At 40.6% G+C, this 57,671-nt stretch carries 35 protein-coding genes and 1 tRNA gene (1 of these 36 only partly in view); 26 read left to right on the plus strand and 10 right to left on the minus strand.

Going from position 1 to position 57,671, the window contains the following annotated elements; all coding sequences use genetic code 11:
• Window positions 1-82: 82 nt before the first annotated feature.
• The 3 genes from C7972_RS02500 to C7972_RS02510 all read right to left on the minus strand — a co-directional run bounded on the left by C7972_RS02500 (window position 83) and on the right by C7972_RS02510 (window position 4,328).
• The gene (locus C7972_RS02500) at window positions 83-2,398 is read right to left on the minus strand and encodes a glycoside hydrolase family 65 protein (protein WP_110354613.1); all 2,316 of its coding nucleotides are present in this window, start codon (window positions 2,396-2,398) and stop codon (window positions 83-85) included.
• Window positions 2,399-2,508: 110 nt separating this feature from the next.
• On the minus strand, window positions 2,509-3,162 hold the full coding sequence (gene pgmB / locus C7972_RS02505) for a beta-phosphoglucomutase (RefSeq protein ID WP_110354614.1): 654 nt from the start codon (window positions 3,160-3,162) through the stop codon (window positions 2,509-2,511).
• 146 nt (window positions 3,163-3,308) lie between these two features.
• Window positions 3,309-4,328: a LacI family DNA-binding transcriptional regulator gene (locus C7972_RS02510; protein WP_110354803.1), complete on the minus strand. Its 1,020-nt coding sequence runs from the start codon at window positions 4,326-4,328 to the stop codon at window positions 3,309-3,311.
• Between the two features lie 459 nt (window positions 4,329-4,787).
• Here C7972_RS02510 and C7972_RS02515 point away from each other — a divergent pair, with 459 nt between their 5' ends.
• Complete coding sequence (locus C7972_RS02515; RefSeq protein ID WP_110354615.1) at window positions 4,788-7,916, plus strand: TonB-dependent receptor; 3,129 nt, start codon at window positions 4,788-4,790, stop codon at window positions 7,914-7,916.
• 10 nt (window positions 7,917-7,926) lie between these two features.
• A complete protein-coding gene (locus C7972_RS02520; protein ID WP_110354616.1) occupies window positions 7,927-9,483 on the plus strand; it encodes a RagB/SusD family nutrient uptake outer membrane protein in 1,557 nt (518 codons plus the stop codon).
• Between the two features lie 93 nt (window positions 9,484-9,576).
• Here C7972_RS02520 and C7972_RS02525 read toward each other — a convergent pair whose 3' ends face one another.
• Window positions 9,577-11,229, minus strand: coding sequence for a solute:sodium symporter family transporter (locus C7972_RS02525; protein WP_110354804.1), 1,653 nt, complete (start codon window positions 11,227-11,229; stop codon window positions 9,577-9,579).
• A 407-nt stretch (window positions 11,230-11,636) separates the two neighbouring features.
• Here C7972_RS02525 and C7972_RS02535 point away from each other — a divergent pair, with 407 nt between their 5' ends.
• The 5 genes from C7972_RS02535 (at window position 11,637) to C7972_RS02555 (ending at window position 21,538) form a co-directional block, all read left to right on the plus strand.
• Window positions 11,637-14,993, plus strand: a complete 3,357-nt coding sequence (locus C7972_RS02535) for a VCBS repeat-containing protein (protein ID WP_110354618.1) — start codon at window positions 11,637-11,639, stop codon at window positions 14,991-14,993.
• A complete protein-coding gene (locus tag C7972_RS02540; RefSeq protein WP_110354619.1) occupies window positions 14,986-18,234 on the plus strand; it encodes a VCBS repeat-containing protein in 3,249 nt (1,082 codons plus the stop codon). The genes C7972_RS02535 and C7972_RS02540 overlap by 8 nt, the downstream gene beginning before the upstream one ends.
• A gap of 80 nt (window positions 18,235-18,314) precedes the next feature.
• Window positions 18,315-19,661 (plus strand): vanadium-dependent haloperoxidase, encoded by a 1,347-nt coding sequence (locus C7972_RS02545; RefSeq protein ID WP_110354805.1) that lies wholly within the window; start codon window positions 18,315-18,317, stop codon window positions 19,659-19,661.
• Window positions 19,662-19,714: 53 nt separating this feature from the next.
• A complete protein-coding gene (locus tag C7972_RS02550) occupies window positions 19,715-20,611 on the plus strand; it encodes an AraC family transcriptional regulator (RefSeq protein ID WP_110354620.1) in 897 nt (298 codons plus the stop codon).
• 66 nt (window positions 20,612-20,677) lie between these two features.
• Complete coding sequence (locus tag C7972_RS02555) at window positions 20,678-21,538, plus strand: hypothetical protein (RefSeq protein ID WP_110354621.1); 861 nt, start codon at window positions 20,678-20,680, stop codon at window positions 21,536-21,538.
• A 28-nt stretch (window positions 21,539-21,566) separates the two neighbouring features.
• On the opposite strand, the gene C7972_RS02560 is transcribed toward C7972_RS02555, so the two are convergent.
• Window positions 21,567-25,271 (minus strand): metallophosphoesterase, encoded by a 3,705-nt coding sequence (locus C7972_RS02560; RefSeq protein WP_258364753.1) that lies wholly within the window; start codon window positions 25,269-25,271, stop codon window positions 21,567-21,569.
• A gap of 54 nt (window positions 25,272-25,325) precedes the next feature.
• Here C7972_RS02560 and C7972_RS02565 point away from each other — a divergent pair, with 54 nt between their 5' ends.
• On the plus strand, window positions 25,326-26,516 hold the full coding sequence (locus C7972_RS02565; protein WP_110354623.1) for a Pycsar system effector family protein: 1,191 nt from the start codon (window positions 25,326-25,328) through the stop codon (window positions 26,514-26,516).
• 17 nt (window positions 26,517-26,533) lie between these two features.
• Here C7972_RS02565 and C7972_RS02570 read toward each other — a convergent pair whose 3' ends face one another.
• Window positions 26,534-28,903, minus strand: coding sequence for a GAF domain-containing protein (locus tag C7972_RS02570; RefSeq protein WP_110354624.1), 2,370 nt, complete (start codon window positions 28,901-28,903; stop codon window positions 26,534-26,536).
• A 208-nt stretch (window positions 28,904-29,111) separates the two neighbouring features.
• Between C7972_RS02570 and C7972_RS02575 the strand changes: the two genes are divergently transcribed.
• Window positions 29,112-30,014, plus strand: a complete 903-nt coding sequence (locus C7972_RS02575) for a metallophosphoesterase family protein (protein ID WP_110354625.1) — start codon at window positions 29,112-29,114, stop codon at window positions 30,012-30,014.
• Between the two features lie 56 nt (window positions 30,015-30,070).
• Here C7972_RS02575 and C7972_RS02580 read toward each other — a convergent pair whose 3' ends face one another.
• Window positions 30,071-30,796: an energy transducer TonB gene (locus C7972_RS02580; protein WP_110354626.1), complete on the minus strand. Its 726-nt coding sequence runs from the start codon at window positions 30,794-30,796 to the stop codon at window positions 30,071-30,073.
• A 364-nt stretch (window positions 30,797-31,160) separates the two neighbouring features.
• Between C7972_RS02580 and C7972_RS02585 the strand changes: the two genes are divergently transcribed.
• The 8 genes from C7972_RS02585 to C7972_RS02620 all read left to right on the plus strand — a co-directional run bounded on the left by C7972_RS02585 (window position 31,161) and on the right by C7972_RS02620 (window position 44,300).
• The gene (locus C7972_RS02585) at window positions 31,161-32,711 is read left to right on the plus strand and encodes a glycoside hydrolase family 32 protein (protein WP_110354627.1); all 1,551 of its coding nucleotides are present in this window, start codon (window positions 31,161-31,163) and stop codon (window positions 32,709-32,711) included.
• A 258-nt stretch (window positions 32,712-32,969) separates the two neighbouring features.
• On the plus strand, window positions 32,970-34,052 hold the full coding sequence (locus C7972_RS02590; protein WP_110354628.1) for an efflux RND transporter periplasmic adaptor subunit: 1,083 nt from the start codon (window positions 32,970-32,972) through the stop codon (window positions 34,050-34,052).
• Entirely contained in the window at window positions 34,049-37,129 is a 3,081-nt protein-coding gene (locus C7972_RS02595; protein ID WP_110354629.1) for an efflux RND transporter permease subunit, read from the plus strand. The genes C7972_RS02590 and C7972_RS02595 overlap by 4 nt, the downstream gene beginning before the upstream one ends.
• 1 nt (window position 37,130) lies before the next feature.
• On the plus strand, window positions 37,131-38,441 hold the full coding sequence (locus tag C7972_RS02600; protein ID WP_110354630.1) for a TolC family protein: 1,311 nt from the start codon (window positions 37,131-37,133) through the stop codon (window positions 38,439-38,441).
• Window positions 38,442-38,550: 109 nt separating this feature from the next.
• Complete coding sequence (locus tag C7972_RS02605) at window positions 38,551-39,576, plus strand: metallophosphoesterase (protein WP_110354806.1); 1,026 nt, start codon at window positions 38,551-38,553, stop codon at window positions 39,574-39,576.
• A 60-nt stretch (window positions 39,577-39,636) separates the two neighbouring features.
• Window positions 39,637-41,361: an FAD-dependent oxidoreductase gene (locus C7972_RS02610; protein WP_181422800.1), complete on the plus strand. Its 1,725-nt coding sequence runs from the start codon at window positions 39,637-39,639 to the stop codon at window positions 41,359-41,361.
• 40 nt (window positions 41,362-41,401) lie between these two features.
• Window positions 41,402-43,072 (plus strand): FAD-dependent oxidoreductase, encoded by a 1,671-nt coding sequence (locus C7972_RS02615; protein WP_220020849.1) that lies wholly within the window; start codon window positions 41,402-41,404, stop codon window positions 43,070-43,072.
• A 67-nt stretch (window positions 43,073-43,139) separates the two neighbouring features.
• Window positions 43,140-44,300 (plus strand): exo-alpha-sialidase, encoded by a 1,161-nt coding sequence (locus C7972_RS02620; RefSeq protein ID WP_110354631.1) that lies wholly within the window; start codon window positions 43,140-43,142, stop codon window positions 44,298-44,300.
• A gap of 96 nt (window positions 44,301-44,396) precedes the next feature.
• Here C7972_RS02620 and C7972_RS02625 read toward each other — a convergent pair.
• Window positions 44,397-44,469 (minus strand) — tRNA-Phe (locus tag C7972_RS02625).
• A 101-nt stretch (window positions 44,470-44,570) separates the two neighbouring features.
• Between C7972_RS02625 and C7972_RS02630 the strand changes: the two genes are divergently transcribed.
• The 7 genes from C7972_RS02630 to C7972_RS02660 all read left to right on the plus strand — a co-directional run bounded on the left by C7972_RS02630 (window position 44,571) and on the right by C7972_RS02660 (window position 52,288).
• Window positions 44,571-45,299, plus strand: coding sequence for a type III pantothenate kinase (locus C7972_RS02630; RefSeq protein WP_110354632.1), 729 nt, complete (start codon window positions 44,571-44,573; stop codon window positions 45,297-45,299).
• Window positions 45,300-46,562: a hypothetical protein gene (locus C7972_RS02635; RefSeq protein WP_110354633.1), complete on the plus strand. Its 1,263-nt coding sequence runs from the start codon at window positions 45,300-45,302 to the stop codon at window positions 46,560-46,562.
• 38 nt (window positions 46,563-46,600) lie between these two features.
• Window positions 46,601-47,971, plus strand: coding sequence for a tetratricopeptide repeat protein (locus C7972_RS02640; RefSeq protein ID WP_110354634.1), 1,371 nt, complete (start codon window positions 46,601-46,603; stop codon window positions 47,969-47,971).
• A 1-nt stretch (window position 47,972) separates the two neighbouring features.
• Entirely contained in the window at window positions 47,973-48,587 is a 615-nt protein-coding gene (gene lptC / locus C7972_RS02645; protein WP_110354635.1) for an LPS export ABC transporter periplasmic protein LptC, read from the plus strand.
• Window positions 48,580-48,783: a hypothetical protein gene (locus tag C7972_RS02650; protein ID WP_110354636.1), complete on the plus strand. Its 204-nt coding sequence runs from the start codon at window positions 48,580-48,582 to the stop codon at window positions 48,781-48,783. The genes lptC and C7972_RS02650 overlap by 8 nt, the downstream gene beginning before the upstream one ends.
• Window positions 48,784-48,785: 2 nt before the next feature.
• Window positions 48,786-50,078: a hemolysin family protein gene (locus C7972_RS02655; RefSeq protein WP_110354637.1), complete on the plus strand. Its 1,293-nt coding sequence runs from the start codon at window positions 48,786-48,788 to the stop codon at window positions 50,076-50,078.
• A 92-nt stretch (window positions 50,079-50,170) separates the two neighbouring features.
• Window positions 50,171-52,288 (plus strand): SurA N-terminal domain-containing protein, encoded by a 2,118-nt coding sequence (locus C7972_RS02660; RefSeq protein ID WP_110354638.1) that lies wholly within the window; start codon window positions 50,171-50,173, stop codon window positions 52,286-52,288.
• Between the two features lie 114 nt (window positions 52,289-52,402).
• On the opposite strand, the gene C7972_RS02665 is transcribed toward C7972_RS02660, so the two are convergent.
• Together C7972_RS02665 and C7972_RS02670 are read right to left on the minus strand one after the other, a co-directional pair.
• On the minus strand, window positions 52,403-53,329 hold the full coding sequence (locus tag C7972_RS02665) for a GYDIA family GHMP kinase (protein WP_110354639.1): 927 nt from the start codon (window positions 53,327-53,329) through the stop codon (window positions 52,403-52,405).
• A complete protein-coding gene (locus tag C7972_RS02670; RefSeq protein WP_110354640.1) occupies window positions 53,326-54,648 on the minus strand; it encodes a hydroxymethylglutaryl-CoA reductase, degradative in 1,323 nt (440 codons plus the stop codon). The genes C7972_RS02665 and C7972_RS02670 overlap by 4 nt, the downstream gene beginning before the upstream one ends.
• A 280-nt stretch (window positions 54,649-54,928) precedes the next feature.
• Between C7972_RS02670 and C7972_RS02675 the strand changes: the two genes are divergently transcribed.
• Together C7972_RS02675 and C7972_RS02680 are read left to right on the plus strand one after the other, a co-directional pair.
• The gene (locus tag C7972_RS02675; protein ID WP_110354641.1) at window positions 54,929-57,034 is read left to right on the plus strand and encodes a S9 family peptidase; all 2,106 of its coding nucleotides are present in this window, start codon (window positions 54,929-54,931) and stop codon (window positions 57,032-57,034) included.
• 17 nt (window positions 57,035-57,051) lie between these two features.
• Window positions 57,052-57,671, plus strand: the 5' portion of a protein-coding gene (locus C7972_RS02680) for a peptide MFS transporter (RefSeq protein ID WP_110354642.1). 742 nt of this gene lie beyond the right edge of the window; the window shows 620 of its 1,362 coding nt (coding positions 1-620); it begins with the start codon at window positions 57,052-57,054; its stop codon lies beyond the right edge, outside the window.

Genomic DNA, 57,671 nt, shown 5'->3' on the forward strand with positions numbered 1-57,671 from the left:
GGCTAACTTTTAGGGTTTTTAAATTAATGAACCAACTCTTTCATCTTCCAATTGTTTTGGGTTTGCTGTTATTAGTGAATATTTAGTTGATCTGGAAATGGGTTTTCTTGCCAGCGGTTAAAACCACTCGTTTTCCGTTTACCCGAATAGACATTTCATCCGTGCCTTCCAGGTCAAATGTGGTTTCGTTTTCGGTAACCTTAACCTTTAGAATTCTATTTCTGAAATTAACCTTGAAGGAGTAGGATTTCCATTGTTTTGGTATTCTTGGGGTAAAGGATAGTTTGTCTTCCAATATCCGCATACCCCCAAAACCTTCCACTATGCTCATCCAGGTACCGGCCATGGAAGTAATGTGCAATCCTTCCTTTACTTCCTTATTATAATCGTCCAAATCCAATCGGGAAGTACGGAGATAAAAAGCATAGGCCTGGTCCATTCTGTTCAGTTTGGCCGCCTGAATACTGTGTACGCATGGGGATAAGGAAGATTCATGGACGGTATAGGGTTCGTAAAAATCGAAATGCCTTTCCAATTCTTCTGTAGTAAAATGGTCTTCAAAGAAATAAAACCCTTGAAGGGTATCTGCCTGTTTAATGTAGGGCGACCTTAAGATCCTGTCCCAACTCCATTTTTGGTTTATGGGACGTTCTTTGGGGTTTAATTCCTTGACAGGGATCAGTTCCTTGTCCAAAAAGCCATCTTGTTGTAAATAAATACCCAATTTTTCATCAAAGGGGAAGTACATTTTTTTGGCCACCTTGGCCCAGGCCTTCGTCTCATTTTCCGAAAGTTTGGTTACCCCTATAATTCTATGATAATCATCCGGATAGCCGTCCTTGACTTTTTGCAGCTCCTGAAGTGTATAGTTAATGCACCATTTGGCAATATAGTTGGTGTAAAAGTTATTGTTTACATTGTTTTCATATTCATTGGGACCAGTGACCCCTAAAATTACATATTGGTTCTTTTGGGTAGAAAATGTGGCTCTTTGATGCCAAAAGCGGGCAATCCCGATTAAAACCTCCAATCCCATTTCCGGGATATAGGTATAATCGCTTGTAAATCGGTAATAATTGTAGATGGCAAAGGCAATAGCGCCATTGCGATGAATTTCCTCAAAGGTTATTTCCCATTCGTTATGACACTCTTCCCCATTCATGGTTACCATGGGATATAGGGCGGCACCATTTACAAAACCTAATTTTCGGGCATTTTCAATGGCCTTTTCCAAATGGTTGTACCTATAGGTCAAGAGGTTCCTTGCCACTTTTTTATTCTTGGTGGCCATATAAAAGGGAATACAGTAGGCCTCGGTATCCCAATAGGTACTACCGCCGTATTTTTCCCCTGTGAACCCCTTGGGGCCAATATTGAGCCTGGAATCTTTGCCCAAGTAAGTTTGGTTTAAATGAAAAATATTGAAGCGAATTCCCTGTTGTGCCTTAACATCCCCTTCAATGGTAATATCGCTCATTTCCCATATTTTGGACCATGATTTTTTTTGTAGCTCCAACAGAGGCTCAAAGCCTATTTCGGTTACCTTTTGCAAAACCTTTTTGGCAGCCGATTTCAGTTCGTTGGCCTTATGGTTTGTAGACACCGTATATCCGCCAAATTTGATGAGTGAAAGGATGTCCCCTTTTTTAATGTCCTTTTTAAAATGATGTACTACGCTAGTATCGGATAAAGCATCCAAAGGTTTTTCAATGACCAATGTATTATTATGGTACAATTTGGATTCCATAAAAGTACAGGTAGCAAAGTTGGTCTTCATGGTATGTGCCTCGATAAAGGCTTGGAAACCATTTGTTGTGACCTCTGTGGTGTTCCAAAATTGGTCGTCCCAATTGGTGTCCTCATTGGTGATGCCACTATCAAGATAGGGATGAAAGGCAACGGAGCAATCCTGGTTAATGGACTTGATTTCATATTTTATGGCACCTACTTCATCATAATCCAAACTTAGGAAGCGGATAATCCTTACCTCAATTTCGGCGTCATTTTGTAGTGTAGCAATAAAACTCCTGGAATACCAACCTTCCTGCATATTTAATTCCCTGCGAAAGCTCTGTATGTTTTTACAGGTATTCAGATCCAAATTTACCCCGTTAATGAGAACATTGATCCCAATCCAGTTAGGGGCGTTCAATACCTTGGCAAAATATTCTGGATAACCGTTCTTCCACCAGCCCACACGTGTTTTGTCCGGGTAATATACCCCTCCAATATAACTTCCTTGAAAAGTGGGGCCGGTATATTTTTCCTCAAAATTGGCGCGTTGGCCCATGGCACCATTTCCCAGGCTGAATAAACTTTCCGAGGATTTTACTCTTTCCCTTTCAAATCCTTCTTCTATGATAGACCAGTTATCCGGCTTTATATAATCTTGGTTCATTTGCTAGTGTTTCTAGGTTATCGCAATGGGGTTTTGATGATAAATATCAGATTCCAAATGGAAAGATAGATGCCAATTTAAATAATTATTATCAATGTTCGCCAAGGAGTTTATCCTATTAAGCGTTTTAGGAATTTATCATCGATTTCCGTGAAATTTGCAAAAACAAATTTTGCCTCTGAAAGCACTTTTTTTTCCCCGATCCCAATGCTCAACATTCCCGCATTGTTGGCGGCCTCTATACCGGCCACAGCATCTTCAAACACTACACATTCCTTGGGTCGTACGCCCATCTGCTCGGCGGCCAACAAAAATACTTCGGGATCTGGCTTGGCTTTGGTTACCTGGGTACCGTCCACAATGACTTTAAAATAATCCGTTAAGTTTACTTTTTCCAAAATTGGACGGGCATTTTTACTGGCAGAGCCCAATGCCATTGGTATGTGGTACTTTCTTAGAAACTGCAGTACTTTTTGGACATCTGGTAAGATTTCCGATTCGTCCATTTTTTCTATAAGGGACAAATAATCCTCATTCTTCTCTATCAACCATCGGTTGAACTGTTCTTGGGATGCCTTTATGTTCCCAATTTCCAATAGGATTTCCAGGCATCTTTTGCGACTTACCCCTTTAAATTGTTCATTTTGCCCTTGGGTAAATTCAAAACCCAATTCGTTGGCCAATTTTCTCCAAGCTAGGTAATGATATTTGGCAGTATCCACAATAACACCATCCAAATCAAATATAAATCCGGTTTTCTTCATAGGTTTAAGATATTAATTAAAATTTGGCCAATCTTTAAAACGGGGAATTTATTGTTGGAAAAGCACCTTTGTAGGTAGTAGTATTGGGAAGAAGGAAATCTTATGCAATGGCTCAAGTTTGTCCCTGAGATAAAGTGGATCAACTCCTAATTAAAAGTGGATCCGCGCTCTATCAAGGTGGGTTCCAAAACCCTTGTTACATAGGTTTCCTCCTCCATATGATTTTCTACCTTTTCAATTAGTATTTCTGCCGCTATTTCTCCCATCTGTTCACCGTGTTGGGCAATAGCAGTTAAGCCAGGAGAGGCGTATTTGGATAGAAGTCCGTCTGTAAAACCAATAAAGGAAATATCCTCAGGAATTTTCAGACCTTTTCCCTGTACGTAGCGCATACTGTGAATGGCAAATATTTCGTTTACACTCAACACAGCGTCTACTTTTTCCCTTGCAAAGAAATCCTCAATAAGCTGTTCATTGATTTCCATGGAAGGGAATTTTAATATCAGATTTTCGTTGTATTCCATTCCATTGTCCAATAAGGCATCCCTGTAGCCTGTAGCCCTTTCCCTGCTTACACTTATATATTCCTCCGTGGTAATCAGGGCTATTCTTTTTCTACCGTCTTTTATGAATTTGGTTACTGCATTATAAGCGCCCTTTCTGTCATTGATAATTACCTTGTCGCATTTTATATCTTCGGCAACACGATCAAATAAAACCAAGGGTATGCCCTGTTCCGTAACTTCCTTTAAATGGTTGTAGTCGTTCTTCAATTGAGTGCCCGAGGAAATGGCCATAATAAACCCGTCTATACTCCCATTGGCAAGCAATTCCATATTTATGACCTCCCGGTCGAAAGATTCGTCCGAGACACAGACAATAACATTATAGCCTTTGGCATTGGCGTAATTTTCAATTCCCCGGAAAACTGTGGTGAAAAAATGATGTACGATGTCGGGAATTATCACCCCAATATTCTTAGTGCGCTTATTTTTTAAACTGATTGCAATATTGTTTGGCTTGTAATTGTAAAGTTTAGCAAAAGCCTGGACCTTCTCTTTGGTGTCCGATCCAATTTCCTCGCTATTTTTTAATGCTTTGGAAACCGTAGAAATGGAAACCCCTAATTCCCTTGCAATGTGTTTGAGGGTGATTTTTCTTTTCAAAGGTGAATATTTTTTCAAGTGAATATACTACTAAAAATATAAAAGCAATTGTACTGTTTAGGCACAAATTGGATTATTAAATGACAGGCTGTAAAAATAGTATATTCAAGTTAGGAGTGAAATCTATTTTCAAGAATTGTTTAAAAAGTATATATTTTTATCAAAATACCATCAAAACAAAAAAATGATGTATTTTCGTACAAACGAATTGGGTTGGACAGTGTAAAAAATGCCGAAACCGATACTCGACCGTTTAACGCCATCTTATAATTAACGTAAATTAACGAAAACGTTTTAGTTGCATTTTAGGCGTTAAATATGGAGATATGTCAATAAATAGGTATTTTATTATTTACATTCGCATATATATTGGAATATTTTAAGAAATATTAAACTTAAATATCTTTTTTCAACTCAATTACAACTAACAAATTTTAACTCAATTAAAACTAACGATGTATGAAGCTTAAATTACTTAAAAGCTTTTTGCTATTTGGAACATTTTTGTGTTTTGGATTAGCTTCAGCTCAAGAAGTATCAGGTACGGTATCTGATGCTAGTGGCCCCTTACCGGGAGCCAGTGTAGTGGTCAAGGGAACAACCAATGGCGCACAAACGGATTTTGATGGGATTTTCACCATTAGTGATGTGGATGCGGGTTCCATCCTTGTTTTTAGCTATATCGGCTATAAAACACAGGAGGTGGTGGTAGGTAACCAGACCACTATTGATATTATGATGGAAGAGGATGCCCAGGCATTGGCCGAAGTAGTTATCATTGGTTATGGTACCACTACTGTAAAGGACGCCACCGGTGCGGTTTCGGCCGTAACTTCCGAGGACTTTAACGGAGGGGTTATTTCTTCTCCCGAACAATTGATCCAGGGTAAAACCGCTGGGGTTCAAATTTCCCAAGGAAGTGGTGAACCAGGTTCTGGTGTTGCCATTAGGATAAGGGGTACTTCTTCGGTAAGATCCAATAATGATCCCTTATTTGTGGTAGATGGCGTTCCCCTTCCTTCTGGAGGTAGTTCTTCTGAAGGTACGGATATAGGGGTAGGATCTAGTTCTGCTAGGAATCCACTTAGCTTTTTGAATCCAAATGATATTGAAAGTATGAGTATCTTAAAGGATGCGTCATCAACCGCCATTTATGGTTCCAGAGGTGCCAATGGGGTGGTTATTATTACTACCAAGAGTGGTAAAGGCGGGGCACAGGGAGGTACTTGGGAGTTTTCTTCCGATCTAAGTTTTTCATCACCGGCCAATGATTTTGATTTGTTGAACAGGAGCGAATTCCTGTCCGCTGTTTCTGCCTTTGGTGGTAGTGCAACGGATTTAGGGAATGATACGGATTGGCAATCATTGGTAACCAGAAACTCATCCTCGACCAATAACAACCTAGCCTACTCCCAAAATTATGGATCGGGCAACGTAAGGGCCACGTTTAATTATGGCAAACAATTTGGGATTGTACCAAAATCTTCTCAGGAAAGGGTCACAGGTAGAATTAATCTTTCCCAAAGAGTATTTGACGATAAATTGAGGTTGGATTTGCAGACTACTCTTTCAAGAGTAAATGATGAGGCGCCGCCATTAAGTGGTAGTGCTGGATCTACAGGGGATATGTTGGGTGCCGCTTATTCCGCCAATCCTACCTGGCCAGCCAATAGTACGTTTAATCCTGGGGATAGGATCAACCCATTAAACTTGTTGGAGAACTGGCAAAGTTTAACCTATACCGATCGTTTTCTGGTCAATTTTTCGGCCTCATATGATATTGTACAAGACTTAACGGCCAAGGTTACTGTAGGTTACGATAAATCCAATTCTACCCGTGAAGCGGAATTGGGCAGTAAATCCTTTAATGTGGGCCGTGGTGCCGGCGGTAATGGTAGAGGTACCTTAAATGACCTCGATTTGGAGAATCGATTGTTGGAACTTACCTTGACATACAAAAAAGAGTTCGATAATTCGGTATTGGATGTTTTGGGAGGTTTCTCATATCAGGATTTCAATACCAAAGGAAGAAATGTGGAAGGTTGGGGTTATTCCACAACCAATTTAAACTCTATGGCCAGGAATTTAACCGATGCCGCGAGCAAGATCGAATCCATGATTACAGGCTCATACCAGCAGTATGGTTACTCATCCGGGGGAGATGCCGATCTATTTGTGAACAGACTTTTTTCAGATCCAGAACCGGATACTGAATTGTTGGGAGAAGTAAGTATTCCTGTGAAATCAATTTTCACCAATACTTTTGACAATACGGATGAGTTACAATCCTTTTTTGCCAGGGCCAATTACAGTATAGCAAATAAATATTTGTTCACTGCAACGGTAAGGGCCGACGGTTCATCGCGTTTTGGTGAAAATAACCGATATGGTATTTTTCCCTCTGCTGCTTTTGCTTGGAAGATCAATGAAGAAGATTTTATGGGAGATGCTATGTCTACCTTAAAACTTAGGTTGAGCTATGGTATTACCGGAAACCAGGATGGACTGGGGTATGGAAGGTTCGCGAGAAGGGAACGATATTCCACAGCCATAAATGGGGATCCCAATATTAGTGATGGTGGAGACGTTAACGTACCTGGAATTACAACCGTGGAATTTGCCAACCCAGATTTAAAATGGGAGGAAACTACCCAATATAATGTAGGTTTGGATTTTGGGTTTGCCAATGATCGTTTTAGCGGTTCGGTAGATGTGTATCGTAAGGAAACTAGGGATTTACTCCTTAATATTGAGGCAGCACAGCCTTCTCCGCAACCCACCTTTTTCCAAAATTTGGATGCCATTGTGTTGAACCAGGGGGCTGAGTTCTCCTTGAATTATGATATTCTGCAAGGAGAGGATTTTGACTGGACCGCTGGTTTTAACGTGGCCTACAATAAAAATGAAATTACCGATTTTGATGGGGAGATTGCAGCGGGGACCATTCGGGGTGCCGGTCTGTCCAACGCTTTTGCCCAACGCCTTGCCTCTGGACAACCTTTGTATTCCTTTTATTTGAGGGAGTTTACCGGTTTCGATGCCAGTGGAAATCCTGTGCACGATGGTGGTGTGGATAATCAACAGTTTGTAGGTAAGAGTGCCCTACCGGATTTTACGGGTGGTTTCTCTACCTCTGCCAGTTACAGAAACTGGTCTGCCTCTATGTATTTCAATGGGCAATTTGGTAACTATATCTACAATAATACCGCCAACGCCTTTTTTACGGGAGGTGCTATTGGAAGTGGTAATAATGTAACACAGAATGTGGTGGACTTGGCAGGACAGGAAGGTAGATTTGCCGAAGCTTCGGTGTCTACCAGATTTTTGGAAAAAGGAGATTTTGTAAGATTGCAAACGGCATCCATTTCCTATAATGTTCCTTTAAAAGAAGGCTTGTTCAAGTCAATGAGACTTAGTCTTACAGGCCAGAACCTTTTTGTGATTACGGATTATTCCGGTCTTGATCCGGAGGTAAGTGTGGCGCCGGCCAGTGCTGCCCTATTAAATGGTCTGCCTATAGCGGGTATCGATTATAGCGCCTTTCCAAGACCAAGAACATACACATTAGGATTTAACGTAACTTTTTAATCATAGCATTATGAACATTCAAAAATATATGAAACCCGTTTTCGGCTCCGTATTTGTACTGGTAGGTCTTGTTGCCTGTACCAATCTGGAGATAGAAGAAACGGATTCGATAATTAGTAAGGCAACCGGTGGCGGTTTTACACCAGTGGCCAATCCGGCCTCCTCTCTTAGTGACCTTTATAACAAAGTGGGGGGCGATTTTGCATCTCAGGAAAACATGTACGCAATGTCCGAAGTTACTACGGATGAGCTGTTGATACCCACACGTGGAACCGACTGGGGCGATAATGGGATCTGGAGACAGTTGCATACCCATACTTGGACCCCTGCGCATTTGTTTATTAAAAATGCCTGGAACAATTTAAATCAGAATGTATTTAGGGCTTCGGAGATTATAGAGAGTAATCCGGATGCCGCAGTAATGGCAGAAGCCAAATATCTAAGGGCCTTCAATATGTTTTTTTTAATGGACTTTTTTGGATCCGTTCCCTTTAGGGAAGTGGATGAAGGCCCTGAAGTTAATCCAAAGGTATTGACCAGGAGTGAGGCTTTTAGCTTTGTGGAGTCAGATTTATTGGCAGCATTGCCGGGCTTGCCCGATGGTAGCCCAGGTACTGCCAATACGGGAACTGCTACAAAGGCGGCGGCGAATTTTCTTATGGCCAAATTATATTTAAACTCCCATATCTATAATGGTAGTGCAGTTGATAATGCCAATATGCAAAAGGTAATAGATGCTGTTGACGATATAGCGGATTTGGGCTTTGGGATAGAGACGGGGTATTTTCAAATATTCGAATCCTCTGATGATATTGAGACTATTTTCTATTTGAACAGTGATATTGGGGGGAGGATTTGGAATAGTCTGCATTACAACATGAACTCACCCGATAATACAGGTGGTGGTTGGAACGGGTTTTCTACCTTGGCCGAATTCTATGACTCTTTTGAAGGTGATCCCAATAGCAATTATGTGGGCGATGGCCAGGAAGAAAGAAGAGGTTGGGTACCGGATGCTTCCAATGCCGATAATATTAATTTAGGTCTTGGGTATGGCTTTTTAATCAATCAACAGTACAATGAAGACGGTACTAAATTGAAAAATAGGCAAGGAGGCGATCTAATATTGAAAAAAGAGTTGACCTCTTTGGTAGGAAATGGCGAAGCTGACGGTGTCAGAATTCTTAAATACCACCCAAATGACGGGGGAGAAATTAACTCCTTTAGAAAGCACCAAATTCTTTTTAGATATTCCGACGCCCACTTGATGAAGGCCGAGGCCATGATGCGTATGGGGGAGGATGTTACTTCAATGGTCAATGAATTGCGTCAAGCTAGGACCAATACCCCTGATTTGCCCAGTGTTACGGAGGACGTACTACTGGCCGAGCGCGGAAGGGAGCTTTATATAGAATTTTGGAGAAGGAACGATTTGGTTCGATTTGATAAATTTACGGCTCCTTGGGGCTTAAAGGAGGTAAGTGGGGATCCCAATATGAATCTTTTCCCAATACCGGAAACCGCACTGCTTTCCAATCCTAATTTGGTACAGAACCCGGGATATTAAAAATTTAGTTTAGGTTTTTTTATAAAAGAGGGCTGTTCAAGTGAACAGCCCTCTTTTTATGTGGTAAAGGTTTCAGCCCTATTGTTATGATAATTATTTGGCAAAATAAATATAAATCCCAACAACTATAATACAAATGGCAATCCCAATATGGTTTACATATTTATAAGGTTCAATGGAAACCTGTTGGGTGTATTCCAATTCAAAGGCTTCTTTTCTAGGATACAACTTTCCAATTAGAAGCATGATGGCTGCATTGGTTACAAACAGAATTGCCATGATGTGCAAAAAGTGTGGATACGCATCGGCTTCTATTAATTTCAAGGCGGCAGGGTCCGTAATGCCAGAGGCCTTGGCCGATTCCAAGGCACTTTCTACGAACTGGCCCTTGAGAACAAACTGACTTAGAATGTATAACAATGATCCGGAAAAGATGCCAATTTTAGCAGCAATGGCTGGGACCCTCTTGGTTAAATACCCCACTACAATAATGGTGAAAATTGGAATACTGTATATGCCGTTTATCTCCTGCAGGTAATTGAACAAACTTCCGGCATTGGCTATCATTGGAGCAATGAACATGGCAGCCAAAGCCAAACAAATGCCAAAAATCTTTCCGTATTTAACCACTATTTTTTCAGAGGCCTCCTTATTTATGTGCTGTTTGTATATGTCAATTCCGAACAAGGTAACCGAACTGTTGAGCACACTGTTAAAGGAACTTAAAATAGCCCCGAACAATACAGCTGCAAAAAACCCGACCAAAGGTTTTGGCAACACGGCACGGACCAATTCTGGATAGGCAAGGTCACTTGAAGCCAAACCGCCGTCAAAATAATAATAGGCGATCATTCCTGGCAATACTAAAATTAAGGGTCCCAGAATCTTAAGAAAAGAGGCCAATAATAATCCCTTCTGGCCCTCGGCCAAATTTTTGGCCCCCAAGGCCCTTTGTATAATTTGTTGGTTGGTGCCCCAATAAAAAAGTTGTACCAACATCATCCCAGTGAAAATGGTTGAAAATGGTACTTCCTGTCCCGCTTCACCGGTAGAGTCAAATCGTGCGGCATCCGATGTAATTAAATTGTCAAGACCTGTAAACATATTGCCGTCCCCAATGGCCATCAATCCAAAAATAGGTATTAGGATTCCACCAATGATTAGGCCAACAGCATTAATACTGTCAGAAACGGCCACCGCCTTTAAACCTCCAAAAACCGCATATATGGAACCTATGATTCCTATCCCCCAAATACAAATTACCAAGGCCGAAGTTTCGGATACGCCCAAAAGTTCGGGAACATTGAACATACCACTGATGGCCACCGATCCTGAATATAAAATAACGGGTAAAAGTACTACCACATAGCCAGTTAAAAACAGGCCGGAAGTGATGGTCTTGGTAGTTACATCAAATCTTTTTGCCAAAAATTGGGGAATGGTGGTAAGCCCCCCCTTTAAATATCTTGGCAATAGAAAAACCGCCGTAACTACCATGGCAATTGCTGCCAATGTCTCCCAGGCCATTACCGATAGGCCATCGGTATAGGCACTGCCGTTAAGACCTACTATTTGTTCCGTGGAAAGATTTGTTAAAAGTAAAGAACCAGCGATTACTCCAGCGGTGAGACTTCGACCACCCAAAAAGTAGCCGTCGGAGGAACTTTCATCAGTTTTTCGGGTAGCCAAATAGGCAATTAGGGCCACTAATAGGGTAAAGCCTACGAAAGAAAGAATTCCTAACATTTTATGATTGTATTTAATAGATTGTGGGGCTAAATATATTGGATTATTTATAATATCTGGCATGTATATTTACTTTATCACAAAAAACACCTAGGGTGTGTATCAAAATTCTATCGGCAAAGAGCAAAAAAATATCAATTATTAACAGTGCCTACACCTGTAATTTATTGAACTTTAGTTATCTTGTCCTTGAATATCAAAGGGTGGTTTTTTCCTTCGGATACCAGCTTCCATTGCGATTTTTAATCATGGGAATGGAGGTTCAAAAAAGCCTTGTGCAGTTTGGAACATACCTTTCTTGGCAGGCTGGAAAAAATATCGGTAAATGGTTTGAAATTAAAAACAGTAAAAGGGCTTAAATTCATTTAATGGATTTTAAGACTGTCTCAAAATAATCACAAAGATATATGGGGAAATTTATGATAAGGGGTAACCTTATTTTATTGGGAGTGTTATTGTTGGGGTCTTGTTCTCCCAAAAAGGAAATGGATAAAGAAGGCAAATTTAATGAGGATACCTTATTCACCTTATTGGCCTCCGAAAAAACAGGAATCGACTTTGTTAACGAGGTAGTAAACCAGAAAAACTTTAATATTTTTAAGTATAGAAATTTTTACAATGGCGGCGGAGTGGCGATTGGCGACATTAATAACGATGGTCTGCCCGATATATACCTTACCGGGAACATGGTTCCCAATAAGCTTTATTTGAACAAAGGAGGTCTCCAATTTGAGGATATTTCCGAAAAAGCAGGTGTGCAAGGTAATAAACCTTGGTCTACAGGGGTAACTATGGTGGATATTAATAACGACGGATTATTGGACCTTTATGTTAGCAATGCGGGTAACATGGAGGGAAATAACCATGATAATGACCTCTATATCAATAATGGCGATCTTACTTTTACAGAAAAGGCAGCCGAATATAATTTGGCTAAGACCGGATTTTCTACCCATGCCACGTTTTTTGACTATGATAAGGACGGGGATCTGGATGCTTATATCCTGAATAACAGTAATGTGCCCGTAAGTAGTCTGGGTTATGCGGAACAACGTGAGGTAAGGGCCCAGGATTGGGCAGGGGTTCCGGATATCTTTAAAGGCGTAGGTGATATGCTTCTTAGAAATGACAACGGCAGTTTCGTGGATGTAAGTGAAAAGGCCGGTATTTATGGAAGTTTAATTGGCTTTGGACTGGGGGTAATGGTCAGTGATATTAATGGGGATCTATATCCGGATATCTACGTTTCAAATGATTTTTACGAAAGGGATTACCTCTACATAAATCAAAAAGATGGCACCTTTAAGGAGGAAATTGAACAATGGACCTCCCATCTTAGTTTGTCGGCAATGGGTATAGACATGGCCGATATAAACAATGACGGATATGCGGATATCTTTATTACGGACATGCTGCCGGAAGGGGACCAAAGGGTGAAATCGGTTATGGAGTTTGAAGGCTACAACGTCTTTAAATTAAAACAGAGCAAGGATTTTTACCAACAGTATATTCAAAATACCTTGCAGTTGAATAATGGAAACAATTCGTTTTCCGAAGTGGCTTATTACAGTGGGGTGGCCAAGACCGATTGGAGTTGGGCCGGACTCTTGTTCGATATGGATAATGATGGTCTAAAGGATATTTACATAACCAATGGTATAAACCACGATTTGACAGACTTGGATTTTGTTGACTTTTTTGCCAATGAAATTATCCAGGAAATGGCACTCACAGGAGAGAAACAATCCATAGATTCCATTATAGCTAAAATGCCCATTGCTCCCCAGCCTAATTACGCTTATAGGAACAATGGAGACATTACCTTTTCCAATGAAACCAAAAATTGGGGACTGGAATTGCCCAGTATGTCCAATGGTGCGGCATATGGTGATTTGGATAATGATGGTGATCTGGATATTGTGGTCAACAATGTTAATATGGAGGCCTTTGTATATGAGAACCACAGCGAAAAAAAATCAGGGAACAATTATCTTAAATTAAAGTTTGAGGGTAAGGATGGGAATAAATTTGCCATTGGAGCTACCGTGAAGCTTTACTTTGACAAGCAGGTAATAGTACAGGAATTAATGCCTTCCAGAGGGTTTCAATCCTCGGTGGATTATATAATGACCATAGGCCTTGGCAAGAATAACACCATTGATTCCCTACAGGTGGTTTGGCCCGACGACCGTACGCAAAAATTCAGCGATATTAAAACCAATCAGTTCCTGACCCTTAAAAATTCCGAGGCACAGGAACTATTTGTTCCGAATAATAAAAGCATTGCCAACCCACTTTTTAAAGAATTGAGCAATTCCAAGCTTTTAGTGCACAAAGAGAATAATTACAATGATTTTGATTACGAAGGGCTGATCTCCAAAATGCTATCCCAAGAAGGACCGGCTTTGGCAGTGGCCGACGTAAATGCTGATGGTAATGAGGATATTTTTATAGGGGGCGGAGCCAATCAGGCCGGGGTACTCTATCTACATAATGGCAATGGAAGATTAACTACTGCCCTTCAAAAGGCCTTTGAAAAGGATATGGCACTTGAGGATACAGCGGCAGCCTTTTTGGATGTAGACGGTGATGGTGATATGGACCTTATGGTAGGTAATGGGGGAAATCAGGTGGGTGATGAGAAACTCTATAGGGCAAGACTCTATATTAATAATGGTCAAGGAAGGTTTGAAGCTTCCTCTGAAATTTTGCCCAGTACCTTTAAGAATATTGCCGTAATTACACCCCACGATTTTGATAATGATGGGGATATGGACGTATTTATTGGGTCTAGGAGTGTTGTAGGAAACTATGGCTTGGATCCTGACCATTTATTCCTGGTTAATAACGGAAATGGTACTTTTACGGACGCTACCGAACGTCTAGCTTACGATACCAAACAGGCAGGTATGGTTACGGATGCTATTTGGGTAGATATGGATGGTGACCAGAAGAAAGATTTAATAACCGTAGCCGATTGGGGAAGACCGGTAATCTATAAGAACTCCGGTAAGAGAATGTCCAAGATGAATACTGTATTGGATAGTTTAACCGGATGGTGGAATGTGGTGAGTGCAGAAGACCTGGACAATGATGGGGATTATGATTTGATTTTGGGAAATCAGGGGAGCAATGTACCCTATTCCTGTTCCAGGAAAAATCCAATGAAGTTATGGGTCAATGATTTTGATAATAATGGGACCATTGAACAAATTACCACTCGCAATTTTGAGGGCAAGGATTACCCCATTCATCAAAAAAAGGAGTTGACGACCCAAATGGTGGCCTTGAAAAAACAAAACCTCAAAGCTTCGGAATATGCGAAAAGAACGATAGGGGAATTGTTTTCTGGCGAAACTTTCAATAAATCCATAGTAAAGGAAGGTACCATACAGGAATCGGTAATAGCAATAAATGAAGGGGGAGGGGAATTTACCATCAAAAAATTACCGGGACGAGTACAATTGTCCTGTGTTTGTGGAATCACCTGCACAGATGTTAATGGTGATGGCTATGTAGACCTTATTATGGGCGGTAATAATTTTGAATTCAAGCCTCAATATTCTCGCCTGGATGCCAATTTTGGGAGTGTACTTTTGGGAAATGAAAAATTGGATTTTAAATGGCAAACGTACGATGAAAGCGGGTTTTTAATAAAAGAGGAAGTGAAGCATATTGAACAGTTTCAGGATAGCCATGGCAAACGGTTCATAATTGCCGCCATTAATGATAACAAACCAAAAGTTTTTGCGCTGGATGAGTAGATGTAATTTATATGTTTTCGTCGCCGTAGTCCTCTTGGGTTGTGGATCAAAGGAGGGTGAAATTTTTAGGAATCCATCGCCCAGTGAAACGGGGATCCACTTTCAGAATACCGTTACCGAAACCGATGACCTGAATATTCTGGACTATCTGTATTTCTACAATGGAGGTGGAGTGGCTATTGGGGATATCAATGGGGACGAATTGCCCGATATTTTTCTTTCCGGAAACCAAGTTGAGAATAAATTATACCTTAACGAGGGCAACCTAAAATTTAGGGAGATTACGGATACTGCCGGTATTGCTGGGGAAAGTACCTGGAATACCGGAGCAATCATGGGCGATATAAATGGGGACGGTTTTATGGATATTTACGTCTGTGCGGTAGTGGGGATTAATGGCTTTAATGGACATAATGAGCTTTATATAAATAATGGGGATACTACTTTTACGGAAAGCTCCGCCGAATTTGGATTGGATTTTGATACGTATAGTAGTTCCGCGGCCTTGTTGGATTATGATTTGGACGGGGATTTGGATATGTACCTACTCAATCATGCCGTACATACCCAGGAATCTTACGGAAAGGCCGAAGTAAGGAAAAAGAGAAATACACAGTCTGGGGACAGGCTACTGCGGAATGATGGAGGTGTTTTTGTAGATGTTAGCGAAGAAGCAGGTATTTACGGTGGCGCCAATGGATATGGACTGGGCATTGCCATAGCCGATTTTAATCAGGATGGATATCCGGATATCTATGTTGGGAACGATTTTCATGAGGATGATTATTATTACACGAACAATGGCGACGGTACATTTTCAGAACAATTGCGCAGTTTTTTTGGACATACCACCAAATTTTCCATGGGCAATGACGTAGCAGATATTAACCACGATGGTTGGCCAGATATCATTTCTTTGGACATGCTTCCTGAAGATGAAAAGGTACTGAAGTCTTCCGAAGGCGATGATCTCACCCAAACCCAAATATTGCGGGTAGCCCGTTTTGGGTACCATTATCAGTATTCCAGGAACATGTTGTTTGTAAACCAGCATGACGCACCTTATTCCGAAACAGCGATACAAAGCGGAATTGCGGCTACAGATTGGAGTTGGAGTGCACTTTTCGGCGATTATGACCAAGATGGGGAACAGGATATCTTTATTTCCAATGGTATACCCAAAAGACCCAACGATCTGGATTTTATAAAATTCGCTTCGGACGAACAAATAAAAAATAAGCTCAACAATACCAAACTTGTGGACCAGCAGGCCATAGATATGATGCCTTCCGGAGTAACGCATAATTATGTTTTTAAAGGCGGGGAGGATATGAAGTATAAGGATATGTCCGGTATTTGGGCAGTCAAGGATACCCTAATTTCAGGCGCAACGGCCATGGCCGATTTGGACAATGATGGGGATCTGGATCTGGTAACCAATACGCTTAATACTGCAGTGGCACTGTACATCAACAAAACGGATACCAAGGCCAATTATTTAAAGCTTAGGTTTAATTATACAGCGCAGAACAAATTTGGTATAGGCACCAAAGCTTTTGCCTATGTAAATGGGAAATTGCAGTACAAGGAACTCTATACCGTTCGGGGATTCCAGGCCTCTTCCGAACCTATAATCCATTTCGGTTTTGGGGAGGAGATTAGAATAGATTCCCTAAAAATAATTTGGCCAAATAGAACCTTTCAAGTCTTAAAAGAAGTGGCCACCAATCAGACCTTGGTTATTTCCCCAGAAAACACAAAACCCTTCAATTATAGTTCCCTTAAGCCTTCTTCCAAGAAGATGTTCAATAAGCTTGATGATAACTTGGGAATAAATTTCACTCATGTGGAAGATAATTATCTGGATATCAACAGGCAAAAATTGATTCCCTATCAAATCTCAGATCGTGGTCCGGCATTGGCCATTGGAGACTTAAATAACGATGGGAAAAAAGATATTTTCTTTGGTGGGTCCAAATACATTCCCTCCAGAATATATTTACAAGGCGATACTACCTATTTGGAAAAAAGAATAGCGACTATTGCCAACGATTCCATAAAGGAGGATGTCACTGCAGTAATAGCCGACCTGGACAATGATGGGATGGCCGATCTTGCCATAGGAACCGGAGGCGGGGATTTTTATGACGAAATGCCTCCTTTGGCAGATAGTTATTACATTCAAACCACTACAGGTTTTGAGCCTGGTATGTTGCCCCGATATTTTGAAAATGCAGCCATAATACGGGAAGGTGATTTTGACAATGACGGGGATTTGGATTTGTTTATTGGCAATAATGCCATAACCAATGATTTTGGTAATATCCCCAATTCCTTTTTGTTAAGGAATGACAAAGGTAGGTTCACCGCGGTAGAAAATAAGGAACTGCAAAAGGTAGGGATGGTCACCGATGCCGTCTGGACCGATTTTGACAATGACGGGGTCTTGGATTTAATAGTAGTTGGGGAATGGATGTCTCCAAAATTCTTTAAGAACAACAAAGGACAATTAATGGAAGTTTCACTTTTGGACCGAACTTATAATGGACTCTGGGAATGTATAATACCCTTTGATATCGATAAGGACGGAGACTTGGATTATTTACTGGGGAATTGGGGGAACAATACCAAATTTAAGGCTTCGGATAAATATCCAATGAAAATGTTCTATTCGGATTTTGACCAGAATGGAAGTACAGAAACTATCGTAGCTACTGAAAAAAACGGCAAATATTATCCCTTGGAAGGATTGGACGAATTATCGGCCCAAATGGTTGGCTTACGAAAGAAATTTTTGACCTATAAATCCTTTGCAGGAACATCTATAGAAAATATACTAGACAAAAATTCCCTTGCCAATTGTGACGTTCTGGAAGTAAATACGCTAGAATCCGGATATTTAGAGAATAATGGAGGGAAATATTCATTTGTTCCCTTCAAATCGGAATTACAGCTTGCACCAATAAAGGCCTTTATAGAGTATGATTTTGATAAAGATGGGAATACGGAAATTCTGGCAGCTGGGAACTATTTTGGGATCAAGCCATATCACGGGAGGTTGGATTCTTTCTCCGGAGCCTTGATAAAGGATAAAAATAATGTAATTTTGGGTAATAAATTGGGCCTTGAATTGGAACTTAAATCCGTTAGACATTTGAATACGATAGATTTAAACGGTAAAACCTACCTCCTGGTTACTTTTAATAATGATAAGGCCCAGGTGTATGAATTTGGGGAATAAAAATTTAAATTGGTCTATCCCTTTTTATGTGGGCCTTGGATTAATAGCAATCTATGTATTATATGGACAAAAAAGTTAAAATGAAACTATTTTTAAGATTATTTCTATTATTTGCAGTTGTCATATCGTGTAACGAAAAAGAGGAGCCAATAGTTATTACATCCCAAGATCTCCATGGGTCTATCCATAAGGTTACGGAGGTTATGATCCACGATATTTTTTCACCCCCGGTAGCTAGTAGAATTTTCGCCTACCCCAATATAGCGGCCTATGAAATTGTGGCCCTTAACAATAGTGATTATAAATCATTGGTAGGGCAGGTAACCGATTTGACCCCCATACCGCTCCCAGCGGAGGATAAGCCTATCAATTATCAAATGGCGGCCCTAATTGCACATATGGAAATTAGCAAGCGTTTAATATTTTCCGAGGATAAGATGGAGGTACATAGAGATAGTTTGTATGCAAATTGGCAAGATAAAAACATGGCAATGTTTAAGAACTCGGAGGAATATGGTTTGGCCGTGGCAAAGCATATTGGGGATTGGTTGGACAAGGATAATTACAAGCAGACCAGAACCATGCCCAAGTTTACCATTAATACCGACGATGATTCACGTTGGCAGCCCACCCCGCCTGCATATATGGATGGTATAGAGCCTCATTGGAGTAAAATAAGGCCCTTTGTTATCGACTCGGCCAATCAATTTGTGCCCGCTCCACCTCCGGTATTTTCCATGGATAAAGAATCTGATTTTTACAGGGAAGTAAAGGAGGTGTATGATATTAGTCAAGAGATTACCGCCAAGGGGGATAGTTCGGAAGAGATAGCCATTGCAAAATTTTGGGATTGTAATCCCTATGTCTCAGTGACCAGGGGCCATTTAATGTTCGCAACCAAAAAGATTACCCCAGGGGCCCACTGGATCGGGATTACCAAAATTGCTTGTGAGAAAACAAACTCGGATTTTGACAAAACAGTATTTGCCTATACCAAAACTTCAATGGCCATAGCAGATGCCTTTATAAGCTGTTGGGACGAAAAATATCGCTCTAATTTAATACGTCCGGAAACCGTGATAAATCAGTATATAGATGAAAACTGGGCACCAGTGTTGCAAACACCACCATTTCCCGAGTACACCAGTGGACATTCTGTGGTCTCAGGAGCGGCAGCTACTGCCTTGACAAGTATTTTTGGGGATAATTTTGCGTTTGACGACGATACCGAAATACCCTATGGCCTCCCTATAAGAAGTTTTACCTCCTTTAACCAGGCTGCAGATGAAGCCGCCATAAGTAGAATGTACGGAGGTATTCATTATAGGGCAGCAGTGGAAGTAGGAGTAGGACAAGGTAGGGATTTGGGCAAATTTATTGTAAATAAACTGGAAATGACCGGGAACAAAGCATTGGTGTCCAAGTAGTTTTTTCGACTCGGTTCACAGCAATTTTTTGCAGGTTTAAAAAATTACAATTAGTGAGAAACAAAATTGTTTATTTCGCAGCTTTCCTTCTTCTGGGGCCATTGCTCTGGTATCTGTTTGTAAAGCCTTATGACTATTCGGTATCCATTATATCCAAGACCTTTCCCGGTACCATTAATCAGAGTATAAAATTATGGGGCAAGACCAATAAAAATACTGTGCTATTACAGGAGCAGGATTTTTTGAATATTGACCAGCAATTAAAGTTCAATGATTCTATATTTCAATATCAATGGAAAATAACTCCACTTAATGATTCTATCACAAAGTTAAAGGTATTTATAAAGGATGTAGATCATAGTGTGGCGAATAGAATTAAAATTCCGTTTTTCGATACGGGTTTTGAAAAAAGGACCAAAAGTACCATTTTGGACTTCAACAATATGCTAAAGGAGCATTTGGAAAGATTTAAGGTTACCGTTTTGGATTCTGTACAACATCTTCCCGATACCTATTGTGCCTATATCCCAATAAAGGTTTCACAGTTGGGAAAAGCAAAGGGAATGATGCAAAATTATCCCATTTTAAGTACTGTGCTCGTAGATAATAATGTGGAATTAAATGGTAGGCCATTTTTGGAAATTACCAACTGGAATAGAAAGGTAGACAGCGTTTCCTATAATTTTTGTTATCCAATTATCAAAAGTGATAGCCTACCGCAAAATGATTTAATAAAATATAAGAAATTTGAGGGAGTAAGGGGGCTAAAAGCTACTTATAACGGAAATTATATTACCTCTGACCGTGCATGGTACGCCTTATTGGACTACGCCAAAAGGAAAGGAATGGAGGTGTGGGAAAGACCTGTTGAAGTATTTTTTAGCAATCCAAATTTTGGGGGAAACGAACTGGACTGGATAGCCGAAATTTATATGCCCCTCAAAGAATAAAAGGAAATAAGGATGAGCAGGATTAAAATGCTGGCTGCCCACCAAAATAATTAAATTTTTATTGGGATGAAAAAATACCTGTTACTGTTGCTTTGGGGAACCATGGTTAGCTGTGCCAGTAATTATGGACAATTGACCTATGTAACCAAACTTCCCCATAAATTAACGGAGAATTCGGGTATGGTCCCTGCCAAGGATTCAACGGTTTGGTTCGTCCTGGATAGAGGTAATCCGGATAAAATTTATCAAGTGAATTATGAGGGAGACCTAATAAGGGAATTAAAAGTTAAGAATGCCAAAAATCACGATTGGGAAGATATGGCTAGGGATGAAAACGGCAATGTATTTATAGGGGATTTTGGCAATAATAGCAACGACAGGAAGAATTTGGCCATTTATAAAATTCCCGATCCCAATGCCGAGGAGGGAGATAATATTGAAGCGGTAAAGATTGAATTTAATTATCCTGAACAAAAAGACTTTCCTCCAAAAAAGAGCAAATTGCTCTTTGATGCAGAGTCATTTTTTTATTGCGATAGCAACTTCTATATCGTAACCAAGAATAGGACGCAACCTTTTAACGGGGAAGCTTTATTGTACAAAGTACCTGCAGAGGAAGGTAAACACAAAGCCCAATATTTAGGGTCGTTTGTTCCTCCAAAAGGAAAAGTAAACGGGCAGATAACCTCTGCCGACATTTCTCCTGATGGTAAGACCATAGTGTTGTTGGGCAATGGCACTTTATGGGTGTTTACAGATTTTGTTTTGGATAATTTCTTCGATAGTGGGACGCTAAAAACAATAGACTTGGGTGTCTATACGCAATTGGAATCCGTTTCTTTTATCAATAACGGCACCATACTGCTATCGGATGAGGAGTCAGGGAAAACTGGAAGAAATTTATATTCTTTTGTGTTGGACAACTAAACCGATTGCAAAAACTTACAGTACTGCATTAGAACCCAAAACCAAGGCCGAAGGAAAATCTTGGGCCGTCAACACTGTTGAACAAGGCTACCCTTGCTGTCATCACATCCGCGCCGTTAAGAAAAACCCCTCCGCCGTATGAGGTGTGCCATAGATCGGAATTTTCGTTGGGGGTCCAGACCCTGCCATAATCAAAACCACCATATATCCCCACGGTAACAGGTAATAATCCTGTTTTTAGACTTTTAAGGCTATATCTTAAGTCTGTGTTTTGGTAATAACTGGTCTTGCCGGAAAATCGTTGATTTCTAAAACCTCTTAGCCCATCTATCCCGCCAATGCTGGCTGCTTGGTAAAATTCGTAATCGTTCCCTAAATTAAAATGGGCTTTCCATCTAGTGGCGAGGACCAATTTGCCATTGGATACTAATTTATGATCAAAGGAAAGACTTGGAACAATATAGGCATAGGCCTGCCCCTTGTTCTCCAAACTGGCCTTGTATCCCATCTGTAATCCCGTGGCCATTCCTATGGTAGGGAAGGCGGCATTGTCTAAATTTTCATAGTTGTATTCCGCATCTACTCCAATAAAACTGTTTCTGTTCTCTTCTCCATTGGCTTGGTAGAAGGTGTTCACAAACCTATCTTCAGTTTCTTCCACTTCCAGACTTTCCAAGGAAATGCCAGTTCTGAATTTTGCCCCTAGCTGTCCTCGCCAAATCAAGGAGGGCGAAAAACGTAGGTTTTGAATTTTCACCCTATTGTAATCCATCTCCAAAGTGTCGTCGAAATTTTCGGTCTCATTCCCGATTCCAAAAAAGTTAATGCTAAAATTGGGGCTGGTAAAACGGGCAGCCAATTCCAAATTCCAGTTATCCAAAATGTGTGCAAACTCTCCTTTGTAGCCCAATTCGAAACCGTTGGTGGCAAAATAATAGGCAGCATTGTAATTGTGTTGGGTAGTAAAAGGGTTTTGTCGTAATCCATAAAAGGTGTTGCTAGCGTTAAAACCTAATTTCATTCCATCATCAGGATTAAATCCAAGGGTAGGTATTATCTGACGTGTGCTGTTCCTAAGCTTAAGCGGTTGATAAGTGTTGGTTTCGTAATCGTTGGTAAGTCTTAGCCTTGCTCCCTTAATATTCTTAAACGTGTTTTTTTTGGATCTATGGTCGTAAATCCAAGTATTGCTGCCCTCGGTGATATCATAAACATCGTTGTTTTGTCCGCCGATAAGTCTAATTTTGATCTTGTTGCCCTTGGTACCGACCACTTCAAAAATATCATCGTCATCCAGGCCGTAAATCCAGATTTCCTTGGTGATACTGTGGTTGAATTTCTTATGAAAGAATAGCTTAGCTTTTTTTTCGTCTATGTTTCTAAAAGCCTTGATCTCCACTTCTTGCTGGGACAAATTTTTAATTTCGAACCAATCGTCCTTATCGGTACCTTTTATGACAACATATTTGTTAAGTGCCAAAAAGTAATCATCTGCAATTTTCGGAAGGTTCTTGATCCTGGCTATAAGTATATTTTTTAAGTCAAGAATATTTTCATCCAAGATTTCTTGGGGCATGGCCCTAAATGCTTTATCTATTACAGCGGGGGTTAGGTTTTGCTGAATAAAACGGACCTCCTTTTCCCAATCTGCTTTTGTGGTTTCGGCCAATAAGGTTACATCCAGTCCGTAGGCACTCTTGTTAAAGGCCTCCACATTTCTTATGTCATTATTAAAACCTTCCATCATTTGTAGGGCTGGGATTATTCTTGTGGCAATACCCATCAGGGCCCCATCTCCCCAAATGGAATACACCTGGTCCCTATCCCTAGGGATGGCCTCAAAAATTATCTTCCCCGTTTCCTTATCCTTGACTTCGCCCCAACGCCATTGATCGTCATGCCTATCCCAATCACCCATTACCATATCGAACAAGCGGGTCCTTAAGTATCTATCAGTATTGACCACATATTTTTCGTCCCGTTTAATTTTATCGATCATGTCCCAGGTACTTTCAATTTTATTGGCATAACCAAAACTGCCCAAATCCCCATGACCATCGCCTACCTGTTCTTCCAATATGTAAAGTTCATCCCCAAATTCCCCATTAAATTCTGCTAAGGCCTGTTGTTTTGGGATGTAGTACAATTGGGGGTTGGTATGGTAGAGATCTATTGCATCTGAAAGTTCTCCCACGGTAAGAAGGCCATACGGCAGGGCCCCGGTATAAAAATCCATTAGAAGATCTTCCGTATAAGTTCCCTTGAATTCCCCAATTACATATTTTTCTTTAAAAGCCATAGCCTGTAGGTACACCTCGGCACTCTTTTTAACGGCCCTCATTACGTATTCCTTCCCATTTTTATCGGATAATCTCAAGGATTTGGATTGGTTGCCCCCGCCTTTACGGACAGGTTTTAACCCTCCGTACATAGTATCCAGCCTAAGGCTAGGGGCATTCACTTCCTTAGCGTAGTAATCCCTATACCTATCGCCCCAAATAGTTTTGAAAAATTTACTTTTTTTAATGGCTTGCTTGGAGTAAACAGATGCTTTTACCTCCTTTGGGAAATCTTTTTCGTTAAACACGTAATTCTCTTTTCTATCCGGGGGAAGTACCTGGGTGGAAAATAGAAGGTCGGGATTATTATTTTCCCCGACTCCAAAATAATTTACTTCGGAAGAGCCATCATTGTACACCTTTAATTCTGCAAAACCCATTCTTCCTGTAGAGAATTTAGAGCCGTTCAATAATCTGGTAGCCCCTTCTTTGGCCCCTGAACCACTTATGATCTGGGGGGTGTTGTCCTCCACTATATATTGAAGTGTATGTTCGTGTCCCGATGTCAATATTACTTTCTGCGAATACTGTGCTATGGTGACCAGACGATTTCTTAATTCCATATATCTCTTATTCTGTAGATCGGCATAGGAGGCACCACTGGTTTTTCTAATTAGGTTTGCAAAGGAACCCAGAACAGGGAAGGGAAATTTTCCGCCTGCAGGGTTTAAATGAAGTTTGGCCGAATACTGTCCGCCGTGGGGCCCGTAGCTGAACATGGGATGATGTAAGGCCAAAATGGTAGTCTTGTCCCTGTTTTTTTTGATAAGACTTTCCAATTCCTCAAAAAATGTTTCCCTATCCTTTATATCGCATTTGTCGTTCATATTGGGGTGTTTGTCCCAATTGGTCAAGTACCATTCCGTATCAATGGCTATGAGGACAATTTTGTCATTGATGTTTATTTTCTCTATAGGACACCCATCTTCAGGAAAAAAGACCTCTTTGCTATCCAATTTTTTCTGAATATATTTTTGTTGCCTTTCCAAGCCTTCCAAACCTTCACTGTACCAATCATGGTTTCCAGGAATGAATATAGGGTTCCCCTTAAATTGGGCCAAGGTCTCCAGTTGTGCATCCATGTTGTTTTTAGCTTCCAGATAGGCTTTGCTGGAATCCTTTTTGGGCATTCCGGCAGGGTAGATATTATCGCCCAAGAAGAGTGCAGTACTATTCTTGTTGGCCTTTTTTAAGGCTATTTGAAAAGCTTGTAGCGCTTCGCTCTTGTCATCCATGGCAGATTTCCCAGCATCCCCGATCAGATAAAAAGTATGTAGTAATTCGCTGTTGCTGGAAATATTCCTTCCAATGGCATCTTCCGTATATTTTGTTTTATATGTGGCGCAGCCAACCAATAGAAAAAGTATTACTATTATTAGGGAATGTTTCCTCATGTACATCTGTTTAGAAATCAAAATTTTGTAATTTGTGGACTATAATTCACTCTTATGTCGGAAATCCTCAAGAAAACTGAAAATTTTGTTGTCGATCTATTAGCTAATAAATTAGACACCAGTTATTTATATCACAATTTGAGTCATACCCAGCGGGTTGTTAAAAGTACTAAAGAATTATTGAATTTTTATAATTTGGGGGAGGAGGAAACCGAAATGCTATTATTGGCAGCTTGGTTACATGATACTGGCTATACCAAAGGTTCGGAGAATCACGAGGAGACTAGTTGTGGCATAGCCCGGGAGTTTTTATCAAGCCAGAATTATGATAAGAAGAAGATAGAAGGTATTTGTGGCCTTATTATGGCAACCAAGAGGTTCTATGAGCCCCAAAACCTACTGGAGGAAATTATTAGGGATGCCGATTGTTCCCATTTTGCGAAAAAGAGCTATATGGAAACTTCGGAGTTACTACGGGAAGAATTGGATATGTTGGGGTTGGCAACCTATACGCAAAAGGATTGGCGTGACGCAAACCTAAAGATGTTCCAAACGGAACAGCGATTTTATACGGATTATGCCCTTCAGAATTGGCAAGAGGAAAAGAATAAGAATATTAGGAGGCTCATTAAAGGGAAAAAAGCGGAGGAAAATTTAGCCAAAAAAGAAAAATTAAAGGCTAAATATAAAAGTGAAAGTCCAGATAGGGGAATACAGACCTTGTTTCGCGTAACTTTAAAAAATCACTTAATGCTCAGTGATATTGCTGACACCAAAGCCAATATCCTTCTTTCCGTAAATGCCATTATTATTTCTTTGGTGTTATCCAATCTTATTACCAAACTGGATAATCCTTCCAATAATTACCTAATCTACCCTACCTTAATCTTTGTTGTTTTTGGTGTAGTGTCCATGGTACTTGCTGTTCTTGCCACACGTCCCAATGTTACTCAAGGTGAATTTACCAAGGAAGATGTAAGGCAACGCAAAGTAAACTTATTGTTCTTTGGTAATTTTCACAAAATGAAATTGGAGGATTACCAATGGGCTATCAACGAGTTGGTACAGGACAAGGATTACATCTATTCCTCCTTGACCAAGGATTTGTATTATCTAGGACTGGTTTTGAACAGAAAGTACAAGATCCTGAGATGGACCTATTCTATTTTTATATTGGGAATGATTATTTCAGTGATTGCCTTTGTCGTTGCTTTTAAGTACTTTGGCCCGGATCGTGGTATATGACAAAACAGTAGAATGGCTTACTTGTTCAACTCTTGCATTAAGTCTTCGTAGGTATAGGTTCTGCCCTTTTCTATGTGGGACTTGTACAGAATGGAAGCCCTAATGGCCTTTAGGCCCGAAACCCCTTGAAGCCCTTCCAATTCAACTATTTCTACCTTTCCGCTAAAATAACCTTTGGATTTTAGGAATTTAATATAACGTAGGTATTCCAATTCATCCTTTTTCTGGGAATAAACTATAGCAATTTTGCCCGCTTGGGTCAATCTTTCATTGGTACCCTTAATGAAGGATTTATCAATTCGTTTTTTTATAATCTCGTACCTGGCATTGTAGGTGCCGTCTACGTCAAATCGTTTTTCATCCATTCTAAAACGAATGGATAATGAACCATTATATACCAGAATAAGTGATGCCACATTCAATTGTACCTGTAACTTGGATTTAAGGTCGTAATGCTTGTTTTCCATTTCGCAGATAACCTGCAACTGCCATAATCGGAGATTGTTGAGGTATAGTATATCGAACGCCCTTTCTCCCGTTATTGAATCACCTATGTACATGTTGTGTTCAACGCCATCGGTCTTGTACCGCTCAAAATAATGGGGATACATATCTTGCGCCTCTTCCTGTTTGCTGTCTATCACCAATGCCAACTTTTTGTTGATCAGCATTACGCTTTGATCATAATTTTTTCTATGGTCGTAATAGGAACCGGTTGTCACATCTATTTTATCCTCATAGGAAGCAATTAGATTTTGAATTTTGGTATCGGATTTTTTGATATGGGCGAACACAGGGTTTATTTCTTCTTTTACAAAATCGAAAATGGCTTGCTCGCTATTGGTATGTAGGATTTCTTTGATTTCATCAATGTGGTTGTCCACCCTGAACATAAGTTCTTCATAAATGGGCAATTTATATTTTTTCCAAACCTCGGTCATTATATTTTTAATTTCCGACAACTGGATCATGAGGTCCCTTTGAATAGCGGAATTTCTTTCTTGAGAGGAGTTTTGGATATCTACCTGCCCGTACAAAGGATATACTTCATCAAAGACAATTTCTTTAAAGGAAGGTTGCAACCCTTCTTGGTCTTCTTTTATAAAGCGCTTTGCCTCTTCCTTAAATTTCCAGTACACGGAAGGATGTACCGAAGTACATTCGTTCTGGATAACCGCATCGATTAAATTTTCTTCCTCTTCATGGGACCGCAACACCGCTGAAACAATATAGGGGACCACGTCATCCAATTTCTTGGCACTAACACTATTAAAGTCGTTAGCCTTGTCCGAGACCAATTCCAACACCCCCAATAATTGACCTTCCTTGGCAATGGGTGCCAAAAGGGCACTTTTAATCTTTTGTTCATATAGACCCTTGTAAGGGGGCATGCCCCCAGAGAGTTTATAATGTTTATCTACATCCGATATTACAAAGTAGTTATTTTGATCAATGAGTTTCCGATAGGATTCCTGACAAAGGGATTCATTGCAGGTCTCAACCAATTTATTTTGTAAAATAAAGCTTCGCATACCCATTATAGGGACAACCTCAAACTGCTTTTTAAGGGGATTATAAATGGAAAAACCAATGCGCATATTGGGCATCCCAAACAGCGATTTGAAGGTGTTCTCCACTCCCATAATGAAGTTGCCTTCACTTTTGTCATTGATTATTAGGCTCGATTTAATTTCCGAAATGGAATGTTCCGCGGTAACATCGAACATGTTCGATATTACGAAACCCTTACTGATGAAACTGTTGGGTGGAATTTTTTGTTTCCAGAGTTCTACATGTTCTATATTCTCCAAAAGCTCATTGGCGTCTTTCTCGGTTATTTTAGGGGGCTTGCCATTGGGTATGATTTCTATGAAATCGGCATTGTACAAAATCCTGTAATGTCTCATTACTCCCTTGGCATCCGGAATATCATAAAAAAATGGCCTTTTAAAATCGAACTTAAACCCGTAATAAAAGTTGAGGATTACCACACAGGCCATGATATAACTTACTTCTTCTTCCTGGTTCCTAATTTCCGGGGCAAAATTTGGTCCTGCCGCTTCCAAAATTTGTTCAAAACGTTTGCTGGAATTAAAGGTGATGTTGGTATAAGGGGTGGTAGCTGTTTTTATTTCATTGTTGGTAAGCACCGAGGAAAACAAATCCTGTAAAATAATTTGTATGACTTCTTTGTGTTTTTCCAATAGCGACATGTCCGTGAAACCATTGCGCAGTTCAGGAAAAGGTGCCTGTGCATTTAATATATACTTGGCTTTGGAGGCTGAAAATAAATCCTCGCTTTCTGCCATTTCATCATATTGCTTCAACAATTTGTCGAAGCTTATGTGATGTTCCAGCGGTGATATTTTATCCGTGAATCCCTTCATTGCTATTGTTAGTCCAAGTATTGAACGTAAAATTACAAAAGAAAATGCTTACTTTCATTTTTTGGTGAATTATGGAAAAGACTTCTTTTTTTAGGATATTTAACCTTTTAATTCCCGATGGATGAATTTTCTGGGAATATACACAAGGTTGTTTTGAGTAATCCCGACCTCCTAGACCTATAAAATATTTAACTTAATATAAAAAGAAATGTCCTCATTTACCAGATTATCCAGGGCCTACAAGAATGCCAAAATCCTGCCTTTTGACGATACTTCCAAAATTATAATGTTTAGTGATTGCCATAGGGGCGATAGTAGTTTCGCGGACGAATTTGCCAATAATCGAAATATTTATTTTCATGCATTAAGGTATTATCTTAATGAGGGCTTTACGTATTGTGAATTGGGGGACGGTGATGAGCTTTGGGAAAATCTTTCCTTTGATTCCATTTTTGCGGCACATAAAAATGTTTATAAACTTTTGAAGCAGTTCCATTTGGAAAAAAGGCTCCATATGATATGGGGGAATCATGACATGGTATACAAGGACCCGGCTTATGTAAAGAGCAACTTGTCATACTATTTTGAACCTATTGATGATTGCAACAAGGAATTGTTTGAGGATATTAACTATCACGAGGCTATAGTTTTAAAACATAAAGTTAGCGGGCAAGAATTATTATTGACCCATGGGCATCAGGCAGATTGGTGGAACTATACCTTTTGGCGTTGGGGCAGATTCCTGGTACGTGTACTTTGGAAACCTTTGCAGGTATGGGGCATTGCGGACCCTACGAGTCCTGCCAAAAATTACAAGGAACTTATCAAAATTGAAAGGCGTATAAAAAAATGGATCATGGCGCATAACGGGTTGTTGACCATAGTGGGCCATACCCACAGGCCACGTTTTCCCGTCCCTGGTGATATTCCTTTTTTTAATGACGGAAGCTGTGTACATCCCCGTAGCATTACAGGGCTGGAAATTCAGAAAGGGACCATCGCCCTTATTAAATGGGAAATAGCTACCAAGGATGACGGAACTTTGCAGATCGTCAGGGTTTTATTGGAAGGACCACAACAGTTGAGCAATTATGCCATGGAGAAATCTTAAACTATCTATTCCCATAGAATTTAGTGTATAAAATAAGGGTGGGTTCTATGTCCCAATTATTGTAGTCTAAAGGTAATTGGGATTGTATAGGGAACCTTAACAGCCCTTCCCCTTTGCTTGCCAGGTGTCATTTGTGGTAAGGCGGCTATTATCCGGTGGGCTTCCTTTTCCAACATTTTGTCAGGCCCCCGGGTTTTAATATTCGTTATATAACCGGTATTGTCTATAATAAATTGTACATATACCTTGCCTTCAATACCCAATTCCACTGCAACATCGGGATAGGTAAATTGTTTCATAATGTGCTCTTGAATTTTTTTCTGAAAGCAAGCTTTCTGGGCTTCGTTGGAGGTTTCCTTACATCCAGGAAAAACGGGAACGTTTTCTATCACGGCGAAGGGCACTTCAATATCTTCCTCTTCTTCCTCCACTACTGCTATATCTTCGACCATTAAGGTAACCTCCTCTACTATTGTTTCCTGATTTATTTCTGTACTTTGAATCACCGTTTCCTCTATTTCTGCCACATCCTCTACAATTTCAATAACTTCTGGGGCTGCTGGTGGGGGCGGGGGCGGAGGTAAGTTTGAGGTTTCTACAACAGGTACTTTTTCCTCCAAATAATCTGTTACAGTCAACTGCTCAATGGCTGTATTTTCTTTGGGGTACGTTTTTAACTCCAACGCCCGCCATACTACAAATAGTACTATTACAAGGCCAATTACAAAGAAAAGTCCACTTTTTCTGTTTAAATCTGCCCTAGGATATTTTTTTGGTTCCATGACACAGTATTTTAATACATAAGTTAACCAGTAATTAGGTAAATTCATATGACTTATATCAGTTTTGCCAATATTTTTCTATACAATTTTTCGTAGCTGAATGAATTGTTCGTGGGGTGAAATGGACCCTTATTAAGAGGCTATTTTATTTTGCCTGGGCCATAGGGAGTTTTAATAAGTCTTGGATAATTGGTCACGAAGAAATTTTTCACCATTTCTCAGGAATAATAATTATCCCAACTTGCGATTGCATGTGCCAACGGGCACCTTGTTGGGTACTGGGAACAAATTTGTGAAGTGAACGTTTCAGGTTGGGCATATTTTCGTTATTTTTAATGAAAATGTAGCATTGAAAAAATATAATATGAAGTTGTTTTGGGTTGTTTTGGGATTGGCACTTTTGTCGTGCAAGGGTGAGAACAAGGTAAGGTCGGTGAAAGTTGATGAGGCCGAATTGGGACTTTATCAGGATGCCCATCGTCCGCAATTTCATTTTACACCAGCGGAAAAATGGATGAACGATCCTAATGGATTGGTGTACAATCAAGGCGTGTACCATCTATTTTATCAATATTATCCTGAAGATATTGTTTGGGGTCCCATGCATTGGGGTCATGCAATAAGCAAGGATATGGTGTATTGGGAAAATAAGCCGATAGCTTTATTCCCTGATGAGCACGGCTATATTTTCTCGGGAAGTGCTGTGGTGGATACCGATAATTCTTCCGGTTTAGGTAGTTTGGGCAATCCTCCCTTGGTGGCCGTATTTACCTATCACGATCCGGTAGGTGAAAAAGCGGGTAAAGATGACTTTCAGACCCAGGGGATTGCCTATAGTTTGGATAATGGGGAAACTTGGTCTAAATATGAAGGTAATCCCGTTATAGAAAATGAAGGAATAAGGGATTTTAGAGATCCCAAAGTCTTTTGGAATAATAAAACGGGCAATTGGACCATGTTATTGGTGGCGGGAGACCATCTCCAAATTTGGCAATCCCCGGATCTAAAGGATTGGGAGAAGGTGAGTGAGTTTGGGAAGGAACAAGGCGCTCATGGTGGAGTTTGGGAATGTCCGGATTTATTTCCATTAAAGGTGGAAGGCACTGACTTGGAAAAATGGGTACTCCTGATCAGCATTAACCCAGGGGCTCCCAACGGAGGCAGTGGAACCCAATATTTTGTTGGGGATTTTGATGGTAGGGTATTTACTAGCGACCAAAAGGAACATAAATGGATAGATTGGGGTGCGGATAATTATGCAGGGGTAACCTATAACAATGCACCCAACAATGACCGAATTTTTATTGGTTGGATGAGCAATTGGGCCTACGCCCAAGAGACTCCTACTGAAAAATGGCGTAGTGCCATGACGCTGCCCAGAAAACTTAGTCTGCACCAAATAAATGATGGGTTTCAATTGTTCAACTATCCACTGCAAAGTGTCGATAAAATCAGGGATTCAGGGACCCAAGTTGATATCTTTATAGATGCCCAATCGGATAAGTCGCTAACTTTTGATCATTTTAATAGTTCCGAAGTAAAATTCAAGACCAGTTCAAAAGCGTTCAGGCTGGACTTTCAAAATAGTTTGGGCGAGAATTTTAATGTGATCCTGGATGCTGAAAATCAACAATTTATTTTAGATAGGTCCCGATCTGGAAAAGTTGATTTTGATGGGGATTTTGCCCAAAATGTTCAGACTATGCCAATCCCCGATATGCCTAGTGAAGATTATGAAGTACGTATCCTGATGGATTGGTCCTCGGTGGAAATTTTTATAAACGGTGGGCAATATGTAATGACCTCCCAGATCTTTCCAAACGAATTTTACCGGACCTTGATGATCTCCAATCCAACGGATATGGAATTGGAATTGGATGAATTTACAATAAGCCCCTTAAAGTCTATCTGGTAGGGGCACATAAAGTACTCCCTTGCCGATCCTTCCTTTGGCCTATGATATCAATATTTATAGATTTGAAATAACGCTTGTTATTAATCATAAACACGCCTTGTGTTTTTTTGTTTTATAGGAAACATCAGGGACAATTATTTGATTTTATGTTAATCACTGTTAAATAAAGTTTAACTATTCTTAAAAATAAGTCATAAGAATTAGATTTGTTAGAGTCTTGTTAATGTTTTTGCAATTGGTTGTTATCTCCAGAAAATTATGAAAATAAAATACATCGTTTATACTATAATGCTAATTGGCTTGGGAGGTTTGATAACCTATCGTATTATGCAAAATAGTGAGGCAGGTAAATCAAGTAGTGCGGCCACCAATAGAACGGTCCCAATGGTTTCTGGAATGATTCTTCGTCCCCAAGTGTTTAATGATAATATTTCCCTTTCGGGTACCTTGGAGGCCAATGAGCAAATTGAGATACGAAGTGAGGTGTCCGGTGTTGTTGAAAGCATCAATTTTGTGGAAGGTAGCAAGGTTTCTCAAGGGCAGGTGTTGTTCCGGGTGAACGATATTGAATTGCAGGCTCAATTGTCCAAAGTACGGACCGCCCAAAAACTGGCCGCAGAAAATGAAAGACGGGCAAAGCTTCTGTTGGAAAAGCAGGCCATAAGCCAAGAGGAATATGATATTGCAAGCGCCGATTTCCAATCCGCCAGTGCAGAATCGGAATTGATATCCGCACAATTATCAAAAGCAACGGTTCGTGCCCCGTTTTCTGGTATAATAGGACTTCGTTCCATTTCGAAAGGGACCTATGTTAGTCCGGAAACTGCCGTAGCCAAATTGGTGAATACCGACCAGCTAAAGATTACGTTTTCCATTCCTGAAAAATACGCCGCACAAATAAAAGTGGGTACTTCCTTCACTTTCACAACGGCCAATTCCAGGGAAGAATATAGTGCAAAAATATATGCGATTGAACCAGAAGTAGAGGTTGCCACAAGAACCTTAAAAATGAGGGCAACGGCCGAAAATCCTGGGGGTAAACTTTTTCCAGGCGCTTTTGCCAATGTAATACTGCCCTTGGAAACGGTGAATGATGCCTTATTGGTGCCCAGTGAATCTTTGATTCCAGTTCAGAATGGCAAGAAAATATTTATTGTGGAGAATGGCCTGGCCAAGGAGATGGATGTGGAAATAGGAGCTAGGACGGGAAGTTCTGTAAGAATCGTATCTGGGTTAAAGGCTGGGGATACTGTCTTAACGTATGGTGTAATGGCCTTGAAGAATGGTTCACCCGTAAAAGTACTGTTAAAGGAAAACGAACCAATGACTGTGGCACAATGAATCTATCAACCATAAGCATAAAGCGTCCGGTACTAACTATAGTGATGAATCTTACAATAATTCTATTTGGAATTATTGGCTTCAATTATTTGGGTGTACGGGAATTCCCTTCCATAGATCCAGCTCAAGTATCGGTTCGTACAAATTATTCAGGGGCAAATGCCGATATTATAGAATCGCAGATTACCGAACCCTTGGAAAAGGCTATTAATTCAATTGACGGTATAAGAAACCTTACATCCTCCAGTATTCAGGGGTCCAGTTCCATAAGTATAGAGTTTAATCTTGATAAAAACCTGGAAGATGCAGCCAACGATGTCCGCGATAAGGTTTCACAAGCCGTACGAAGTCTGCCCGATGATCTGGATGCGCCTCCAGTAGTTTCAAAATCGGATGCCGATGCGGATAGAATTCTTTCGATGACCATTCAGAGCGATGGAAAAAACATACTGGAACTTTCGGATTATGCCGAAAATGTGATATCCCAAAGAATAGAGACCATACCAGGGGTAAGCAGTGTTCAAATATGGGGACAGCGCCGGTATGCAATGCGTTTGTGGATAGACCCTTTTAAACTGGCGTCCTACGGTCTAACGGTTGCGGATGTGCGCCAAGCCTTGTTGGCCCAGAACGTAGAGCTGCCATCGGGCAAATTAACAGGTGATAATACCGAAATAACGGTAAAAACCATTGGTAACCTAAATACTGAGGACGGTTTCAACAATATTATTATCAGGGCCGATGGCGAAAAATTGGTGCGGCTAAGCGATATAGGCAGGGCCTCTTTGGAGGGCGAGAACATGGAAACCAAGATGAGCGATTCAGGTCAGCCCATGGTCGCTATCGCGGTAGTGCCACAGCCGGGTACAAATTACCTTGAAATTGCCGATAGATTTTACCTTGAGTACGAAAAGCTTAAAAAGGATCTGCCCGAAGGTTTCAAATTAAACATTGTAATAGATGACACTGTATTTGTTAGAAAGGCGGTTACAGAGGTTGCTGAAACACTTTTAATATCCATTATCTTGGTTATCCTGGTCATTTACCTATTTTTTAGAAATTGGTCAATGGCACTACGCCCATTGGTGGATATACCGGTATCCTTGATAGCCACATTCTTTATTATGTGGTTGTTCGGATTTTCTATCAATGTCCTAACACTTTTGGCCATCGTGCTTGCTACAGGGCTCGTTGTAGACGACGGAATTGTGGTAACCGAAAATATATATAAAAAGGTGGAGGCCGGGATGAGTCCGATCGAGGCAGCTATAAAAGGATCCAACGAAATTTTCTTTGCGGTCATTTCAATATCCATTACCCTCGCAGCGGTTTTTCTTCCTGTTATTTTTCTGGAAGGTTTTGTAGGGAGATTATTTAGGGAATTTGGGGTTGTCCTGGGAGCGGCAGTACTGGTGTCGGCATTTGTTTCCCTGACCCTGACCCCAATGCTCAATGCCTATCTAATTAAACCCGGTAAGCAGAGCCATTCAAAATTTTACAATTTTACGGAACGGTATTTTGTAAAAATGAATGAATCCTATGCGGCTTCACTTCGTGTTTTTATGAAAAGAAAATGGTTGAGTTTTCCAATATTGTTGGCATGTATTGGGCTTATTGCCCTTTTCTATGGCCTACTCCAAAAGGAAACGGCGCCTTATGACGACCGTAGTTTTATTCGGCTCAGTGTAACTGCCCCTGAAGGATCATCTTATGAATATATGGATCGTTTAATGGATGACATCACCGATCTAATTAACGATTCTGTTCCGGAAAAGAAAGTGAGTTTGGTACTTACGTCTCCCGGTTTTGGTACATCTGCCGTGAACAGCGGAAGAGCAAATATTGCTCTGGTAGACCCAACGGAACGGAATCGATCACAAAAGGAAATTGCAGATGATCTTGCTATATGGGCCAAATCTTATGTGGGTGGCAAATCCAATGTATCCGAAAGGCCCACCATAGCTGTAAATCGGCGTGGAGGCCCTCCTATACAGTATATTATCCAAGCCCAAAATTTTAAAAAGCTGGAGGAGAAGATTCCTGAGTTTATGCAGGAAGCCGAAAAAAACGAAACCTTTTCCTTTACAGACGTAAACCTGAAATTTGATAAGCCCGAACTTTATGTTACCATCAATAGGGAAAAAGCGGAAAGTCTGGGCGTATCCGTTTTGGATGTAGCGCAAACATTGCAATTGTCCCTCAGCGGTCAACGGTTTGGCTATTTTTTAATGAACGGGAAACAGTATCAGGTTATAGGCCAATTCGATAAAAAGGACCGAGACGCCCCATTGGACCTTACTTCCATTTTTGTAAAAAATAGTGATGGCCTGTTGATTCAATTGGACAATCTGGTATCGACCACGGAACACAGTAGTCCGCCCCAATTGTTTCACAACAATAGGTATATGTCGGCAACAGTCTCTGCAAATTTGGCACCAGGAAAGAGTCTAAGTGATGGCATAGATGCCATGGAAGAAATAAGGGAGAAAGTACTGGATGATAGCTTTACTACGGATTTAGGAGGTGAATCCAGAGATTTTGTAGAGAGCAGTTCCAATACCTTGTTTGCATTCGGTCTTGCCCTCTTGCTTATCTTTCTCATATTGGCCGCCCAATTTGAAAGTTTTATAGACCCTATAATTATAATTTTAACGGTTCCAATGGCGGTAGCCGGGGCCATGTTCTCCTTGTGGCTTTTTGGACAGACTTGGAATATTTTCAGCCAAATAGGCACCATTATGCTCATTGGCCTGGTTACCAAAAACGGAATTTTAATCGTGGAATTCGCCAACCAACTTAGGGAGGAGGGTATGTCTAAAATGGAGGCCATTTTAAAAGCCTCGGAATCCCGGTTGCGGCCCATTCTTATGACCAGTCTAACCATTGCCCTAGGAGCCATGCCAATTGCACTTTCTTTAGGGGCTGCCTCTGCCAGTCGTATCGGTATGGGGGTAGTTATAATTGGAGGAACCATGTTCTCTTTGGTACTAACTTTATTTGTTATTCCAGCTTTGTACTTCTTGTGGTCTAGGGAGAGAAAGCAGCATCCGGAGTTTAAAGCCTTAGAAGCCCATTAACATGAACAACTATAATTACGCCGCCATACTTTTTGCCTTCTTTGGTTTAACCAGTTTAATGGGTGCACAGGAGATTCTTAGGGTTGAGGAAGCCGTACAAATTGCATTGGAAAACAATTATCAAATTAAGATTGCGTCCAATGAACTACAAATAGATGGGATTTCTGTAAGTCCCGCCAATGCAGGGATGCTTCCTCAAGTTAAGCTTAATTTAACAGACAATAATAGCATTCAAAATCTGACTCAGACCCGGTCCGACGGAAACGTGGTGGAAAGGGATAATGCCAAGAACAATAGCCTCAACTATGGTGTGGCCATGGACTGGACGCTGTTTGATGGGCTAAGGATGTTCGCGGACTATGAGCAACTTAAGGAAACCCATAAATTAGGGGAGGCCCAATTAAAACAGGTTATTCTTAACAAGGTGGGTGAGGTTATGATTACTTATTTTGACCTGGTGCAGCAGAAACAGCAACTCATGGCATTGGATAGCACCATTATTATTTCGAAACAACGGGTTGATCTGGCATATAACCGTTTCACAATAGGAAAAGCTTCCAAGTTGGAGGTGTTGAATGCCCAGGTGGATCTAAATACGGATGAAACCTTGATGCAACGGCAGAAGGAATTATATGTGAATACAAAAGTTAAATTGAACCAGTATCTCGCCAGGGATTTGAAAATTGATTTTGAGGTAGTCACAGAAATTTTTGTAGACCAAGGATTGGTGTTGCCTGAACTGGAAACCCTAGTAGAGAAGGAAAATCCAGCTATACAAGTAGAATTGATCAATAAGAGAATCAGTGAATTGGAATTAAAACAGACCAAGGCCTTGCGTTACCCAACAATCTTTGCAAGCACTGGGTATAATTTTGGACGCTCGGAATCCAGTTTGGGATTTACTACAAGTTCAAATTCAAGAGGGTGGAACTATGGTTTTGGTGCAAGTCTAAATGTTTTTGACGGATTTAATCAAAATCGCAATGAGAAAATAGCCAAGATTCAAATTGAAAATGCGGAGGTGGCCATTGCCCAACGAAAACAGGAATTAATGTCCGTGGTAAACACTACCTATCAAACCTACCTGACCAATATTAGCCTAATTGAATTGGAAGGAAAAAATGAGGCAATTGCACAGGAGAATATGGAAATTACTGTGGAAAAATATAGAATCGGTATCATCCCAACCATTGAATTTAGGACGGCCCAATTAAATTATATCAATGCAAAGGTGCGCCATAGCAATGCCAAATTTCAGGCAAAGTTGTCAGAAATTATCCTAAAGCAGCTTGCAGGGAATTTAGTCTTATAATTTTCTTAAATTCGGGGGCCAGGGTTATTGGTCCTATTTTAACACAAGATTTGGGTTAAGTGGGGCGTCCTTGCTTATTTCGTTTTTTGTAAACAACAAACATGAACAGATGAAACGCCGATTATTTTTCAAAAATGCCGCCTCAGCATCCATTGGGTTGGGACTAACTAAGTATTCAACAAGTGGAACAACCACAAATTCCTCAGAAAAAGACATTCAGTTTTGTGTTACGGTAGAGGAAAACAAACTTCAGTTTTTTTCGGATGCCATTAAAGAGCCCGTAAAAATTGTACATATAGCCGACACCCATCTTTTTAGGGACGATGATCGCGGAATTCCATACAAGAGGTACAGTGGGCGTATGGCCAAAGCCTATAATCAGACCAAGCATTTTAAAACAGGGGAATTGATCAACCCTGAATTGGCATTTGAGGCAGCCTTGAATTTTGCTAAGGAGTCCCAAGCGGACTTAATTACCCTGATCGGTGATATTTTTAGTTTTCCATCCGAAGCAGCCATAGAATGGGTAACAGCTAAACTTAAAGAAGTGGATATTCCTTATATCTATGTTGCTGGCAATCATGATTGGCATTATGAGGGTATGGAAGGTCCATTGGAAGATTTAAGGGACACATGGATAAATAAAAGATTGCTTTCCTTGTATCAAGGCAATCATCCATTAATGGCGGCATATGATGTCAAAGGAATTCGATTCTTGGCCATTGACAATTCTACCTATCAAATAAGTAAGGAACAGTTGAATTTTTTTAAAGAACATGTTGCCAGCAATGTTCCTTTGATACTTTTGGTGCATATACCTATGTACGCTCCAGGGAAATCCATTGGTTTTGGATGCGGTAATCCGGATTGGGGAGCTTCTTCCGATAGAAATTTTGAGTTGGAAGGACGACTTAGGTGGCCAGAATCGGGACATTCCAAGACGACCTTTAATTTTCATAAGGCAGTGTTTTCGGCACCAAATCTCATGGGTATATTTTCAGGACATATTCATCGATTTTCATTGGAATCGCTAAAGGGAAAACCTCAAATAGTAAGCGATGATAATGCCAGTGGAGGATATTTGGATGTAAATTTTATGCCCTTGGAACCAAAGGATCGGTCTCTTATTTTTTAGGATTCAAATTATCGCAATTAAAGTTTTGAAGAGTGAATGTATAATAGTTAAAAAGAAAGAATGTTTGGAATCTATCATCAATTGAACGTAAAAAATTATGCTATTAGGTTAATCCTATGTTTGTCTTTGGGATTTGTGACTTTAATGGCAAATGGTCAGACCAAGAAATACGATATTGTTATTTATGGCGGAACTTCCGCAGGTGTAGCCGCTGCCCTGCAGAGTAGTAGAATGGGCAAGTCCGTAGTGCTTATAGAACCTACCAATCGTATAGGAGGTCTTACCACTGGGGGCCTTGGCCAGACAGATATTGGGAACAAGCAGGCCATTGGTGGGATTTCCAGGGAATTTTATGAGAACATCAAAAAATATTACGACAATCCCAAAAATTGGAAATGGGAGAGGAGATCGGAGTACAAGGACGGAGGTCAGACCCGTACCGAAGAGGGGGAACCGACCATGTGGACCTTTGAACCTTCGGCAGCTCTTGAAGTATATAGGGCCTTGATGGACAATGAGAAAATAAAAATGGTATACAACGAACGGTTGAACCGGGAAACGGGGGTCAAAAAAGTAGATGGCAAAATTGAGTCGATCACCATGGAAAGCGGCAAGACCTTTAAGGGGAAGGTGTTTTTGGACACCACTTATGAAGGGGATCTTATGGCTTCTGCCGGGGTTTCCTATGCCGTGGGCAGGGAAAGCAACGAGGAATATGGGGAGACCTTGAACGGGGTACAGGCCAACAGCATAAATACCTCCTTGACTGGGCTTGTTTCAAAAAATGCCTTCAACCACAATTTTATTCCCGGGGTGGATCCCTATGTCATAAAAGGGGATCCTACAAGTGGCCTTTTACCAAATGTCAATGAAAAACCGGGTTTGGAGGGCGAAGGCGATAAAAAGATTCAGGCCTACTGCTTTAGGATGTGCCTGACCGATCATCCGGAAAACCGCATCCCCTTCCAAAAGCCAGCAAATTATGATGAGGTCAATTATGAACTGCTTTTTCGTAATTACGAGGCCAGAAAGGGTCCCATTAGGGAGATGTATGGCTATGGGAGTTCGTTATTGCCTTGGATAAACTCAAGTATGCCCAATAGAAAAACGGATACGAACAACAAGTTTGGCTTTTCTACCGATTATATCGGCAGGAACTATGACTATCCAGAGGCCTCCTATGCGGAACGTGAAAAGATCATAGAGGAGCATAGGAACTACCAGATGGGGCTTATGTGGACTCTGGCCAATCATCCAAGAATTCCGGAAGAAGTGCGTGAAGAAGCTTCCAGATGGGGTACTACCAAGGATGAATTTGAAAGGGCCGATGGGTGGCAGCAACAACTTTATGTACGGGAAGCCAGGAGGATGATCAGTGATTACGTGATGACCCAAAAAAATTGTGAGGCATTGGTAGTGGCCGAGGATGCCATAGGATTGGCCGCCTATGGTATGGATTCCCATAATGTACAGCGATATGTGGATGCCAATGGTTTTGTTCAAAATGAGGGCAATGTAGAGGCACATGGCTTTAAGCCCTATCCCATTAGCTACAGGTCCTTGGTGCCCAAAAAGGAAGAATGTACCAACCTAATTGTACCGGTCTGTGTAAGTTCCACACACATTGCCTTTGGATCTATCCGTATGGAGCCGGTATTTATGGTCCTGGGGCAATCGGCGGCTACAGCAGCAGCTCTGGCCATAGATGGCAATACCCATGTTCAGGATGTGCGCTATGCCAAACTAAAGGAGCAACTCCTTAAAGATGGTCAAAGAATAAAATAAGTTGTAATTTCCCACTAGACCCAGTTCAACAACCAAAAAAATGAAGCAAAAAAGACAGCCTTTTAATTTTACCCTTATCCTGGTATTTGTTGGAATGATTGGACTCACAGGGTGCAAACAGTCCGTAGAAAAGAGTAGCACGGTAGCTACGGCAGATATCATTATTTACGGTGGTACTTCCGCGGCTATTTCCGCGGCGGTGGAAGCAAAGCGGTCCGGGAAATCGGTTGTTGTGGTGTCGCCCGATACCCATTTGGGGGGACTGTCCTCGGGTGGGCTGGGCTTTACCGACACAGGGGATAAGAGTGTTATAGGTGGGCTGGCCAGGGAGTTCTACCATAGGGTCTGGCAACATTACAATACGGAAGAGGCCTGGGTCTGGCAAGAAAAAGAGGAATATGGCAATAAGGGTCAAGGTACCCCTGCCATGGACGGGGAGAACAGGACCATGTGGATCTTTGAACCACATGTGGCGGAAAAGGTATTTGAGGAGTTGGTACGGGAAGAACAGATCAGGGTAGATCGTGATGAATGGTTGGATAGGGAAAACGGGGTAAAGATGAAGGATGGAAACATAGTTTCAATTACCACCCTATCAGGAAAAACGTATTCAGGTAAAATGTTCTTGGACACTACCTATGAAGGGGATCTAATGGCCGCAGCAGGCGTTAGTTATCATGTGGGCAGGGAAGGCAGGGAAGTTTATGGGGAAGAATGGAATGGGGTGCAGACCGGGGTCTTGCACCATAAGCATTGGTTCCGATCGGACATTTCCCCTTATGTAGTTCCAGGAGACCCTAGCAGTGGTCTTTTGCCCAAGGTGTCAGGAGAGAATCCTGGTGAAAGGCACAGCGGTGATGATAAGATCCAAGCCTATTGTTTTAGAATGTGTATGACAGATCATCCTGAAAATAGGATTCCTTTTCCAAAACCAGAAGATTACGATTCCTTGAATTATGAACTCCTGGCCCGGGTCTTGGAAACGGGAAGAAAGGATTGGTTCGAAAAGTTTGATCCCATACCAAACCACAAAACCGATACCAATAACCACGGTCCTTTTAGTAGTGATAACATTGGTATGAATTACGACTATCCGGAGGCCACTTATGAAAGAAGAAATGAGATCATAAAGGAGCATGAAAATTATCAAAAGGGATTGCTCTGGTTTGTTGCCAATGACCCTAGGGTACCGGAAGATATACGGACCGAAATGCAAAAATGGGGTTTGGCCAAGGATGAATTTATAGATAATGACCACTGGCCACATCAGATATATGTAAGGGAGGCCAGGCGTATGGTCGGGGAGTTTGTCATGACAGAGAAGGAGCTTTTAAAGAAAAGTCCCACTCCCAATCCGATCGGTTTGGGATCTTATACCATGGATTCACATAATGTACAACGCTATGTAACACCTGAGGGCTTTGTACAGAATGAAGGGGATATAGGGGTGGGGACCAATGGTCCTTACACCATTTCCTATGGATCTTTGGTGCCAAAGAAGGAAGAATGTAAGAACCTCCTGGTGCCGGTTTGCGTTTCTTCAAGCCATATCGCCTTTGGCTCTATTAGAATGGAACCTGTATTTATGATTTTGGGTCAATCGGCTGCTGCTGCGGCCGTGTTGGCAATTGATGAAAATACTGCTGTTCAGGATGTTGATTACCATAAGCTTAAAGACGTTTTGCAGGCTAAGGGTCAAATTGTGGAATGATGTTGTCTTATATTTATGGTAGTATAAAATTATAATAGTAATTTCTCCAAATTAATGAAATAACAAAATGACTTATTCCAAATTATTTTTAAAGCATGCCTCTATATTCGCTATTGTAGGTCTTCTGACATTTCCTCTTGCTTCCCAAACCCCAAAAGGGGAAAAAGAGGGAGGAAAAATGTTGAATTATATTTTTGAAGGAGGAAAAGAAGGTTATCAGTGTTTTCGGATTCCTGCGGTGGTCACTACGGTAAAGGGTGCTATCTTGGCTTTTGCGGAGGGTAGGAAAAATGGCTGTAGCGATACCGGAAGTATCGATTTGGTAATGAAGCGGTCAACAGATGGAGGTGAAACTTGGGGTAAATTGGAAGTACTGTGGCACGATGAAGGAAATACCTGCGGAAACCCTTCACCTGTAGTAGATCGTACAACAGGGGATATTTTTTTATTGTCTACCTGGAATTTGGGAGAAGACCATGAATCGGAAATTATAGCCCAAAAGAGCAAGGACACTCGTAGGGTATTTGTGCTAAAATCTGAAAATGACGGTAAGAGTTGGAGTAGGCCTGTGGAAATCACTACCGATGTAAAACTACCCAATTGGACATGGTATGCCACAGGACCAGGGTCGGGTATTCAAATTCTTGGAGGCAAGTATAAGGATAGGTTGGTGATAGCCAGTGATCATATTGAGGCGGTAACCAAAAAGTATTATTCACATACCATTTTTTCCGATGATCACGGTGCTACCTGGGAGTTGGGAGGAAGTACTCCCCTTGATCAGGTAAACGAATGTGAGGTAGTGGAACTTTCCGATCACAGACTCCTGCTCAATATGCGTAATTATGATCGGCAGATGAGCAGCAGACAACTTGCCTATAGCGATGACGGAGGGGAATCGTGGAAGGATATGTACCATCATGAGTCTTTGATAGAACCAATTTGTCAGGCCAGTACCTTGCGATTTGATTTTATGGGTCAGGTTTATATCCTTTTCGCCAATCCGGCCGATATTAAAAATAGAATAAATATGACGCTGAGGCTTAGTAGCGATGATGGAAAATCTTGGCCCATTGAAAAACAAATATTCCCAGGCCCTTCGGCTTATTCGGATTTAACAGCTAGGGATGGGGAATGTCTTGGTATTTTGTACGAAGGTGGGCGGGAAAGTGCCTATCAGGGAATCATATGGGAGACAGTAAATATAAGGGAACTCCTTGGGAAGTAATGTCCTTAAGGCAGATCTATTGGAGAGCAAAGGTTGACGAAAAGTTGAAAAAGACGATAAAATAAAAAAGCCCTTGATAATCAAGGGCTTTTGAGGTGGTGCCTCCAGGAATCGAACCAGGGACACATGGATTTTCAGTCCATTGCTCTACCAACTGAGCTAAGGCACCAAACGCTGTAAGCGGGTGCAAATATAAATTCAAATTTAGGATATACAAACAAAAATGAAAAAAAAGGCTTTTGTTTTTTTAAGTTTTTTGATCTTTACAGTATGAACTTGATTGTAGATGTGGGTAATACCCTAATAAAAATGGCGGTTTTCGATAGTGATAAAATCATTTCCTATCGAAAAATTCCAATGGCAGATTTTGCAAAAAATGTGAAATCAATTTTTTCCGAGTACTTTCTCATACAAAATGCCATTGTTTCCAACGTAGGAGCAATTGGCCATGAGGAAATAGCCATGTTATGCGTCTTTTGTAAAGTTCATGTCCTTAGTTCCACCTCCAAAACCCCTTTTAAAAATTCCTATGCCACTCCCCAGACCCTAGGTGTAGACCGGATTGCCCTGGCTACAGCAGCCTTTTATCATAACCCTAAAGGAAACACCTTGGTCATAGATGCGGGCACTTGTGTTACCTATGATGTAGTTAACGACTACGGAGAATATTTGGGCGGAGCCATATCACCGGGAATAACCATGAGATACAAGGCCATGCACGAACAAACTTCCAAATTGCCTTTGTTGAAAAAAAAAGCCATTGTGGATTTTATTGGAAACACTACTGAAACAAGCATGCATAGTGGTGTAGTCAACGGTATTTGCAATGAAATTGATGGGGTTATTGATCAATATCGGGGTAGATTTGTCAATTTAACAGTTATTTTAACAGGAGGTGATGCTCAATTTTTGTCAAAACGATTAAAAAATACCATATTTGCGCATTCTAAATTTCTCCTGTTGGGGTTATACCATTTGTTAGAATACAACAAGCGCTAGATGATCAAAAATATTATTATTGCAATTTTATGCATAACTTCGGTAAGCATATATGCTCAGAATAGTACTGCTTCCCCTTATTCCTATTTTGGTGTTGGGGATTTAAGGGCTACAGGCACAGTGGAGAATCAAATGATGGGCGGGTTGAGTGTTTATACGGATAGTATTCACATTAGCCTTAATAACCCCGCTGCATATAGTAAGCTGAGGTTGACGACCTATACTGCAGGGATGTCCCGAAAAAATTACAGGTTTGAAAGTAATGATCTAAAGGAAAATGCCTCTATCTCAAATTTGGACTATTTGTCTTTAGGGTTTAATCTGGGCAAGGGCTTTGGTTTTGGCTTTGGTATTATGCCCTACTCATCCGTAGGGTACAATTTTCAATCCGAAAGAACTTCTTCCCAAGGATCGGTATTGGAATCGTTTAACGGTGAAGGAGGGTTAAACCGGGTGTATATCTCTGTTGGATATGAACTTTTCAAAAACCTAAGTATAGGAGTTACCAGTAATTTTAATTTTGGGAACCAGAATACCAATAGCTATCAGACTATTGAAGATGTGCAGTTAGGGTCTTTCAATAGGATAGAATCTAGAATAAAGGGCTTCGACTTTAATTTTGGAGCTAGTTTTACACCGACCATCGACGAAAAACATACTCTTTTTACCAGCCTTGTAATAAACACCCAGGCCAATTTGGTTTCCGAAAATACTAGGACCATAGGTTCCTTTTCCACTGTTAGTGGTAGGGATATTGAAGTTTTGGAAGTGGATTTGGAAGCTCAGGGTTTGGCGCGTACAGGGGTGCAGATCCCAACCACCGCCACATTGGGGTTAGGTTATGGCCAGGATAGAAAGTGGTTCTTGGGGGCCGAGTACAGTTTTCAGGGATTGAGCTCTTTTGAGAACGAGCTTTCGCCTTCCAGTAATTTGGAATACAAAAATGCCCAGACCTACCGGCTTGGAGGATATTATATCCCCGATTACACTTCATTTACAAGTTATTTGAAAAGGGTTACCTATAGGGCCGGAGCAAAGGCCTCCAAATCGGGAATAGTGGTAGATAATAAGGAGATTAATGATTTTGGCATAACTTTTGGAATAGGTTTACCACTGGGACGTAATCTTTCAAATATTAACCTTGGCTTTGAACTTGGAAAAAGAGGAACCAAATATGGGGACTTGGTTGAGGAAAATTATTTCAAAGTTAATGTGGGCCTATCTTTAAACGATAAATGGTTCATACCGAGAAAAATTAATTAAAAATTATTACTTTAACCACCTTAAAAATAAACAGACAGATGAAAAAGAAACTCTACATCACAGCGATTGCCGCCATGGGATATGTGGGTTTAGGGCTTTCCCAAGCTCAAAATCCGGAGTGTATGACCAATCTTTCCATTTACACCGAACATGTGAAAGTTAAGAATTATGAGGCTGCCTATACACCATGGAAAATGGTATACGAAAATTGTCCTACCTTAAATTGGGCCAATATTTTATATGGGGAACGAATATTAAAGGATAGGTTAGGGAAATCTACCGGTGCAGATAAGACGGCCAATATCACGGCCTTAATAGAGTTATATGATAATAGGGCAAAATACTTCCCTGCCAAGACAGACCTTGCCGAGACCATTATAGATAAGGTTTTGTTGAAGTATGATGAAAAAATGATTACCGATGAGGAAATCTATACTCAACTAGACAAGGCTTTTACAGAGGATAAGGCAAATTTTAAAAACCCTAAAGCGCTATACTTATATTTCTCCAGCTTGGTAGATCTAAACAGTGCCGGTAAAAGGGATTTGGAGGAAGTTTTTGAGAAATATGACAATATTACCGAAAAAATTGAAGAAGAAAATGAAAAGCTTACAGAGGTTATAACGAAACTTCTTCCTAAAGAAGATGCGGGTACCTTGACTTCAAAAGAGAAAAAACAATTGAGCTCTTATAATAGTTATTCTGAAAGTTATGGTAAAATAGCTGAAAGTATTGATAGCAAATTGGGTGCTTTGGCCAATTGTGAAAACTTAATTCCTTTGTACAAAAAGAATTTTGAATCTAAAAAAGGAGATATAACCTGGATTAAGAGAGCTGTAGGAAGAATGTACAGTAAAGAGTGTACTGAAGATCCATTGTTCAAACAACTTTTTGAAGTGCAGTTGGCTTTGGAGCCATCAGCCAGTGCATATATGTATGGTGGGGCACTTAAGAATAATGCCGGTGATACCAGTGGGGCCATTGCAGATTTTAACAAGGCATTGGAGCTGGAAACCGATTCCAAGAAAAAATCCAACATCGCATATAAAATAGCTACTAGCTACAGAAGAGGTAGTAAGTCTACGGCTAGGAGTTATGCGCAAAAAGCAATAGATGCCAATCCTTCCAACGGTAAGGCTTATTTGTTGATTGCCAGTTTGTATGCCAGTAGTGCCAATGAATGTGGTAGTACCCCTTTCGAGAAAAGGGCTATCTACTGGAAGGCTGAAGATTTGGCCCGACAGGCAGGTCGTGTGGATCCGGCCCTAAGTGGCAGGGCAAGTCAGGCTGCTGCAAGTTACAGAGCCAAGGCACCGTCCAAAACGGATATATTTAACTCCGGTATGGCCGGTAAAACAGTAAGTTTCTCATGTTGGGTAGGTGGTAGTGTAAAAGTGCCCAACCTATAAGATGAAAAAAAGAAATTTATATAATTTAAGGAGCATTGCCATAGTTTTATCTATGGCAATGCTTTTTTTTTCCTGTGCCGATAATTATAAGAGAGTTGGGGACGAGGCAATTAAAAAGATATTTCCAAGTGCGGTTGCTGAGGACTTTACCCTAACTTATACGGAGACCGATGAGCTTGAAAAAAATGAAGGGGTAGTTGCCGCACATATTGTTGCCGTGTTAAAAAGCCCGGTCAGCAATGAGTTTGATAACCAGCCTTTTCCCTATACAACATTTCCCGAGGGACTTGTTTTGGAGTTTTTTGACGAAAAAGGTGAAAAGAGTACGGTTACGGCAGATTATGGAATTATTTATTCCAGTACTAATTTAATAGATTTGCAAGGTAATGTGGTGATGGAATCCAGTGATGGTAAAAAACTGGAAGCACCACAATTATATTGGGATAGGGCCAATGATTGGATTTTTACCCAGCGGAAATTTAAATACACCAATCCAGAGGAAGGAACCATAATGGATGGCGAGGGAATGGACTTTAATAGGAATTTTACCTTTTTTAATGCCAATAAGACCTATGGATATATGAGTATAAAAGAAAAGAAGATAGAAAATGATTAAGATTTTAAGATATACGGAGTACCTTTATTTGGCTGTGGCCGTAGTTTCCATTTTTGAAATTTACGAACAGTGGAACATAGATAGGCAAAGGGCTTATTTATTTGTTTTCTTTGCGATAGTTTCTATAGGGATGTTCATTTTTAAAAAAACCTACAGGAAAAGGTTCGAGGAGCGTCAAAAAAACAATAAACAATAATCTTGGAGGCATATAGTGTCATTATCATTGTTATTTCATTACTGTTTTCGGCCTTTTTCTCAGGAATGGAAATAGCCTTTATTTCTGCGAATAAAATTCATATAGAAATAGAAAAAAAACAGGAAGGCTTTATGCCTAAGGTGCTGACCCGCCTTACCAAAAAACCTTCCAAGTTTATTGCTACCATGCTTATTGGCAACAATATAGCCTTGGTGGTCTACGGACTTTTTATGGGAGACCTGCTTATGAACCTATTTGCAGGAATCGAGGCGGATCCAAGTGGATTCTTAAGTTTAATGCTTACGGATTTCAGCTTGGTGACCCAAACCGTTATCTCTACTTTGATTATTTTATTGACGGCCGAGTTTTTGCCCAAGGTGTTATTTCAGATTTATAGTAACACCATGCTCAGGATATTGGCAATTCCCGCCTATATTTTTTATGTATTATTCTCTGTAATTTCGGATTTCGTTATTTGGATTTCCGATATAATTCTTAAAGTGCTCTTTAAAACAGATGGGGATGAGGTGCAATTGGCGTTTAGTAAAATAGAATTGGGAGATTATATTACCGAACAAATGGAGGCTGTGGAGAAGGAAGATGAGGTGGATTCTGAAATACAGATTTTCCAAAATGCCTTGGAGTTTTCTGGAGTTAAGGCCAGGGAGGTAATGGTGCCAAGAACCGAGATTGCGGCAGTGGAACTTCATGAGACCCCTAAAAATTTGGCAAAACTTTTTACGGAAACAGGCTACTCCAAAATTCTTGTATTCAAGGATACCATAGACAACATTATTGGTTATGTGCATTCCTATGAGCTTTTTAAGAAACCCAAAACCATAAAAAGTATCCTGCTGCCAGTGGAGTTTGTGCCGGAAACAATGCTCATCAATGATATTCTTAATATTTTGACCAAAAAAAGGAAAAGCATCGCGGTGGTTCTGGATGAGTATGGCGGTACTTCTGGGGTAATGACGGTCGAGGATATCGTGGAGGTACTTTTCGGCGACATAGAGGATGAACATGATACCACCGATTTGTATGAGGAGCAGATAAATCAAAACTCCTATAAGTTTTCGGGGAGGTTGGAAGTGGATTATATTAATGAACAATACAAATTGGAGCTTCCGGAAAGTGATGAGTACGAAACCTTGGGGGGGTTGATCATTAATGAAACGGGCGAGATCCCAGAGAAAAACTCAGAGATTAAGGTTGGTAATTTTCTTTTTGCAGTGTTGGAGGTTTCAAGTAATAAAATAGATATGGTATCCTTGATGGTGCTTGATGATGAATAGGTATTTAAGGTTTTTTTAGTTTTTATTATTTCAAAAGAAAGTAGTAATTTCGCCTCCCGATAGTAACGGGATAAATATAAACAATTTACATAATGGCAATTTTAGAGAATATAAGGAAACGAACTACCGTTTTAATTTTAATTATTGGTTTGGCTTTGTTCGCATTCGTAATTTCAGGGGTGTTTAGCAGCAATGACATGGGTGGTGGAAAGGTTGGTTCTTCCGTAGCCGAGATCAATGGGGATGAAATTTCCATAGATCAATTTAGAAGGAATGTGGAGGCGTATTCTAGAATGGCCGGTCCTACTGCTTCTTCCATGCAATTGGTCAATCAAGTATGGGATAGGGAAGTGAGAAATACCATTCTTGACCAACAATTTGAGGAGTTGGGTATTAATATTGAACAGGATCAGATAATAAATTATATTAAGACCATTCCTTCCTATGTTCAAAATCCCGAATTTCATAATGCCAGCGGTGTTTTCGATGAAAACAAGTTTAGGGAATCCGTAGCCGATTGGAAGGCAAACAATCCAGGTCGCTACGCTTTGTGGTTACAGGATGAACAGGCCATTATACAGAATGCCAAGGAACAGACTTATTTTAACCTTATAAAAGCAGGTGTTGGTTCCACCTTGAAAGAAGGGGAATTGGATTATAAGTTGGCCAATGATAAAGTGGATATTAAGTATGTGCGCGTACCTTTTACCTCCATTCCGGATTCATCCATAGCGGTTACCAAGAAAGAGATAGAAGCGTATATCAATGATCACAAAAAGGATTATAAACAAGACAAGGCCAGAGATCTTGAATTTGTCTATTTCGAGGAAAAAGCTTCTTTGGAAGATGAAAATGCTGTAAAGGAGGAAATTACAAAACTTTTGGAGGACCGCGTTGAGTACAATGCTCAAAAGGATACCAACGATACCATTAAAGGTTTCAGGAATACTACGGATATGGTTGCCTTTTTGGACAGAAATTCGGATCTAAAATACGATACCATTTATAAGGCTAAGAAAGATCTGCCTGCTAAATTTGCGGATACCCTTATGTCCTTGGAAAAGGGAGATATATTTGGGACTTATCGCGATGGGGATTACTTTAAGGTATCCAAAATGATGGATAGAAAGGCAAATGGTACGGTAAAATCCAGTCATATCCTAATATCTTATGTAGGCGCTCAACGTGCCAATCCGGAGGTTACCCGAACCAAGGAGGATGCTGAGAAAAAAGCTAAGGAATTGTTGAGGGAGGCAAAGCGGACCGGAACTGTTTTTGCAGAATTGGCCAGGGATAATTCGGACGGACCTTCCGCCCCTCAGGGCGGCGACCTTGGATATAACCAGGAAGGTGTAATGGTAGCACCGTTTAACGACTTCACATTTAGTAATCCGGTTGGAGCCATAGGTATGGTTGAGACGGATTTTGGGTTTCATATCGTTAAGATAGATGACAAACAGGATATTGTTAGAATAGCCACTTTGGCAAGGGAAATTGAACCATCCGAAGAAACTATCAATACTTTGTTCACCGAGGCAACCAAATTTGAAATGGAAACCACCTCCGATAAGGATTTTGCGGTGGCTGCCAAAGAAAGTAACTTCGTGGTTAGGCCGGTAAATAAAATTAAGGAGATGGATGAAAACCTGCCAGGACTTTCGGCCCAACGTGCCATCGTCCAATGGGCTTTTAACGAAGACACCAAGTTGGGCGAGGTTAAAAGGTTCAACATAAATAACGGATATGCCGTTGTGAGGCTGACTGCAAAATACGCAGAAGGATTGATGAGTGTGGAAGACGCTTCGGCTTTAGTGCTTCCAAAATTGAGAAAGGAAAAAAAGGCGGCACAGATCATAGAAGCCAATAAGGGTAAAACTATGGATGAATTCGCCAAGGATAATAATGTTATAGCTTCTACAGCTTCTGCATTGACCATGAAATCCCCTATCATACCAGGTGCGGGATCGGAAGCTTTTGTTGTTGGTACTGCCTTTGCTATGGAGCAAGGAGCTACCTCTGGTTTAATCAAGGGGGATAGTGGCGTATATATGCTAACGGTTACCAAAAAAGAAGAAGCGGCCAAATTGGATAATTACAGCACTTATGCCAATAATTTACAGGCAGGTGCTGCGGGTAGAGTAAATTTTGCTGTATACAATGCCTTAAAGGAATCTTCGGTTATAGAGGATAAAAGAGCAATTTTTTATTAGTATGGCGAAAGTTCTTCATAAAACGATAAAGCCTCCCACATATGGGAGGCTTTATCGTTTTGGTAGTTTGGTTTCATTTCAATGGGAACAATCTTGTACCTTAATTCTTTAGGCCTATTTTACCATTTTTGAATAGGGAATAACGGTGTTATATCCCTTTTCCCTAAAGTAATCTGGAGCGGTCTTGTTGCCTGTTGCCAAAATAAAATCCCCGCCCCAGGCTCCCAAACTCTTTATGGCCCCCTTGTAATCAGGAAACAATCGTTCTTTTACCATGGGCATTCCAAGGATTTCACTTAAGATTAGTTCGTGTTTTTTAATTAGTTTATCAAATTGGGACAGCCGGGTACAGGTTAACATTCTTTGGGTAATACTATTAATCTGGGATATTGTGGAAAAGCGGTTGAATTCCTTCTTGCGATATTGGACAATACCCTCCCTGCTGTTTTGTTTTTGATTTAGATAAACAAAGTACAGATTGTTTTTAAACGGAGGGTTAAAGGTTGCTGACTGTACAATAGGAGTCTTGTTCTTTAATTGGTAAGTTATGGGCGAACTGTTTTGTGCACAGGCAATGTCGTAACCACTACCGGAAAAGGCATTCCAAAGTAGGGTGTAAGCATCGATTTGGGCCCATTGGGCAATGTTGTTGATCAAGGTGGATGACGACCCCAAACCCCATTGTCTTGGAAAGTTCAAGGCCGTGGAAACCTCATAACCTTGGTCGGCGCTTAAAAATTTGGGGTTCAATTTTCTGGCTTCCGTAAGAATTTTATTAAGGGTGCCCGAAATATCCAAGGCCTCTTTGGAAACGACATTTTGTGAAATTGGGTGCAAACCCTCCAATTCATATATGCTTTCAAACCAAGGCTTGCCCTTTTCGTCCAAACTTTTCCATGTCAACAGATTGTTGTCTCCAATCTCTTTTACGGAAAGGGATTGTCCGTATAGAGTGGGTACCGCCAAACTTTGGGCACCATCCAAGACCAGATACTCTGCGGTAATCAATAGTTTTCCGTTACTGTAATATTGTTTTGTCATCTTTTGTTTCTCAGCTCTTCAAAGGCTTCCACTACCGCGCTATGGGAGGCTGTATGCCTTTTAAAATAGTCTACCAAGCTTAATTTCTCATCTTCCGTTGCGCCCAATTGATTCAATATATTCAATAAATGCATTTTCATATGCCCTTGTTGTATACCCGTGGTTACCAAAGAGCGTACCGCACCAAAGTTTTGGGCGAGTCCGGCAACGGCTATAATTTGCATTAGTTCTTTTGCGCTAGGATTTTGTAAAATTTCCAAGGCAAGTTTTACCAATGGATGCAATCTGGTTAGGCCACCCACCGTTCCTAGGGCCATGGGAATTTCTATCCAGAATCTAAATATTCCGTTTTCTATACTGGCGTGTGTAAGACTGGTATAGCGCCCATCTTTGGAAGCATAGGCATGTGCTCCTGCTTCTACTGCCCTAAAATCGTTTCCTGTAGCCAAAACTACGGCATCAATTCCATTCATGATCCCTTTGTTATGGGTTACGGCCCTGTAGGGCTCCACTTTGGCAATATTAACGGCACGGACCATTTTTTTCGCAAAATCTTCTGTGGTAATTCCATGGTGGCCTTTTAAGTCGGAAACTGGACAACTAACCTCTGCCCGTACCACACAATTGGGGATATAGTTGGAAAGAATGCTCATGACTATTTCGATATCCTTCTCGCCATCGGAAAAGGGACCATATTGCTGTGCTTCCTCCTTTAGGCATTGAGCGAACCCTTCCAAACAGGAGTTTATGAAATTTGCCCCCATGGCATCCAAGGTTTCAAAAGTGCAATGTAATTGGAAATAGTTATCCAGTTCGGATGTTTTATCCCGTAATTCAATATTCTTGATTCCACCGCCTCGTTTTTCCATGTTTTTAACAATGGGAGCAACACTGCTGATCAATCTTGGCCTTACATGCTTGAAAAATTTGGTGAGTTTTTCTATATCGCCCTGGTACATAAAATGTACTTGACCTACTTTTTCCGTTCCCAGAACGGTAGTCTTAAAGCCCCCACGGGTCTGCCAAAACTTGGCTGCCTTACTGGCTGCTGCAACAACGGAACTTTCCTCAATGGCCATGGGGATGGCGTAAAGCTTATTGTTTATGAGAAAATTGGGGGCAATGCCCAGTGGTAAATAAAAGTTGGTGATGGTATTTTCAATAAATTCATCATGTAAATTCTGTAATTTATCATCCTCGTTCCAATATTGTTTTAGAACGGCAATTGTTTCTTTGGGATGTTGGGTATAATGTTGGGCAATCCAGTTAATTTTGTCCTCTTTGGTCAGCTTGGAAAATCCTTCTATAGGTTTGGTCATTAGGCTTGCGATTTCTTTGTGTAAAGATAGTAATATGGCGTCAATCCACTATACATCTTAAAATAGGTTTCAAAAGGTTAAAAAATGTTATTTTTTTACTGGTAAGTCATTTTCTTTGTGGATTTTTTAGTAAACTTGAAGATTTGAATAAATTTTTGAAAATACTGAAATTATTATTGATGTATTTCAGTAATAATAAATCCAATAAACCTTTGTTTTTGTGAGAAAACCCCCCTTACTATTGCCAATAGTATTTTTTTTGTGTCATTTTTCAGTGCTGATGGCTCAAAACAAACAGCTGTCCCTGCAGGAAATTTATGATGGTACTTTTAGTGTAAAGGGTTTGGATAGATTGCGGTCCTTGAAAAATGGGAAACAATACACCATTTTAAATGTGGATAAGGCAACAGCCACCTCGTCTATAGAAATATATGATTACAAAACCCAAAAAAAGCGTGAAACAATAGTTTCATCCTCAAGTTCGGTACCATATTTTATGTCGTACGAATTTAGTGAAGATGAATCCAAATTATTGTTGGCCACGGCCATTGAGCCTATCTTCAGACGATCTACTTTAAGGATTTACTATGTATACGACCTCAAAACCAAAGATATCTCCGCTGTATCAAGTTCCAAAATCCAGGAACCGTCCTTTTCTCCTGATGGAGGCAAGCTTGCCTATGTAAAGAACAATAATATCTATGTTTGGGATATAGCCACCGATAGTACCACCCAACTTACTAGGGATGGGATAAAAAATAGGATTATCAATGGGATAACGGATTGGGTCTACGAGGAGGAGTTTGCCTTTGTAAGGGCTTTTGAGTGGAATGCCGATGGTTCTAAATTGGCATTCATAAAATTTGATGAATCCAAAGGCCCGGAATTTTCAATGGACGTTTACGGTTCCGAACTTTACCAGTCCCAAACTGTGTTCAAGTATCCAAAGGCCGGGGAAAATAATTCAGAAGTCTCCCTACATATTGTGGATATGGACACTTACCAAATTACCCGTGCTGATTTAGACGATCCGTATTATATAGCTAGAATTCAATGGACGAAGGATCCCCATTTTCTTAGCGTCCAGGTTTTGAACCGTCACCAGAATCAATTAAGGCTATTTACGGTAAGTACAATAAATAATACCAGCAGTCTTTTGTTGGAAGAAACCGATGATGCTTATGTCACTGTTACGGACGATCTAACATTTTTGGCCGATGACAGCTTTGTTTGGACGAGTGAGAAGGATGGGTATAAGCACATTTACCTGTATGATGCAGTGGGCAATTTAAAAAATCAGGTTACCAAAGGTCCATGGGAGGTGACCAAGTTTTATGGTTACGACCCAAAGAAAGATCTAATTTATTATCAATCCACGGAAAATGGATCAATGAATCGGGATGTGTATAGCGTGGGTAGCGATGGAGGGGGTAAAAGGCGTCTGACCACCAAATTGGGATGGAATGTCGCCGATTTTAGCGCCGATTTCACCTATTTCATCAATACCTACTCCAGTGCTGCCAATCCCCCTGAATATGCGTTACATAATTCTATGAACGGAAAAAAAATTAAGGATATTTTATTTAATCGGCAGCTAATTTCTAAATTGGAGAATTATAGTATAAATCCAAAAGAATTTTCTACCATTGCCATTAATGGCAATGACTTGAATATGTGGATGATAAAACCTAAAGATTTTGATGTAAGCAAAAAATACCCATTATTTATGACCCAATACAGTGGGCCGGGGTCGCAACAGGTGTCCAATAGTTGGCTGAACACCAACGATTATTGGTATCAAATGTTGGCCAATGAAGGGTATATTGTGGTTTGTGTAGATGGCAGGGGAACGGGATATAAAGGATCGGCCTTTAAAAAGGTAACCTATTTGGAACTGGGAAAATATGAGGTAGAAGACCAAATAGCAGCAGCTAAAAAATTAAGTGAACTGCCTTATATCGATGAATCAAGGACGGGAATTTGGGGTTGGAGTTATGGTGGATTTATGTCTACCAATTGTTTGTTAAAAGGAAATGATACCTTTGAAATGGCCATTGCAGTGGCACCGGTAACCTCATGGAGGTTCTATGATTCCATTTATACAGAGCGTTTTATGCGCACGCCCCAGGAAAACCCCAGTGGTTATGATGAAAATTCCCCTTTTAATTATCCAGAGCTTTTAAAGGGTAAGTATTTATTGGTTCATGGTACAGCAGATGACAACGTACATCTGCAAAATTCAATGCGGATGGTAACGGCATTGGTACAGGCCAATAAGCAGTTTGATTGGGCCATATATCCCGATAAAAATCACAGTATAAAAGGTGGTAACACCCGCCTGCACCTGTACACGAAAATGACCAATTTTATAAAAGAAAATCTATAATTCATATCTCTTATCTTATGCAGACAACGGTTAAACAAGCACATCAAAAGGAATTATTCGGCCATCCGGTTGGACTTTACATCTTATTCTTTACTGAAATGTGGGAACGATTCTCCTATTATGGGATGCGGGCAATTTTGGTATTATATTTAATTACGGAGACAACGAATAGGAACCCAGGTTTGGGTTGGACCAATATAGAGGCTCTTTCACTTTATGGTTGGTACACTATGTCGGTCTTTGTGGCGTCTATTCCAGGGGGCATTATTGCGGATAGAATACTGGGACAAAAGAAGGCGGTAATTGTAGGTGCGGTGCTATTGGTGATAGGTCACAGTGTATTGGCCATTGAACAGATGTGGGCCTTTTATACGGGACTTGGTTTTATTGTAGCCGGTGTGGGTATGCTAAAGCCGAACATATCTACCATGGTGGGCGGACTTTATCCTAAAGGTGATATTAGAAGGGATAAGGGGTTTACCATATTTTATATCGGTATAAATATAGGTGCATTCCTTTCCAGTTTAATTGTTGGTTATGTAGGAGAGGTGTATGGTTGGCATTATGGATTCGGATTGGCCGGTATTTGTATGCTTTTGGGACTAATACAGTTTGTTCTTGGCCAGAAATACCTGGT

It is taken from the genome of Arenibacter sp. ARW7G5Y1 (assembly GCF_003201775.1).
In the GTDB taxonomy this organism is placed as follows: domain Bacteria; phylum Bacteroidota; class Bacteroidia; order Flavobacteriales; family Flavobacteriaceae; genus Arenibacter.

What these genes read in the sequence shown, in the direction of transcription:
- C7972_RS02660 (WP_110354638.1), top strand. Translation starts at nt 50,171, where the DNA reads ATGGCAATTTTAGAGAATATAAGGAAACGAACTACCGTTTTAATTTTA.
- C7972_RS02565 (WP_110354623.1), top strand. Translation starts at nt 25,326, where the DNA reads ATGTCGGAAATCCTCAAGAAAACTGAAAATTTTGTTGTCGATCTATTA.
- C7972_RS02635 (WP_110354633.1), top strand. Translation starts at nt 45,300, where the DNA reads ATGATCAAAAATATTATTATTGCAATTTTATGCATAACTTCGGTAAGC.
- C7972_RS02675 (WP_110354641.1), top strand. Translation starts at nt 54,929, where the DNA reads ATGGCTCAAAACAAACAGCTGTCCCTGCAGGAAATTTATGATGGTACT.
- C7972_RS02615 (WP_220020849.1), top strand. Translation starts at nt 41,402, where the DNA reads ATGAAGCAAAAAAGACAGCCTTTTAATTTTACCCTTATCCTGGTATTT.
- C7972_RS02610 (WP_181422800.1), top strand. Translation starts at nt 39,637, where the DNA reads ATGTTTGGAATCTATCATCAATTGAACGTAAAAAATTATGCTATTAGG.
- C7972_RS02640 (WP_110354634.1), top strand. Translation starts at nt 46,601, where the DNA reads ATGAAAAAGAAACTCTACATCACAGCGATTGCCGCCATGGGATATGTG.
- C7972_RS02525 (WP_110354804.1), bottom strand. Translation starts at nt 11,229, where the DNA reads ATGTTAGGAATTCTTTCTTTCGTAGGCTTTACCCTATTAGTGGCCCTA.
- C7972_RS02545 (WP_110354805.1), top strand. Translation starts at nt 18,315, where the DNA reads ATGAAACTATTTTTAAGATTATTTCTATTATTTGCAGTTGTCATATCG.
- C7972_RS02500 (WP_110354613.1), bottom strand. Translation starts at nt 2,398, where the DNA reads ATGAACCAAGATTATATAAAGCCGGATAACTGGTCTATCATAGAAGAA.
- C7972_RS02520 (WP_110354616.1), top strand. Translation starts at nt 7,927, where the DNA reads ATGAACATTCAAAAATATATGAAACCCGTTTTCGGCTCCGTATTTGTA.
- C7972_RS02590 (WP_110354628.1), top strand. Translation starts at nt 32,970, where the DNA reads ATGAAAATAAAATACATCGTTTATACTATAATGCTAATTGGCTTGGGA.
- C7972_RS02595 (WP_110354629.1), top strand. Translation starts at nt 34,049, where the DNA reads ATGAATCTATCAACCATAAGCATAAAGCGTCCGGTACTAACTATAGTG.
- C7972_RS02560 (WP_258364753.1), bottom strand. Translation starts at nt 25,271, where the DNA reads ATGAGGAAACATTCCCTAATAATAGTAATACTTTTTCTATTGGTTGGC.
- C7972_RS02670 (WP_110354640.1), bottom strand. Translation starts at nt 54,648, where the DNA reads ATGACCAAACCTATAGAAGGATTTTCCAAGCTGACCAAAGAGGACAAA.
- C7972_RS02515 (WP_110354615.1), top strand. Translation starts at nt 4,788, where the DNA reads ATGAAGCTTAAATTACTTAAAAGCTTTTTGCTATTTGGAACATTTTTG.
- C7972_RS02600 (WP_110354630.1), top strand. Translation starts at nt 37,131, where the DNA reads ATGAACAACTATAATTACGCCGCCATACTTTTTGCCTTCTTTGGTTTA.
- lptC (WP_110354635.1), top strand. Translation starts at nt 47,973, where the DNA reads ATGAAAAAAAGAAATTTATATAATTTAAGGAGCATTGCCATAGTTTTA.
- C7972_RS02585 (WP_110354627.1), top strand. Translation starts at nt 31,161, where the DNA reads ATGAAGTTGTTTTGGGTTGTTTTGGGATTGGCACTTTTGTCGTGCAAG.
- C7972_RS02665 (WP_110354639.1), bottom strand. Translation starts at nt 53,329, where the DNA reads ATGACAAAACAATATTACAGTAACGGAAAACTATTGATTACCGCAGAG.
- C7972_RS02580 (WP_110354626.1), bottom strand. Translation starts at nt 30,796, where the DNA reads ATGGAACCAAAAAAATATCCTAGGGCAGATTTAAACAGAAAAAGTGGA.
- C7972_RS02555 (WP_110354621.1), top strand. Translation starts at nt 20,678, where the DNA reads ATGAAAAAATACCTGTTACTGTTGCTTTGGGGAACCATGGTTAGCTGT.
- C7972_RS02630 (WP_110354632.1), top strand. Translation starts at nt 44,571, where the DNA reads ATGAACTTGATTGTAGATGTGGGTAATACCCTAATAAAAATGGCGGTT.
- C7972_RS02535 (WP_110354618.1), top strand. Translation starts at nt 11,637, where the DNA reads ATGGGGAAATTTATGATAAGGGGTAACCTTATTTTATTGGGAGTGTTA.
- C7972_RS02570 (WP_110354624.1), bottom strand. Translation starts at nt 28,903, where the DNA reads ATGAAGGGATTCACGGATAAAATATCACCGCTGGAACATCACATAAGC.
- C7972_RS02650 (WP_110354636.1), top strand. Translation starts at nt 48,580, where the DNA reads ATGATTAAGATTTTAAGATATACGGAGTACCTTTATTTGGCTGTGGCC.
- C7972_RS02620 (WP_110354631.1), top strand. Translation starts at nt 43,140, where the DNA reads ATGACTTATTCCAAATTATTTTTAAAGCATGCCTCTATATTCGCTATT.
- C7972_RS02540 (WP_110354619.1), top strand. Translation starts at nt 14,986, where the DNA reads ATGAGTAGATGTAATTTATATGTTTTCGTCGCCGTAGTCCTCTTGGGT.
- C7972_RS02575 (WP_110354625.1), top strand. Translation starts at nt 29,112, where the DNA reads ATGTCCTCATTTACCAGATTATCCAGGGCCTACAAGAATGCCAAAATC.
- pgmB (WP_110354614.1), bottom strand. Translation starts at nt 3,162, where the DNA reads ATGAAGAAAACCGGATTTATATTTGATTTGGATGGTGTTATTGTGGAT.
- C7972_RS02605 (WP_110354806.1), top strand. Translation starts at nt 38,551, where the DNA reads ATGAAACGCCGATTATTTTTCAAAAATGCCGCCTCAGCATCCATTGGG.